The 57,671-nt window shown below is 71.8% G+C and carries 52 protein-coding genes and 1 riboswitch (1 of these 53 cut by a window edge); of the genes, 20 read left to right on the top strand and 32 right to left on the bottom strand.

Annotated features, from left to right (window positions below; genetic code table 11):
- Positions 1-493 carry the 5' end (the start) of a DNA polymerase III subunit alpha gene (gene dnaE, locus ACZ573_RS12365; RefSeq protein WP_471302610.1) on the bottom strand. Its footprint begins 3,050 nt before the window's first position, so 493 of the gene's 3,543 nt are visible here — the first part of the coding sequence; its start codon is at positions 491-493; the stop codon falls past the left edge of the window.
- 172 nt (positions 494-665) lie between these two features.
- Between dnaE and ACZ573_RS12360 the strand changes: the two genes are divergently transcribed.
- From ACZ573_RS12360 to ACZ573_RS12340, 5 genes are all read left to right on the top strand, one after another.
- Complete coding sequence (locus tag ACZ573_RS12360) at positions 666-1,991, top strand: DUF2252 domain-containing protein (protein ID WP_471302607.1); 1,326 nt, start codon at positions 666-668, stop codon at positions 1,989-1,991.
- Positions 1,992-2,029: 38 nt separating this feature from the next.
- Entirely contained in the window at positions 2,030-2,716 is a 687-nt protein-coding gene (locus ACZ573_RS12355) for a hypothetical protein (protein WP_471302605.1), read from the top strand.
- A 48-nt stretch (positions 2,717-2,764) separates the two neighbouring features.
- A complete protein-coding gene (locus ACZ573_RS12350) occupies positions 2,765-3,559 on the top strand; it encodes a DsbA family protein (RefSeq protein WP_471302603.1) in 795 nt (264 codons plus the stop codon).
- Positions 3,560-3,689: 130 nt separating this feature from the next.
- Positions 3,690-5,351: an alkaline phosphatase D family protein gene (locus ACZ573_RS12345; protein ID WP_471302600.1), complete on the top strand. Its 1,662-nt coding sequence runs from the start codon at positions 3,690-3,692 to the stop codon at positions 5,349-5,351.
- A 232-nt stretch (positions 5,352-5,583) separates the two neighbouring features.
- Complete coding sequence (locus ACZ573_RS12340; protein WP_471302686.1) at positions 5,584-6,537, top strand: zinc metalloprotease; 954 nt, start codon at positions 5,584-5,586, stop codon at positions 6,535-6,537.
- Positions 6,538-6,609: 72 nt separating this feature from the next.
- On the opposite strand, the gene ACZ573_RS12335 is transcribed toward ACZ573_RS12340, so the two are convergent.
- A complete protein-coding gene (locus ACZ573_RS12335; RefSeq protein WP_382548399.1) occupies positions 6,610-7,179 on the bottom strand; it encodes a dienelactone hydrolase family protein in 570 nt (189 codons plus the stop codon).
- A 71-nt stretch (positions 7,180-7,250) separates the two neighbouring features.
- Between ACZ573_RS12335 and ACZ573_RS12330 the strand changes: the two genes are divergently transcribed.
- Positions 7,251-8,288 (top strand): mechanosensitive ion channel family protein, encoded by a 1,038-nt coding sequence (locus tag ACZ573_RS12330; protein ID WP_471302684.1) that lies wholly within the window; start codon positions 7,251-7,253, stop codon positions 8,286-8,288.
- Here the strand turns inward: ACZ573_RS12330 and ACZ573_RS12325 are convergent.
- Positions 8,285-8,875 (bottom strand): TetR/AcrR family transcriptional regulator, encoded by a 591-nt coding sequence (locus ACZ573_RS12325; RefSeq protein ID WP_471302597.1) that lies wholly within the window; start codon positions 8,873-8,875, stop codon positions 8,285-8,287. The two genes, ACZ573_RS12330 and ACZ573_RS12325, sit on opposite strands and share 4 nt — an antisense overlap.
- A gap of 66 nt (positions 8,876-8,941) precedes the next feature.
- Between ACZ573_RS12325 and ACZ573_RS12320 the strand changes: the two genes are divergently transcribed.
- On the top strand, positions 8,942-9,460 hold the full coding sequence (locus ACZ573_RS12320; protein WP_471302595.1) for an SRPBCC family protein: 519 nt from the start codon (positions 8,942-8,944) through the stop codon (positions 9,458-9,460).
- 4 nt (positions 9,461-9,464) lie between these two features.
- Here the strand turns inward: ACZ573_RS12320 and ACZ573_RS12315 are convergent, their stop codons facing one another.
- The 5 genes from ACZ573_RS12315 to ACZ573_RS12295 form a co-directional block, all read right to left on the bottom strand.
- Positions 9,465-11,057 (bottom strand): Na+/H+ antiporter, encoded by a 1,593-nt coding sequence (locus ACZ573_RS12315; protein WP_471302592.1) that lies wholly within the window; start codon positions 11,055-11,057, stop codon positions 9,465-9,467.
- A gap of 186 nt (positions 11,058-11,243) precedes the next feature.
- Positions 11,244-11,714, bottom strand: a complete 471-nt coding sequence (locus tag ACZ573_RS12310) for a GNAT family N-acetyltransferase (RefSeq protein ID WP_471302590.1) — start codon at positions 11,712-11,714, stop codon at positions 11,244-11,246.
- Positions 11,711-12,652, bottom strand: a complete 942-nt coding sequence (locus ACZ573_RS12305) for an RluA family pseudouridine synthase (RefSeq protein ID WP_301371694.1) — start codon at positions 12,650-12,652, stop codon at positions 11,711-11,713. The genes ACZ573_RS12310 and ACZ573_RS12305 overlap by 4 nt, the downstream gene beginning before the upstream one ends.
- A gap of 41 nt (positions 12,653-12,693) precedes the next feature.
- The gene (gene lspA, locus ACZ573_RS12300; protein WP_150257061.1) at positions 12,694-13,254 is read right to left on the bottom strand and encodes a signal peptidase II; all 561 of its coding nucleotides are present in this window, start codon (positions 13,252-13,254) and stop codon (positions 12,694-12,696) included.
- Between the two features lie 107 nt (positions 13,255-13,361).
- Positions 13,362-14,111: a TraR/DksA family transcriptional regulator gene (locus tag ACZ573_RS12295; protein WP_471302587.1), complete on the bottom strand. Its 750-nt coding sequence runs from the start codon at positions 14,109-14,111 to the stop codon at positions 13,362-13,364.
- Between the two features lie 611 nt (positions 14,112-14,722).
- On the opposite strand from ACZ573_RS12295, the gene ileS reads away from it, so the two are divergent.
- Positions 14,723-17,869: an isoleucine--tRNA ligase gene (ileS, locus tag ACZ573_RS12290; protein WP_471302584.1), complete on the top strand. Its 3,147-nt coding sequence runs from the start codon at positions 14,723-14,725 to the stop codon at positions 17,867-17,869.
- Between the two features lie 308 nt (positions 17,870-18,177).
- Here the strand turns inward: ileS and ACZ573_RS12285 are convergent, their stop codons facing one another.
- From ACZ573_RS12285 to rsmH, 16 genes are all read right to left on the bottom strand, one after another.
- On the bottom strand, positions 18,178-19,395 hold the full coding sequence (locus ACZ573_RS12285; protein ID WP_471302582.1) for a DivIVA domain-containing protein: 1,218 nt from the start codon (positions 19,393-19,395) through the stop codon (positions 18,178-18,180).
- Between the two features lie 82 nt (positions 19,396-19,477).
- Complete coding sequence (locus ACZ573_RS12280; RefSeq protein ID WP_030012625.1) at positions 19,478-19,774, bottom strand: YggT family protein; 297 nt, start codon at positions 19,772-19,774, stop codon at positions 19,478-19,480.
- A 60-nt stretch (positions 19,775-19,834) separates the two neighbouring features.
- The gene (locus tag ACZ573_RS12275; RefSeq protein ID WP_327735036.1) at positions 19,835-20,452 is read right to left on the bottom strand and encodes a cell division protein SepF; all 618 of its coding nucleotides are present in this window, start codon (positions 20,450-20,452) and stop codon (positions 19,835-19,837) included.
- A gap of 149 nt (positions 20,453-20,601) precedes the next feature.
- Positions 20,602-21,321 carry a YggS family pyridoxal phosphate-dependent enzyme gene (locus tag ACZ573_RS12270; RefSeq protein ID WP_471302577.1) on the bottom strand — a complete coding sequence of 240 codons (720 nt, stop codon included), beginning with the start codon at positions 21,319-21,321 and terminating at the stop codon, positions 20,602-20,604.
- Positions 21,308-22,075, bottom strand: coding sequence for a peptidoglycan editing factor PgeF (pgeF, locus tag ACZ573_RS12265; RefSeq protein WP_471302574.1), 768 nt, complete (start codon positions 22,073-22,075; stop codon positions 21,308-21,310). Before pgeF ends, ACZ573_RS12270 begins: the two co-directional genes overlap by 14 nt.
- Before the next feature lie 17 nt (positions 22,076-22,092).
- Positions 22,093-23,298: a cell division protein FtsZ gene (gene ftsZ, locus ACZ573_RS12260; RefSeq protein WP_471302571.1), complete on the bottom strand. Its 1,206-nt coding sequence runs from the start codon at positions 23,296-23,298 to the stop codon at positions 22,093-22,095.
- Positions 23,299-23,577: 279 nt separating this feature from the next.
- Positions 23,578-24,459, bottom strand: coding sequence for a cell division protein FtsQ/DivIB (locus tag ACZ573_RS12255; protein WP_471302568.1), 882 nt, complete (start codon positions 24,457-24,459; stop codon positions 23,578-23,580).
- Positions 24,460-24,490: 31 nt separating this feature from the next.
- Complete coding sequence (gene murG / locus ACZ573_RS12250) at positions 24,491-25,585, bottom strand: undecaprenyldiphospho-muramoylpentapeptide beta-N-acetylglucosaminyltransferase (RefSeq protein ID WP_471302565.1); 1,095 nt, start codon at positions 25,583-25,585, stop codon at positions 24,491-24,493.
- A gap of 6 nt (positions 25,586-25,591) precedes the next feature.
- A complete protein-coding gene (gene ftsW, locus ACZ573_RS12245; protein WP_471302563.1) occupies positions 25,592-26,953 on the bottom strand; it encodes a putative lipid II flippase FtsW in 1,362 nt (453 codons plus the stop codon).
- A 70-nt stretch (positions 26,954-27,023) separates the two neighbouring features.
- A complete protein-coding gene (gene murD / locus ACZ573_RS12240) occupies positions 27,024-28,541 on the bottom strand; it encodes a UDP-N-acetylmuramoyl-L-alanine--D-glutamate ligase (protein ID WP_471302560.1) in 1,518 nt (505 codons plus the stop codon).
- Positions 28,523-29,593, bottom strand: a complete 1,071-nt coding sequence (mraY, locus tag ACZ573_RS12235; RefSeq protein WP_030724430.1) for a phospho-N-acetylmuramoyl-pentapeptide-transferase — start codon at positions 29,591-29,593, stop codon at positions 28,523-28,525. The genes murD and mraY overlap by 19 nt, the downstream gene beginning before the upstream one ends.
- Positions 29,590-31,020: a UDP-N-acetylmuramoyl-tripeptide--D-alanyl-D-alanine ligase gene (locus tag ACZ573_RS12230; RefSeq protein ID WP_471302557.1), complete on the bottom strand. Its 1,431-nt coding sequence runs from the start codon at positions 31,018-31,020 to the stop codon at positions 29,590-29,592. The genes mraY and ACZ573_RS12230 overlap by 4 nt, the downstream gene beginning before the upstream one ends.
- On the bottom strand, positions 31,017-32,741 hold the full coding sequence (locus ACZ573_RS12225) for a UDP-N-acetylmuramoyl-L-alanyl-D-glutamate--2,6-diaminopimelate ligase (protein ID WP_471302554.1): 1,725 nt from the start codon (positions 32,739-32,741) through the stop codon (positions 31,017-31,019). The genes ACZ573_RS12230 and ACZ573_RS12225 overlap by 4 nt, the downstream gene beginning before the upstream one ends.
- A gap of 44 nt (positions 32,742-32,785) precedes the next feature.
- Positions 32,786-34,807, bottom strand: a complete 2,022-nt coding sequence (locus ACZ573_RS12220; protein WP_471302551.1) for a peptidoglycan D,D-transpeptidase FtsI family protein — start codon at positions 34,805-34,807, stop codon at positions 32,786-32,788.
- A gap of 90 nt (positions 34,808-34,897) precedes the next feature.
- A complete protein-coding gene (gene ftsL / locus ACZ573_RS12215; RefSeq protein ID WP_471302549.1) occupies positions 34,898-35,425 on the bottom strand; it encodes a cell division protein FtsL in 528 nt (175 codons plus the stop codon).
- Complete coding sequence (gene rsmH / locus ACZ573_RS12210) at positions 35,422-36,381, bottom strand: 16S rRNA (cytosine(1402)-N(4))-methyltransferase RsmH (protein WP_078971912.1); 960 nt, start codon at positions 36,379-36,381, stop codon at positions 35,422-35,424. Before rsmH ends, ftsL begins: the two co-directional genes overlap by 4 nt.
- A gap of 334 nt (positions 36,382-36,715) precedes the next feature.
- Between rsmH and ACZ573_RS12205 the strand changes: the two genes are divergently transcribed.
- The 4 genes from ACZ573_RS12205 to ACZ573_RS12190 all read left to right on the top strand — a co-directional run bounded on the left by ACZ573_RS12205 (position 36,716) and on the right by ACZ573_RS12190 (position 42,265).
- Positions 36,716-37,330 carry a beta-class carbonic anhydrase gene (locus ACZ573_RS12205; RefSeq protein WP_471302547.1) on the top strand — a complete coding sequence of 205 codons (615 nt, stop codon included), beginning with the start codon at positions 36,716-36,718 and terminating at the stop codon, positions 37,328-37,330.
- A gap of 137 nt (positions 37,331-37,467) precedes the next feature.
- Entirely contained in the window at positions 37,468-38,478 is a 1,011-nt protein-coding gene (locus ACZ573_RS12200; RefSeq protein WP_301371679.1) for an AAA family ATPase, read from the top strand.
- Positions 38,478-39,854, top strand: a complete 1,377-nt coding sequence (locus tag ACZ573_RS12195) for a DUF58 domain-containing protein (RefSeq protein WP_471302544.1) — start codon at positions 38,478-38,480, stop codon at positions 39,852-39,854. Before ACZ573_RS12200 ends, ACZ573_RS12195 begins: the two co-directional genes overlap by 1 nt.
- Positions 39,851-42,265 (top strand): transglutaminase TgpA family protein, encoded by a 2,415-nt coding sequence (locus ACZ573_RS12190; RefSeq protein ID WP_471302541.1) that lies wholly within the window; start codon positions 39,851-39,853, stop codon positions 42,263-42,265. Before ACZ573_RS12195 ends, ACZ573_RS12190 begins: the two co-directional genes overlap by 4 nt.
- A gap of 436 nt (positions 42,266-42,701) precedes the next feature.
- Here the strand turns inward: ACZ573_RS12190 and ACZ573_RS12185 are convergent, their stop codons facing one another.
- The 3 genes from ACZ573_RS12185 to ACZ573_RS12175 are packed head-to-tail and all read right to left on the bottom strand — an operon-like array spanning position 42,702 to position 46,319.
- Positions 42,702-43,334, bottom strand: a complete 633-nt coding sequence (locus ACZ573_RS12185) for a TetR/AcrR family transcriptional regulator (RefSeq protein WP_030016832.1) — start codon at positions 43,332-43,334, stop codon at positions 42,702-42,704.
- Between the two features lie 29 nt (positions 43,335-43,363).
- Positions 43,364-45,460 (bottom strand): YhgE/Pip family protein, encoded by a 2,097-nt coding sequence (locus tag ACZ573_RS12180; RefSeq protein ID WP_471302539.1) that lies wholly within the window; start codon positions 45,458-45,460, stop codon positions 43,364-43,366.
- Positions 45,432-46,319: an ATP-binding cassette domain-containing protein gene (locus ACZ573_RS12175; RefSeq protein ID WP_471302537.1), complete on the bottom strand. Its 888-nt coding sequence runs from the start codon at positions 46,317-46,319 to the stop codon at positions 45,432-45,434. Before ACZ573_RS12175 ends, ACZ573_RS12180 begins: the two co-directional genes overlap by 29 nt.
- Positions 46,320-46,491: 172 nt before the next feature.
- On the opposite strand from ACZ573_RS12175, the gene ACZ573_RS12170 reads away from it, so the two are divergent.
- From ACZ573_RS12170 to ACZ573_RS12150, 5 genes are all read left to right on the top strand, one after another.
- Positions 46,492-46,986: an SAV_6107 family HEPN domain-containing protein gene (locus ACZ573_RS12170; protein WP_471302534.1), complete on the top strand. Its 495-nt coding sequence runs from the start codon at positions 46,492-46,494 to the stop codon at positions 46,984-46,986.
- Positions 46,987-47,059: 73 nt separating this feature from the next.
- A complete protein-coding gene (locus ACZ573_RS12165) occupies positions 47,060-47,818 on the top strand; it encodes a methyltransferase (protein ID WP_189736241.1) in 759 nt (252 codons plus the stop codon).
- Between the two features lie 294 nt (positions 47,819-48,112).
- Entirely contained in the window at positions 48,113-48,514 is a 402-nt protein-coding gene (locus tag ACZ573_RS12160; protein ID WP_301371672.1) for a DUF3040 domain-containing protein, read from the top strand.
- An 82-nt stretch (positions 48,515-48,596) separates the two neighbouring features.
- Positions 48,597-49,223 carry a DUF4126 domain-containing protein gene (locus ACZ573_RS12155; RefSeq protein WP_471302531.1) on the top strand — a complete coding sequence of 209 codons (627 nt, stop codon included), beginning with the start codon at positions 48,597-48,599 and terminating at the stop codon, positions 49,221-49,223.
- Between the two features lie 49 nt (positions 49,224-49,272).
- Entirely contained in the window at positions 49,273-50,691 is a 1,419-nt protein-coding gene (locus ACZ573_RS12150; RefSeq protein WP_471302528.1) for a phytoene desaturase family protein, read from the top strand.
- A gap of 4 nt (positions 50,692-50,695) precedes the next feature.
- Here ACZ573_RS12150 and ACZ573_RS12145 read toward each other — a convergent pair whose 3' ends face one another.
- The 5 genes from ACZ573_RS12145 to ACZ573_RS12125 form a co-directional block, all read right to left on the bottom strand.
- Positions 50,696-51,574, bottom strand: a complete 879-nt coding sequence (locus tag ACZ573_RS12145) for a hypothetical protein (RefSeq protein ID WP_471302525.1) — start codon at positions 51,572-51,574, stop codon at positions 50,696-50,698.
- A gap of 50 nt (positions 51,575-51,624) precedes the next feature.
- Positions 51,625-52,539, bottom strand: a complete 915-nt coding sequence (gene metF / locus ACZ573_RS12140) for a methylenetetrahydrofolate reductase [NAD(P)H] (RefSeq protein ID WP_471302524.1) — start codon at positions 52,537-52,539, stop codon at positions 51,625-51,627.
- Positions 52,540-52,685: 146 nt separating this feature from the next.
- Entirely contained in the window at positions 52,686-53,321 is a 636-nt protein-coding gene (thiE, locus tag ACZ573_RS12135; protein WP_471302521.1) for a thiamine phosphate synthase, read from the bottom strand.
- Between the two features lie 73 nt (positions 53,322-53,394).
- Complete coding sequence (locus tag ACZ573_RS12130; protein WP_030724382.1) at positions 53,395-53,760, bottom strand: Rv2175c family DNA-binding protein; 366 nt, start codon at positions 53,758-53,760, stop codon at positions 53,395-53,397.
- 159 nt (positions 53,761-53,919) lie between these two features.
- Entirely contained in the window at positions 53,920-55,140 is a 1,221-nt protein-coding gene (locus ACZ573_RS12125; RefSeq protein WP_471302518.1) for an NAD(P)/FAD-dependent oxidoreductase, read from the bottom strand.
- Between the two features lie 81 nt (positions 55,141-55,221).
- Positions 55,222-55,333, top strand: a riboswitch (TPP riboswitch).
- Between ACZ573_RS12125 and thiO the strand changes: the two genes are divergently transcribed.
- The 3 genes from thiO (at position 55,331) to ACZ573_RS12110 (ending at position 57,506) form a co-directional block, all read left to right on the top strand.
- Complete coding sequence (gene thiO, locus ACZ573_RS12120; protein WP_471302516.1) at positions 55,331-56,509, top strand: glycine oxidase ThiO; 1,179 nt, start codon at positions 55,331-55,333, stop codon at positions 56,507-56,509. (Overlaps the previous riboswitch by 3 nt.)
- Positions 56,506-56,706 (top strand): sulfur carrier protein ThiS, encoded by a 201-nt coding sequence (gene thiS, locus ACZ573_RS12115; protein ID WP_189963556.1) that lies wholly within the window; start codon positions 56,506-56,508, stop codon positions 56,704-56,706. Before thiO ends, thiS begins: the two co-directional genes overlap by 4 nt.
- A 5-nt stretch (positions 56,707-56,711) precedes the next feature.
- On the top strand, positions 56,712-57,506 hold the full coding sequence (locus ACZ573_RS12110; protein WP_314248778.1) for a thiazole synthase: 795 nt from the start codon (positions 56,712-56,714) through the stop codon (positions 57,504-57,506).
- Positions 57,507-57,671: the final 165 nt, after the last annotated feature.

Below are 57,671 nucleotides of genomic sequence, written 5' to 3'. Positions count from 1 at the left end.
GCCGCAGCCTGGTCTGCACCTCGCCGGACGGGCAGCCGGTGGAGGCGATCAGGCCCTCGGACCACTTGGAGATGGTCTCCTTGTCCATCCGCGGCCACTTCGTGAGCCAGCCCTCGGCGTACGCGTCGGAGGACAGCCGGAAGAGGTTGTGCAGGCCGGTGGCGTTCGCCGCCCAGATCGTCTTGTGGGTGTAACCGCCGGAGCCGGAGACGTCGTCGCGCTTCTGGTGCGGCTGGCCCCACTGGATGCGCCGCTTGTTGCGCCGGGACTCGGGGGCGACGTACGCCTCGATGCCGATGATCGGCGTGATGCCGGCCTTCTGCGCGGTGTGGAAGAAGTCGTACGCCCCGTGCAGATTGCCGTGGTCGGACATGGCGATGTGCGTCATGCCCATCTCGTTGCACGCGTTGAACATGTCCTTCAGCCGCGCGGCACCGTCCAGCAGCGAGTACTGGGTGTGGACGTGCAGGTGCGTGAACGGCGGCTTTGTCACGGCGCGGGTCCTCCGGGGGCGGGGGTGAGGGGGCAGCTTCGAATCCTACGTCGGCCGGGTGACAGATCACGGGCACTGACCGGTACGGTCGGGCGTTGCAGAACCAGGAGGGCCGATCCGGCGTCCAGTCGGTCGGAACCTGAAACAGCCCGTGCACCAGGAGGAACCCGCCATGGCGGTCCCCGAGACGACCGATGAGCAGCGCGCCGAGCAGATCCTCGACGTGTTCGACACCGCGTTCGGCGAGCTGCTCGCCGCCGACCCCGCTGCCTTCCAGGTCAAATTCCGCAAGATGGCGGCTTCGGCCTTCGCCTTCTACCGGGGTACCGCCTGCCTCTTCTACTCCGACCTGGAGCGGGACCGGCACGGCGGCCCTTACCTGGACGAGCGGACGGGCCGGGTGTGGATCCACGGAGACCTGCACGCCGAGAACTTCGGCACGTACATGGACTCCAACGGCCGGCTGATCTTCAACGTCAACGACTTCGACGAGGCCTACGTCGGCCCCTTCACCTGGGACCTGAAGCGGTTCGCCGCCTCCGTCGCCCTGATCGGCTACACCAAGGCGCTCAGCGACGACCAGATAAGCGAGCTCGTGCGGATCTACGCGGGCGCCTACCGGGAGCGGATCCACCGGCTGGCGGCGGGGGCGAAGAACGACGAGCTGCCCTCCTTCACCCTGGACACCGCCGAGGGCCCGCTGCTGGGCGCGCTGCGCTCGGCCCGCTCCCGGACCCGCTTCTCCCTCCTGGACTCCATGACGGAGATACGGGACTACGAGCGCCGCTTCACCTCCGGCGGGGGCTCCATCGAGCTGGACGCCGCCACCCGCTACAAGGTGCTGGCCGCCTTCGACGGGTACCTGGAGACCCTCCCCGACGAGTCCCTCGTGCGGCCGGACTCCTACCGGGTCAAGGACGTGGTGGGGCGCCGCGGCGTCGGGATCGGCTCGGCGGGCCTGCCCTCCTACAACATCCTGCTAGAGGGGCACAGCGACGCCCTGGAGAACGACGTCGTGATCTACCTCAAGCAGGCACAGACCCCGGCGGCCTCCCGGCACATCACGGACCGGGCGGTGCGCGAGTACTTCCAGCACGAGGGGCACCGCACGGTGATCTCCCAGCGCGCCCTGCAGGCGCACGCCGACCCGTGGCTGGGCTGGACGGAGCTGGACGGGGCCGGGCAGCTGGTCGCGGAGGTCTCCCCGTACGCGGTGGACCTGGACTGGTCGGACCTGGACGACCCGGAGGAGATCGCGGCCGTCGTCGCCGATCTCGGCCGGGCGACCGCGACCATGCACGCGTCGGCCGACGAGGCCGAGAGCGGGCAGTCCCTGGTGCCCTTCTCCACCGAGCGGGCCATCGACGCGGCGATCGCGGCCGACGAGAAGGGCTTCTCGGAGCTGCTCGTGGACTTCGCCCACGCGTACGGGGCCCGGGCGCGCGCCGACCACCAGATCTTCGTGGACCTTTTCCGTAACGGGCGTCTCACTCCCTGAACGCCGGTTCCACAGGAACGCATGGCACACTCGCGAGGATGGACATTTCCGGGACGGGACCCAGGGGGCTGCGGGCCGCGCTGTTCAGCGCGCTCGTCGTACTGCTCTCCTCGGGCTCGCACGTCCTGATGTCCCGGGTCCCGCTGCCGCCCACGCTGGTGGCCGGGGCCTTCGCGGGTGTGTTCGCGATCGCCTATGCGCTCGCGGGCCGCGAACGGGGCTTCGGCCCCATCGCCGGGCTGCTCGTACCGCTGGAGCTGGCCGCCGACACCGTCTTCACCACCGGCCAGCACCTGTGCTACGGCCCGGCCGGCGGGCCCGTCGCGGGCCCGCTGCGCGCCATGGGCCTGGACGCCCTGTGCGGCGGCACCCCGGTGGGCGGGCCGCTGACCGAGGTGACCGGACCGGCCGACGCGGCCGCGCTGCTGTCCTCGCCGGGGCCGTACACGCCCTGGCTGCTGCTCGGCGCCCATGTCTCGGTCGGACTGCTGGCCGCCGCCTGGCTGCGCCACGGCGAGCGGGCCCTGGGCCGGCTGCTGCGGGCGGTGGCCGCCTTCGCGTTCCGGCCGCTGCTGCTGGCCGTGTCCTCGGCCGCGGCAGCCTGCCGGCCGGTGCGGGCGCTGCCGCGGTCGGTCCGCTCGGCCGCCGGGGCCACCACCCGCTTCCCGGCACACTCCGTGGGACGGCGGGGACCCCCCGTGCTCGGCGCGCTCGCCCGCGCCTGACGCACGTACGGCAGTCCCTTCCACACGTCACACCCCACGGAGATCATGATGAGTTCACGCAACAGCCAGGCGAACAAGGCAGCGGCCCGCGAGCGTCTGCGCGCCGAGCGCGAGGCCCAGGCCAAGAAGGACAAGATCCGCCGCCAGGTGATCGTGGCGGGCGGGGTCGTGCTCGCGCTCGCCGTGATCGGCGGCATCGGCTACGGGGTCATGCAGGCCAACCAGCCCGGCCAGTGGGAGAAGGCCGCCACGGCCGAGCTGGTCAAGCCGAAGAACACCGAAGGCGCGGACGGCACCACGGTCGTCATCGGCAAGCCCGACGCGAAGAAGACCCTGGAGCTGTACGAGGACTCGCGCTGCCCGGCCTGTGCCGCCTTCGAGCAGGCGGCCGGCGAGCAGGTCAAGAAGGACGTGGACGCGGGCAAGTACAAGCTCCAGTACATCGGCGCCACCTTCATCGACAACGCCGCCAAGGGCGAGGGCTCGAAGAACGCGCTGAGCGCCCTGGGCGCGGCGCTGAACGTCAGCCCGCAGGCCTTCCTCGACTACAAGGGCGCGCTCTACTCCAAGGCCCTGCACCCCGAGGAGACCGACGACAGCTTCGCCAAGGACGACTACCTGCTGAAGGTCGCGGACACGGTTCCGGCGCTCAAGGGCAACGCCGAGTTCAAGAAGGCCGTCGAGGACGGTACGTACGACCGGTGGGCGCTGGAGATGTCGAAGGCTTTCGACAAGTCCGGGGTGAAGGGCACGCCGACCCTGAAGATGGACGGCAAGAAGATCGACACTCCGCAGACGGCGGAGCAGTTCACTGCGGCGATCGACAAGGCGCTGCAGGGCTGATCCCGGGGCGATCCGGAAATCACCGTCCGGACCTACCGCTTCGAAGGGCGGGCGAACTCCCAGAGTTCGCCCGTCCTTTGCATTCCCGCACCTGGCCCGGCGGGTGTACCCGTCGGTAATGTGATCATCCGTGACCAGTCAACTCACCTTCTCCCAGTCAGCGGCAACTCCCCGCCGCCGTACGGTCGTTCTGGCCGCTGCGGCCACGGCCGCACTGGCCCCCCTCACCTCCCTGGGCGCCTCGGCCGCCCACGCGGCGGGCACCGCGCCCGCCTTCCTCCACGGCGTCGCCTCGGGCGATCCACTGCCCGACGGGGTCCTGCTGTGGACCCGCGTCACCCCGACCCCCGAGGCCGTGCCCGGCTCCGGGCTCGGCCCGGCCACCCAGGTGGGCTGGGAAGTGGCGTCCGACAAGGGCTTCTCCCGCGTCGTCGGCTCCGGCAGCGTCACCGCGAGCGCCGCCGCCGACCACACGGTCAAGGTGGACGTACGCGGGCTGCAGCCGCAGACGCCCTACTGGTACCGGTTCACCGCCGACGGCGTCGTCTCCCCCGTCGGGCGCACCCTGACCACCCCGGCCCACGAGGCGACGACCGAGGGGGTCCGCTTCGGCGTGGTCTCCTGCGCCAACTGGGAGTCCGGCTACTTCTCCGCCTACCGCCACCTGGCGGCCCGCACGGATCTGCACGCGATCCTGCACCTGGGTGACTACATCTACGAGTACCAGTCCGGGGGCTACCCGGAGGCGAAGTACGTCGTACGCCCGCACGAGCCGAAGCACGAGATCGTCTCGCTCGCCGACTACCGCACGCGCCACGGCACGTACAAGACGGACGCCGACCTCCAGGCCCTGCACCATGCCCACCCGGTCATCGCCATCTGGGACGACCACGAGTTCGCCAACGACAGCTGGGCCGGCGGCGCCGAGAACCACACGCCGGGCGCCGAGGGCGAGTGGGCGGCCCGCGCGGCCGCCGCCAAGCAGGCGTACTTCGAGTGGATGCCCGTACGCGCCTCCATAGCGGGCACCGTCTACCGCCGGCTGCGTTTCGGCACCCTCGCCGACCTGCACCTGCTGGACCTGCGCTCCTTCCGCTCGCAGCAGACCAAGGTCGGCAGCGGCTCGGTGGACGACCCGGAGCGCACGATCACCGGGCGCGCCCAGCTGGACTGGCTCAAGTCGGGCCTGGCGGGCTCGGAGGCGACCTGGAAGCTGGTGGGCACCTCGGTGATGATCTCGCCGGTGGCCTTCGCCTCCCTGCCCGCGCACCTGCTGAAGCCGCTGACCAAGCTGCTGGGCCTGCCCGAGGGCGGCCTCGCGATCAACGTGGACCAGTGGGACGGGTACACGGACGACCGCAAGGAACTGCTGGGCCATCTGAAGGACCGGGGCGTCAGGAACACCGTGTTCCTGACCGGTGACATCCACATGGCCTGGGCGAACGAGGTCCCGATGAACATGGCCACGTACCCGGGCTCGGGCACGGCGGCGACCGAGTTCGTGGTCACGTCGGTGACCTCCGACAACCTCGACGACATGCTGCACGTCCTGCCGGACACCCTCTCGCTGGTCGCCGAGTCGGCCATCAAGGCCGCCAACTGGCACGTGAAGTGGCTCGACATGGACGCGCACGGCTACGGCGTGCTGGACGTGACGGCGGAGCGCTCGCAGATGGACTACTACGTGGTGTCCGACAAGCGACAGCCGGGCGCGACCTCCGCGTGGAGCCGGTCGTACCGGACGCTGAACGGGACCCAGAAGGTGGATCGGGTGTACCAGCCCGTCCGCTGATCGTCCGTCGATTTTCCTGCCACATGGGGCGCCTGGGACATACCAGGCGCCCCATGTGCATCAGAAGCAACAAATCTTTTACGTAAGCCACTTGACCTGAATATGTCATGCACACATAAGCTTCGCGCCAGCTGAAGAAGATCCTTCAGGCCACCACCCCCCACCACCCCCCACGCGAGGAGCACACGTGCGCGCAGTTGCCCGCATATCCCCCCTTCTCCGCCGCCGCCTGATGGGCACGGCGGTTCTGGCCGGAACCCTGGCCTTCACCCCGCTCGCGGCCCCCACCACGCTTGCGGCCTCCAAGTCCCCCGCCGAGGTCTGCGCCGACCAGCCCGCCGCCTCCGGTGCCGCGAACGCCCGCGTCGCCCGCGCCCACGACGAGCACGCGGACGAGCCCAACGCGATCAGCGACGCGCAGGCGAAGGCCATGGACGCCGACCTCAAGTCGAAGCTGGACAAGGCCCTCAAGAACCAGCCGCAGCGCAGCCTGGCGGCCGCCGAGGCCGTCGTGAACATCCCCGTGTACTTCCACGTCGTGCACTCCGGCACCACCGGGAAGCTCACGGCCACGGACGTCAGCAAGCAGCTCACGGTCCTCAACGCGGCCTACGGCGGCCAGGGCACCGGCAACGTCAACACGAACTTCCAGTTCACCCTGGCGGCCACCGACTACACGGACAACGCCACCTGGTACAACCTGGCTTCCGGCTCCCAGGCCGAGAAGGACATGAAGAACACCCTGCGCAAGGGCGGCCCGGGCGCGCTCAACTTCTACACCGCCAACCTCTCCGGCGGCCTGCTCGGCTGGGCGACCTTCCCGACGTCCTACGCCTCCAGCCCCAAGATGGACGGCGTGGTCGTGCTCGACAGCTCGCTGCCGGGCGGCTCCGCGGCCAACTACAACGAGGGTGACACCGCCACCCACGAGGTCGGCCACTGGCTGGGGCTCTACCACACCTTCCAGGGCGGCTGCAGCGGCAACGGCGACTACGTCTCCGACACCCCGGCCGAGAAGAGCGCCGCGTACGAGTGCCCGACCGGGCGCGACAGCTGCGCGAGCAAGCCGGGCGTGGACCCGATCCGCAACTTCATGGACTACACGTACGACTCCTGCATGTACCAGTTCACCGCCGGCCAGGTCGCTCGCATGTCGAGCAGCTGGACCGCGTACCGCGCGGGCTGACCTCCCCGCGACGAGGGGCCCGGTCCGGCATCCGCCGGGCCGGGCCCCTCCGCTTTCGTGCCTGCAGGCTGCCTACAGGCTGTCGAGGAAGCCGATGGCGACCTTCCACAGCTGCTCGGCGGCCTCGGCGTCGTAGTCGTCCAGCTCCGGGTCGGTGAACAGGTGCCCGGCGCCCGGGTAGCTGTGGACCTCCACGTCGGCCCCCGCGCGCTGCATCCGCAGGTACCAGGCCGTCAGCCAGTCGTGCGGCTCGAACGGATCCGGGTCCGCGATGTGCAGCTGCACGGGCAGCTCGTCCACCGAGGCGCCGTCCTCCAGGTCCGCCGTCCCGTGCAGGAGCAGCAGCCCGCGCGCCTTCTCGTCGGCCATCGCCAGGTGCTGGGCGACCGAACCGCCGAAGGAGAAGCCCGCGTAGACCAGTCCCTGGTCCGAGTAGGGGGCGGAGGCCAGCACCGCGCGCTTCAGCAGTTCGTCACGGCCGATCTCGTCCCGGTGGGCCATGCCCTCCTCGACGGTCCCGAAGGTGCGTCCCTCGAAGAGATCCGGCACCTGGACCTGGTGCCCGGCCGCGCGCAGCCGGTCGGCCGCCGCGTGCACCGCGGGCCGCAGCCCGTACGTCGAATGGAAAAGCATGATGTTCATGCCTCCATCGTGCCAGCCGCCGCGGAGGAGGGGCCCGTGGACCGCTTCCCACTACGTTCGCACCTATGGAAATGGAGAACGTCCTGCGTCCCGTCACGGTCATCGGCGGCGCACTGGTCGCCACCCTGATCGCGGGCCGGCTGCTGGACCTGCTGCTGCGCCGGGCCGACGCCCGGCACACCGAGACCCCCCTGTGGGGCCTGCTGCGCCACTGCCGGCTGCCCTTCCAGGTCGTCCTCTGCACCTCGCTGCTCAGAGCCTCCTACCGGCGGGCCGGAATCCTGCCCGACCACGACTTCGGCGTCGGCCGGTTCCTCACCCTGGTCCTGATCGCCTCCGCGGCCTGGCTCGCGGTACGCATCGCGACGGCCGTGGTCGACTCGACGTACGCGCGCTACGCGGCGGCGACCGAGGACGAGGCCCGGGTACGCCGGGTACGCACCCAGGTCACCCTGATCCAGCGGGTGGTCACGGCGGTGGTGGTCGTGGTCGCCGCGGCGGCGATACTGCTGACCTTCCCCCCGATGCGGACGCTCGGCGCCTCGCTGCTGGCCTCCGCGGGCGTCCTCGGCATCGTGGCGGGCATCGCCGCCCAGGCCTCGCTGAGCAACCTCTTCGCCGGCCTCCAGATCGCCCTCGGCGACACCGTCCGCATCGGCGACACGGTGGTGGTCGACAAGGAGTGGGGCCGGGTCGAGGAGATCACCCTGACCTTCCTGACGGTCCGCACCTGGGACGAGCGGCGCATCACGATGCCTGTGTCCTATTTCACGAGCAAGCCGTACGAGAACTGGTCGCGCGGCGGCGCGCAGATGACCGGCACCGTCTTCTGGCACCTGGACCACGGCGCGCCGATCGGCCTGATGCGGGAGCGGCTCCAGCTGATCCTGGCGGAGATCCCCGAGTGGGACGGCCGCGGCGGCGGGCTGGCCGTGACGGACACCACACCGCACACGGTCCAGGTCCGCGCGGTGGTCACGGCGAAGGACGCGGACGACCTCTGGACGCTGCGCTGCGCGGTCCGCGAGCGCCTGATCACCTGGCTGGTGGCCGAGCACCCGTACGCCCTCCCCCGCATCGCCACGGCCCCGGCCGCTGAGGCCCCTTAGGGAGCGGCAGGCAGGAGCGCGGCCGCGCATTCCTCGGCGAGGTCCTCGGCGTGCGGCGGCAGCGGGCCGCCGGCGCGCAGGTGGCGGCGGACCACCGACAGCGGAAGGTCGATCAGGGCCAGGGTGACGCGGTCCCGGTCCTGCGGCCCGGTCGCGCCGAGCGCGGCGGCGAGGGTCCCGATGGCGGCGTACACCCGCTGATTGCCGGAATCGGCCCGGCCGGTGTGCTCCTCGGACCAGTCTGCGCGGCCGAACTCCCACGGGCCGTAGAGCAGGAGGGTGGCCTCCTCGGGGTGGGCGCGGCTCCACCCCACGACGTGCCGGGCGGCCGCGCGCGCCGCCCTGCGCGGGTCGGTGTCGCTGTGCAGGCTGGCGAAGTAGCCCTCCTGGAAACGCTCGACGCTGCGCAGCCACACCTCGGCGAGCAGAGCGCTGCGCCCGGCGAAGCGGTGGTACATGGAGCCGCTGGGCGCGCCGATCGCCTGGGCGACGGCGGACATGGTCACGCCGCCCGGCCCGGCGGAGGCGGCCAGCCGGACGGCGGCGTCGAGCATCTGGTCGGTGTCGAAGCGGGGTGGTCTCGCCATGAATCAGAGAGTACCCTCCAGATTATTAGAGACCTCTCTCTAATAATCTGGAGGGGAGGACCGTCCATGGGCGTCCACAACGTGCACGAGCGCGTGATCGCGGCGAAGGAGAGCGAGGTCGGCGCACTGATCGACACGCTGTCCGGCGGGGAGGACGACCGGCTGTGGCCCCGCCGCCTGTGGGAGGAGATGGAGTTCGACCGGCCCCTCGGGGTCGGAGCGGCCGGCGGACACGGACCGGTGCGCTACACGGTGGCCGCCTACGTGCCGGGGACCTGGGTGCGGTTCACCTTCACCGGACCCCGGGGCTTCCACGGATTCCACGAGTTCGCCGCGCTGCCCCTCGACGGCGGACGCACCGTGCTGCGGCACACCCTCGCCATGAACCTCGGCGGCATCAGCCGCATCACCTGGCCGCTGGCCATCCGCGCGATGCACGACGCACTCCTGGAGGACAGCCTGGACCTCGCCGAACTGGCCTGCACGGGCACGATCGCCCGCCCGGCCCGCTGGTCCCCGTACGTCCGCTTCCTGCGCGGCCTGGAACGCCTCGTGACCCGGCCGGCCGAGGCGCGGACCGCGTAGGGGCCTATGGGGTCCGCAGGCTCCGTACGTCCAAGTGCCGCAGCACCCGGTCCACGATCTCCGGGTCGGAGCCGGGTTCGCTGCGGGCGGCCAGGACCTCGTGGCGGGCGGCCGACATCATCTCCCGCTGGATCCGCTGGACGTGATGGAGCCGCTCCACGCGCTTCGCGTACGCCTCGCGCCGTTCCTCGTCCACCATGTCGGGGCTGATCCTGGCTCCCACGTCGTACGCGCGCCGGTACAGCTGCTCGACCAGGTCCTCCGGGAGATCCTCCACCTCCTCGATCTCCCTCAGCCGCCGCTTCGCGGCCTTGGCCGCGCGGATCGCCAGCTGCCGCTCCGCGTCCCGCTCGGCGTCCGTGTCGGCCTCCACCCCCAGCCGCCGTACGAGCCACGGCAGGGTCAGCCCCTGGCACACCAGGGTCGTCATGATCACCGCGAACGCGATGAAGATGATCTGGTCCCGCCCGGGAAAGGGCTCGCCGGCGTCCGTCCGCAGCGGAATGGCCAGCGCCAGGGCCACCGACGCCACCCCGCGCATCCCGGCCCACCACATCACCACGCTCTCCCGCCAGCTCAGCGGGATCTCCTCGTCGTAGTCGCGCCGCTGGTGCAGCTTCTTCGCGAGCCAGCCGGCCGGCAGCAGCCACACCAGCCGTACGCCGACCACGACCGCGACCACGATCGCCGCCCACCCGGCCATCTCCCACACCCGGTCCTCGGCCGTGCCGAACACGTGGTGCAGCTCCAGCCCGATCAGCCCGAAGGCCACGCCGGTGACCAGCATGTCGACGACCTCCCAGAAGGTGTGCCCGGCGAGGCGCCCCAGCACGTCGTCGGCGTCGCTCGCGTACTCGGCGAGGAACAGGGCCGTCGTCAGCACGGCCAGCACCCCCGACCCCTGGAGTTCCTCGGCCACCACGTACGCGACGAACGGCACCAGCAGCGTCAGCCCGATCTGCAGGGTGGCGTCGCCGAGCCGCCCCATGAGCCGGTTGGCGATCCAGCCGAGCGCGAGCCCGACGGCCACGGCCACCACCGCGGAGAGCACGAATTCCCCGAGCGCGTCGGGCCAGGAGAAACTGCCGCTCACGACGGCGGCGACGGCCACGTGGTACAGCACGATCGCCGTCACGTCGTTGAAGAGCCCCTCGCCCTCCAGGATCGACACCATGCGGCGTGGCAGCCCGAGCGATCCGGCGACGGCGGTGGCGGCCACCGGGTCGGGCGGGGCGACGAGCGCGCCAAGGGCGAGGGCGGCGGCGATCGGCAGCCCGGGCACGACGGCGTTGGCGACGGCGGCGACGGCACCGGTGGTGACGAACACCAGGGCCACGGCCAGCAGCAGGATGGGCCGGACGTTGGCGGCGAACTGCCGCCAGGACGTGCGCTGCACGGAGGCGTACAGCAGCGGCGGCAGCACCAGCGGCAGGATGAACTCGGGCGGGATCTCGACGTTCGGCACGGCCGGGACCAGTGCCAGGATCACCCCGCCGATGGTCATCAGGACGGGCGCGGGCAGTTTGAGCCGGTCCCCCAGCGGCACCGTGACCACGGCCCCGAGCAGAAGCACGAACAGCAGAGCTAGCTGATCCACTCCCCCACCCTGCCAGTCCGCTGCGCTTGGCGGTGCGGGTCGGGGGCCGTGTCGGGGCTCCGCCCCGAACCCCCTACGGCGCTCCGCGCCCGCGCCTCAAACGCCGGCGGGGCTGAATCCTCGCCGGCGATTGAGGCGCGGGGGGCCGGGGGCAGCGCCCCCGGCAGCCGCGCCGCAGCGTTCCGGCTACGGCAGGGGACGCCGCATCGCGCGGTGGGGGATGCCCGCGTCCTGGAATTCCGGGCCGTAGGCCACGTACCCGAGCCGCTCGTAGAAGCCCAGCGCATGCGTCTGCGCGCCCAGGTCCACCGCCGACAGGCCCCGACGGACCGCCTCCGCCTCGATCGCGCGGACCAGCGCCACACCCACGCCCAGCCCGCGCGCGGACTTGGCGACGGCCAGCCGGCCCAGCGAGCCGACGCCCTCCGCGCCGCCGGTCTTCGCCAGCGCCGCGTCCCCGTGGAGCAGCCGGCCCGTGCCCAGCGGCACCCCGTCCGCGCCCACGGCCAGGACGTGCACCGCGTCCGCGTCGTACGCGTCGTACTCGATCGACTCCGGCACCGACTGCTCGACCACGAAGACCTCGGACCGCACCGCGAAGCAGGACTTCAGGTCCTCCTCCGAGGCGGCGACCCGCACCTCGACCGGCGAGGTCACTCGGACTCCGCCCGGATCACGTCCAGCGCGTGCTGCAGGTCCGCCGGGTAGGTGCTCTCGAACTCGACCCACTGCCCGTCCGACGGGTGCTCGAAGCCGAGGCGCACCGCGTGCAGCCACTGCCGGGTCAGGCCGAGCCGCTTGGCGACGGTCGGGTCGGCGCCGTAGGTCAGGTCGCCGACGCAGGGGTGCCGGTGCGCGGACATGTGCACGCGGATCTGGTGCGTACGCCCGGTCTCCAGCTTGATGTCGAGCAGCGAGGCGGCACGGAAGGCCTCGATCAGGTCGTAGTGGGTGACGGACGCCTTGCCGTCCTGGATCACAGCCCACTTGTAGTCCGCGCTGGGGTGGCGGCCGATCGGCGCGTCGATCGTGCCGCTCATCGGGTCCGGGTGGCCCTGCACCAGCGCGTGGTAGCGCTTGTCCACGATCCGCTCGCGGAACTGGTTCTTGAGCGAGGTGTAGGCGCGCTCCGACTTCGCGACGGCCATCAGGCCGGACGTGCCGACGTCGAGGCGGTGCACGATGCCCTGGCGCTCGGACGCACCGGAGGTGGAGATGCGGTAGCCGGCCGCGGCGAGGCCACCGATGACGGTGGTGCCGGTCCAGCCGGGGCTCGGGTGGGCGGCGACGCCGACCGGCTTCATGATGACGACGATGTCGTCGTCATCGTGGATGATCTCCATGCCGGGGACGGGCTCGGCGACGACCTCGACCGGCCGGGCCGGCTCGGGCATCTCGACTTCGAGCCAGGCGCCACCGTGCACACGCTCGGACTTCCCGACGACACTGCCGTCGACCGACACCTTTCCCGCGGCCGCGAGATCGGCCGCCTTCGTCCGGGAGAAACCGAACATACGGGCGATGGCGGCGTCGACGCGCTCGCCCTCGAGGCCATCGGGAACGGGCAGGGTGCGGATCTCGGGAATCGTACTCACCCGTCGAGTATGCAGGACGGGGCGGACGGGCCGTCCCGCGATCAGTCCTTGTGGACGGTCCCGTCCGGGTCCAGACCCTTGAAGGACAGCAGGACGATCAGGATGCCGCCGCACACGATCGCCGAGTCCGCGAGGTTGAAGACGGCGAAATGGGCGGGCGCGATGAAGTCGACGACGGCGCCCCGGAACACGCCCGGCGAGCGGAAGATCCGGTCGGTCAGGTTGCCGAGCGCGCCGCCCAGCAGCAGGCCGAGCGCGATCGCCCACGGCAGGCTGTAGAGCTTGCGGGCCAGCCGCACGATCACCACGATCACCGAGGCCGCGATGCAGGTGAAGATGATGGTGAAGGCCTCGCCGAAGCCGAAGGCGGCGCCCGGGTTGCGGACCGCCTCGAACTTCAGCAGGTCACCGATGATCTCGATCGGCGGCTGGTGCTCCAGCTTCGCCACGACCAGCATCTTGCTGCCGAGGTCGAGCAGGTAGGCGAGCACCGCCACGACGAGCAGAGCCGCGATCCGACGGCGCCCCTTGGGCCCGGCGGACTCCGGCTGGGTGTCGTCTCCGACCTCGGGCGTACCGATGATGCGCTCCGCCTCTGCCACGTGAGTCCCTCGAACTAGCTCGAACCAGGCTCCTCCTGGACCCTGACGGAACACGAGGGTACGTCAGGGCCCCCGCGCGCCGCCCGCCCCACCTCTCCCCGGCCCGTCTAGTGCCGCCGTTCCTGCTTCTGCTTGCAGTCCACGCACAGCGTGGCCCGTGGGAAGGCCTGCATCCTGGCCTTGCCGATGGGCTGCCCGCAGTTCTCGCAGAGGCCGTACGTGCCCGCCTCCAGCCGTTCCAGGGCCCGCTCGGTCTGCTCCAGCATCGAGGTGGCGTTCGCCGCGAGGGCCAGCTCGGACTCGCGGGTGATGTTCTTGGTGCCCGTGTCGGCCTGGTCGTCGCCCGCGCCGTCCCCGGAGTCCCGCATCAGGCCGGAGATCGCCGCCTCCGAGGCATCGAGCTCGGCCCGCAGCCGCAGCACCTCCGACAGGAGCTCCGTACGGGCGTCCTCGACCTCCTTGGGGGTCCAGGGGTCCTCCCCGGGCCGTACGGCGAGCTCGCCGGGAGCCAGGGCCGCCGTGGCCCGTGCCTTGGGGAGCCCGCTGGTGGCGGCCGCGGCCGTCTTCCTCGCCGTACCCGCGCTCTTCTTGGCAACCACTTTCCGGACTCCCGTCTTCTTCGCGGCATGTGCCGCCCCCTCGGCCGCGGCCTTCTTGGCCGTGGCCGTCCGCTTCACGACGGCGGTCGTCTTCTTGACGGCGGTCGCCTTCCCGTCCGGAGCGAGCGCGCCGACGGCGGTCTTCCGGGCAGCGGTCGCCTTCTTGGCGGGGGCCGCGTCCTCTGAGACCGCCGCCTTCCCGGCGGCCTTCCCGACAGCCTTCTTGGCAGTACTCCCGGCGGTCTTCTTCGCCACCATGGCCGCGGCCCCTTCACATACTGTGATCTTTGCTCGCGAATCGTGCCGGAACGATAAATCGACACCGGCCCCGCGGCAACGGGGCACGCATCCATCGAGGTCAACCTGCATCCGTTGTGCCCATCAGGAGCCCCGGTAATCCGCCACTCCCGCCCCACCCGAGCCGGAAGCGGCAGCGCGGGCCCATTCGGGTCACGCCAGGGTCGCGCCGGGGGCGCGCCGGGGTCACGCGCGGGCCCTCCCCGCGGCCTCGCCACGCCGGGCCGGCAGCCCCCGCACGGGCCCCCGTAAACCGGTCTGCCGCGCACCCCCCGGGCCCGTACACTGGGCCCAGCGAAAGGCATGGACGGGGACGAGTAGCGTCGTACGCAGCCAGGAGCGACCCGGGGACGGTGAGAGCCCGGGGGCGAGCGCGATGTGAAGGATCACCCCTGAGCCGCCGGAAGAAAGCCCGCACGGGATCCCCGTACGGCGAGTAGAACCGGCTTCGCACCCCAATGAGGGGGCCACCGGATCCGTCCGGCGGCCAAGGAGGGTGGTACCGCGGGAGCAGCAGTGCTCTCGTCCCTCCGGACGGAAGTGACACCCCGCCGGAGGAAGAGTTCAGCCTCATGACCACACCGCCGCAGTACCGCCCGGTACCCGCCCAGGTCGACCTGCCTGCTCTCGAGCACGCCGTCCTCGACTTCTGGCGCGAGAGCAAGACCTTCGCCAAGACCCTGGAGCAGTCCGAGGGCCGCCCCGAGTGGGTCTTCTACGAGGGGCCGCCCACCGCGAACGGCATGCCCGGCGCGCACCACATCGAGGCCCGCGTCTTCAAGGACGTCTTCCCCCGGTTCCGCACCATGCGCGGCTACCACGTGGCCCGCAAGGCCGGCTGGGACTGCCACGGCCTGCCCGTCGAGCTCGCCGTCGAGAAGGAACTGGGCTTCAACGGCAAGCAGGACATCGAGGCGTACGGCATCGCCGAGTTCAACGCCAAGTGCCGCGAGTCCGTGACCCGCCATACCGACGCCTTCACCGAGCTCACGACCCGGATGGGCTACTGGGTCGACCTGGACGACGCGTACCGGACCATGGACCCCGAATACGTGGAGTCCGTGTGGTGGTCGCTGAAGGAGATCTTCAACAAGGGCCTGCTCACCCAGGACCACCGCGTGGCCCCCTGGTGCCCGCGCTGCGGCACCGGCCTCTCGGACCACGAGCTGGCCCAGGGCTACGAGACGGTCATCGACCCCTCCGTCTACGTCCGCTTCCCGCTCACCTCCGGCCCGCTGGCCGGCGAGGCCGCGCTGCTGGTGTGGACGACGACCCCGTGGACCCTGGTGTCCAACACGGCCGTGGCCGCGCACCCCGAGGTCACCTACGTCGTCGCCACGAACGGCGAGGAGAAGCTGGTCGTCGCCCAGCCTCTGCTGGAGAAGTCCCTGGGCGAGGGCTGGGAGGCCACCGGTCAGACCTTCACGGGCAAGGAGATGGAGCGCTGGACGTACCAGCGCCCCTTCGACCTGGTCGAATTCCCGGCCCCGGCCCACTACGTCGTGAACGCCGAGTACGTCACGACCGAGGACGGCACCGGTCTGGTCCACCAGTCCCCCGCCTTCGGCGCCGACGACCTCGCGGTCTGCCGCGCGTACGGCCTGCCCGTCGTGAACCCGGTCCGCCCCGACGGCACCTTCGAGGAGGAGGTCCCGCTGGTCGGCGGCGTCTTCTTCAAGAAGGCCGACGAGAAGCTGACCGCCGACCTCGACGCGCGCGGCCTGCTCTTCAAGCACATCGCCTACGAGCACAGCTATCCGCACTGCTGGCGCTGCCACACGGCCCTGCTCTACTACGCGCAGCCGTCCTGGTACATCCGCACCACCGCCGTCAAGGACGCGATGCTGCGGGAGAACGAGAAGACGAACTGGTTCCCGGACTCGGTCAAGCAGGGCCGCTTCGGCGACTGGCTGAACAACAACATCGACTGGGCGCTCTCCCGCAACCGGTACTGGGGCACCCCGCTGCCGATCTGGCGCTGTGAGGAGAACCACCTCACCTGCATCGGCTCCCGCGCCGAGCTGTCGGAGCTGTCCGGCCGGGACCACTCGGACCTGGACCCGCACCGCCCGTACATCGACGACGTCACCTTCACCTGCACGGCCGAGGGCTGCTCGCTCGAGGCGGTCCGCGTGCCGGAGGTCATCGACGCCTGGTACGACTCGGGCTCGATGCCGTTCGCACAGTGGGGCTACCCGTACAAGAACAAGGAGATCTTCGAGAAGCGCTACCCGGCGCAGTTCATCTCGGAGGCCATCGACCAGACCCGCGGCTGGTTCTACACGCTGATGGCGGTCGGCACCCTCGTCTTCGACAAGTCCTCGTACGAGAACGTGGTCTGCCTCGGCCACATCCTCGCCGAGGACGGCCGCAAGATGTCCAAGCACCTGGGCAACATCCTCCAGCCGATCCCGCTCATGGACCAGCACGGCGCGGACGCGGTGCGCTGGTTCATGGCGGCCGGCGGCTCCCCCTGGGCGGCCCGGCGCGTGGGCCACGGCACGATCCAGGAGGTCGTGCGCAAGACCCTCCTCACGTACTGGAACACGGTCGCCTTCCAGGCCCTGTACGCCCGTACGTCGAACTGGGCCCCCTCCGCCTCCGACCCGGCCCCGGCCGACCGCACGGTCCTCGACCGGTGGCTGCTCTCGGAGCTCCACACGCTCGTCGCCGAGGTCACCGAGGCGATGGAGTCGTACGACACCCAGCGCGCCGGCAAGCTGCTGTCGGCCTTCGTGGACGACCTGTCCAACTGGTACGTCCGCCGCTCGCGCCGCCGCTTCTGGCAGGGCGACGCGGCCGCGCTGCGGACCCTCCACGACGTGGTCGAGACGGTGACGCGCCTGCTCGCCCCGCTGACCCCGTTCATCACGGAGCGGGTCTGGCAGGACATGGTCGTCCCGGTCACCCCGGACGCCCCGGAGTCGGTGCACCTGTCGTCGTGGCCGGTGGCGGACCGGGCGGCGATCGATCCGGCCCTGTCCCAGCAGATGCAGCTGGTCCGCCGCCTGGTGGAGCTGGGCCGGGCGACGCGCGCCGAGTCGGGCGTCAAGACCCGCCAGCCGCTGTCCCGGGCCCTGGTCGGCGCGGTCGGCTTCGACGCGCTCTCCCCCGAGCTCCAGTCGCAGATCACGGAGGAGCTGAACGTCTCCTCCCTGGCCTCCCTGTCGGAGGTCGGCGGCTCCCTGGTGGACACGACGGCGAAGGCCAACTTCCGGGCGCTGGGCAAGCGCTTCGGCAAGGGCGTCCAGGACGTCGCGAAGGCGGTGGCCGCGGCCGACGCGGCGGCGCTGTCCCTGGCCCTGCGGACCGGCTCTGCGGTGATCTCGCTGAACGGCGAGGAGATCTCCCTCTCGCCGGAGGAGGTCATCATCACCGAGACCCCGCGCGAGGGCTGGTCGGTGGCGTCCGACTCGGGCGCGACGGTCGCCCTGGACCTGGAGATCACCCCGGAGCTGCGGCTGGCGGGCCTGGCCCGTGACGCGATCCGCCTGATCCAGGAGGCCCGGAAGAACTCCGGCCTCGATGTGGCGGACCGCATCGCGCTCCGCTGGTCCTCGGCGGACCCGGAGGTCGTGACGGCCCTGACGGACCACGCGGCCCTGATCGCGGACGAGGTCCTCGCCACGGACTTCGCGTCCGGCGACGCCGATGCCGCCTACGGTGACCCGTTCACGGACGAGGCCCTCGGCCTGACGTTCCGCCTCCGCAAGGCGTAACCCGCGGCCCGAGCGGCCCGTGCCCCCGTCTCCGGGGGTGCGGGCCGCTTTCTTTTCCCCCACCCCGCCCCTTCCCGAAACCGGGCTCCGCCCGGACCCGGTCCTCAAACGCCGGACTGGCTGGAAAATCCAGCCCCGCCGGGCTTTCGCGTTTCAGCCCCGCCGGCGTTTGAGGCGCGGGGGCTCGGGGGCAGCGCCCCCGCACCGGCGTCGCAGGGGGTACGCGAACGGGCCGGGCCCGGTGCCCCCGAAGGGGAACCGGGCCCGGCCCGTAGAGCGCGGCTGCCGACCGCAGACGGCGGCGGCGCCTAGTTGTCGTCCTCGTCGATCAGGAAGCCCCGCATCGGCGACGGCGCCTGCATCGGCTGCGGCGCAGCCGGCCGGACCGGAGCCATCGGCTGGGTCATCGCCGGGGACATCTGCTGCTGGTTGCCACCGTAGGACGGGGCACCCATCGGGGAGGGACCGCCCATGGGTGACGGGCCACCCATCGAGGGACCGCCCATGGAGTGGCCCATCGCACCGGCCGGAGCCATCGAGGGCGACGGCGACGGCGGCAGCGCGGGACCGGCCGGGTTCCGCGGCGGGGCCAGGCTGTCGTCCGCCTGGGTCTCCAGCTGGCGCAGCTGCGACTCCAGGTAGGACTTCAGACGCGTACGGTACTCACGCTCGAAGCCCCGAAGGTCCTCGACCTTGCGCTCCAGCGTGGCGCGGGCGGACTCCAGGGAGCCCATGGCGACGCGGTGCTTCTCCTGCGCGTCCCGCTCCAGCGCGTCGGCCTTGGCGCGGGCGTCCCGCTCCAGGCCCTCGGCGCGCGACCGGGCCTCGCCGACGATCTTGTTGGCCTCGGAGCGGGCCTCCGCGATCGCCTGGTCGGCGGTCTGCTGCGCCAGCGACAGGACACGGGCGGCGCTGTCGCCACCGGGGCCCTGCTGCGGCTGCTGCATCTGCTGCATGGGCTGACCCATGGGCTGCATCTGCTGCCCCATCGGCTGCATCTGCTGGCCCATGGGCTGCATCTGCTGGCCGAGCGGGTTCTGGCCGCCCATCGACTGCTGCTGCATGCCCTGGGGGCCGCCCATGGACTGCTGCTGCATGCCCTGGGGTCCACCCATGGGGTGCTGCTGCATGGGACCGCCCATGGGGCCGCCCATCGGGCCGGGGCCCTGCTGGCCCTGGCCGCCGGGGCCCGGCGGAAGCTGCGGCTGGCCGCCCGGGAGCTGCGGCGGGCCCATCTGCGGCTGCTGCTGCTGCGGCGGGCCGGATATGGCCGCGGGCACGGGGGCGCCGGGGCCGCGCTGGTCCTGGGGTTCGGGCTTGCGCATGCCCTGCTGCTGCTGGCTCTGCGCGGCGGCACGCGTGGCGGCGGCCAGCTTGGCGCGCAGGTCCTCGTTCTCGCGCAGCAGGCGCGTCAGTTCGGACTCGACCTCGTCGAGGAAGGCGTCGACCTCGTCCTCGTCATAGCCTTCTCGGAGGCGGACGGTCGTGAACTGCTTGTTCCGCACGTCCTCGGGAGTCAGCGGCATGTCTTCTTCACCTCTACGTAGTCGTCGGCAGTCGGCAAGACCGTATCGGGACTGTCCCCGCGCCCGCGGGGAAGCACATCGTTCACAAGCCGCTCGCAGCGGTGCGCACGAAACTGATGAGGATGTAAACGATGATCATCAGAACGAAGAAGGACAGGTCGAGTGCCACGCCCCCGAGACGCAACGGCGGAATGACCCGCCGAAGAAGCTTGAGCGGTGGATCGGTGACGCTGTAGGTGGCCTCCAGTACGACCACCATCGCCTTGCCGGGTGTCCAGGAACGTGCGAACTGGAACACGTAGTCCATGACCAGGCGGAAGATCAGCACGACGAGGAAGCACCCCAAGGCGAAGTAGATCACTTGCAGTGCGACACCCATTCCGTGCTTCCCTCTCCCCTGCTCCCGCTGTGTTCCCGGCCCCGTGTCTGACGGATCGGTCTAGCTTTGGTTGAAGAACCCGCCCTCCGCGATGCGGGCCTTGTCCTCCGCCGTGACATCGACGTTAGCAGGCGACAGCAGGAACACCTTCTGTGTCACGCGTTCAATGCTGCCGTGCAGACCGAAGACGAGTCCGGCGGCGAAGTCCACGAGACGCTTCGCGTCCGTGTCGTCCATCTCCGTGAGATTCATGATCACCGGAGTGCCCTCACGGAAGTGTTCCCCGATGGTACGGGCCTCGTTGTAGGTCCGGGGGTGCAGCGTCGTGATGCGGTACGGCTCCCGCTCGGAGACGACCTTGGGCATGATCACGGGGGCGTTCTTCTCCAGGTTCGTACGATCAGGTGTGATGGATGCCACGGGGGCGATTCGCGCAGGACGTCCGCTTTCCACCGGAATTGGGATAGGTTCGCGCTGCGCCGGAGGCTGTGGGGCTCGTACCGGTTCATCCGATACGGGCGATTGGTGCACGGGCTGCTGTCGGCGATCCCGCTCCCGAGCCCGCTCCATCTCCGGCTCGGGCTCGAACTCGTCGTCGGGGTCGTACCCCGGGTTGTCGTACCGGTCGTCCTCCACGAGGCCGAGGTAGACCGCCATCTTGCGCATCGCGCCGGCCATTCTCCGAGTCCTCCGCTCTGTGGTGGATCGCCCTGTCGCAGGTGCCGCCGTGTCACGAATGTCACCAACTGCCCGCGATCCACTAGGTCTGCCCGCCCATCAGCGGGAATGACCATATTTTCTGCTGTGGTCCGACTTTCTTCGCGACGTTACCCGAGCCGGGGTCTCGCGCCGAGTACCGCAGTGCCGACGCGTACATGTGTCGCACCGGCCGCCACGGCCTGTTCCAGGTCTGCGCTCATCCCGGCCGACACCATCGTGGCAGCCGGATGGTCCACGCGCATGCGGGATGACAATTCCACCAGCCGCTCGAAGGCGGCCTGTTCGCGTCCCGCGTAGGGGCCGGTCAGCGGAGCGACCGTCATCAGGCCGTCGATGCGCAGTCCCGGAGCCCCGGCGACGAGGTCCGCCAGCTCCGCGAGCTGCTCCGGCGCCGCGCCGCCGCGGGTCCCGCGCTCCCCCGACTCCGCGTCGAGGGCGATCTGAACGAGGCACCCGAGCTCCCGGCCGGCGTTCACCGCGGCCGCCGAGAGGGCGGTCACGAGTTTCGGCCGGTCGACCGACTGCACGACTTGCGCGTATCCCGCCACGGAACGGACTTTGTTCGTCTGCAACTGACCGACGAAGTGCCAGCTGAGCGGCAGATCCGCGCAGGCCGCAGCCTTGGGGGCGGCATCCTGGTCACGATTTTCCGCAACATGACGGACGCCCAGGTCCGCCAGCAGTCGTACGTCGCTCGCGGGATAGGTCTTGGTGACCACGATGAGCGTCACCTCTTCCCGTCCCCGTCCCGCCGCCGCGCAGGCGGACGAGATACGTTCCTCCACCCGCGCCAGGTTCTCGGCGAGCTCCGACTTACGATCCGTCATTCTTCTTTTCCCCCGGCGGTCCGGGGGTCGTCCCCCGGGAAAGCTCCGTCAACCAGACATATCCGGCCAGGCGTCCGGTCACCCGGTCGCGGCGGTACGAGAAGTGGTCCCGCGACTCCAGTGTGCAGACCGGCGAACGGCCGCTGTTCACCACCCCCGCCTCGGCGAGCTGGGCGTGCACCCCGGCGACCACGTCGACGGCCGGTGTCCCCCAGCTCGTCTCGGCCCGTGCGGCGGGCACCACCTGGGCCACCGCCTCCCGCATCTCGGCGGGCACCTCGTAACAGTGCCCGCAGACCGCGGGTCCCGTACGGGCGACGATCCGCCCGGGATCGGCCCCGAGGCCGACCATCGCCTCGACGGCGGCGGGCACCACCCCGGCGACCAGTCCCGGCCGCCCGGCGTGGGCGGCCCCCACGACCCCGGCGACGGGGTCCGCCAGCAGGACCGGCGTGCAGTCGGCGGTGAGCACCGCGAGCGCGAGTCCCCGACGGGCGGTCACCACCGCGTCCACCGCCGGGACCTCGGCATCCGCGCCCCAGGGCCCGTCCACCACGGCCACGTCCCGGCCGTGCACCTGGTTCATCCAGACCACCCGGTCCGGCGCCAGGCCCAGGGACTCCGCCGCCCGTGCCCGGTTCGCGAGAACGGCGGCAGGGTCGTCTCCGACCGCGCCGCCGAGATTGAGCTCCTCGTACGGAACGGCGCTCACTCCGCCCCACCGGTCGGTGAAGGCGAAGTGGGCGCCGCCCACGTGATGCTGCTCCGGTGTCACTTCAAGAAGTCCGGAACATCCAGCTCTTCGGCCGGGCTGTCCTGGTACGGCCGGGCCGTGGGGACCTGCGGCGCGGGGGCCTGGACCTCGACCGGGGCCGGCTCGACCGGAGCCGGGGGCTCGTCGCGCGGGGTGACCGAGCCGAGTCCGCCGAAGGCCGGGCGGGCCGGCTCGGCGGCACGGACCGGAGCCGGGGCCGGCTCCTCGCGCTTGGTGGACGCGGCGCCGATGACGTTGTCCCGGCGGGCCGGGGGCTGTCCGCCGTCGAACCCGGCCGCGATGACGGTGACCCGTACCTCGTCGCCGAGCGCGTCGTCGATGACGGCGCCGAAGATGATGTTCGCCTCGGGGTGCGCGGCTTCGCTGACCAGCTGCGCGGCCTCGTTGATCTCGAAGAGACCGAGGTCCGAGCCACCGGAGATGGAGAGCAGCACGCCACGGGCGCCGTCGATGGACGCCTCCAGGAGCGGCGAGGAGATCGCCATCTCCGCGGCGGCCACGGCGCGGTCGTCGCCGCGGGCCGAGCCGATGCCCATCAGGGCCGAGCCGGCCTCGGACATCACGGACTTGACGTCGGCGAAGTCGAGGTTGATCAGACCCGGGGTCGTGATGAGGTCGGTGATGCCCTGGACGCCCGAGAGCAGGACCTGGTCGGCCGACTTGAAGGCGTCGAGCACGCTGACCTGGCGGTCCGAGATGGACAGCAGTCGGTCGTTGGGGATGACGATGAGGGTGTCGACCTCTTCGCGGAGCTCGGCGATGCCGTCCTCCGCCTGGTTCGCGCGGCGCCGGCCCTCGAAGGTGAACGGCCGGGTGACCACACCGATCGTCAGGGCGCCCAGCGAGCGCGCGATGTTGGCGACGACAGGTGCGCCGCCCGTGCCGGTGCCGCCGCCCTCACCGGCGGTGACGAAGACCATGTCGGCCCCCTTGAGGACCTCCTCGATCTCCTCGCGGTGGTCCTCTGCCGCCTTGCGACCGACGGCCGGGTTGGCGCCGGCGCCGAGGCCACGGGTGAGTTCACGGCCGACGTCGAGCTTGACGTCGGCGTCGCTCATCAACAGCGCCTGGGCGTCCGTGTTGATGGCGATGAACTCGACGCCCTTGAGACCGACCTCGATCATTCGGTTGATGGCATTGACACCACCGCCGCCGACACCGATGACCTTGATGACTGCGAGGTAGTTCTGCGGTGCTGCCACGTCGAAGGCCTCTCGCCTCGAGTTACGTGTCGCCGCCTCGCGGGCCTGCGTTGCGACGACTGATGCCGAAATAGGGACGGTCCGAACGCGCCGACCCGAACCCTCACCCTGAAGTTTAGGGTTAGGGGTGTGCCTGTTCCTCGGACTCTTCCGAACAGGACACTAAGTCGACAAGTAGCGCGTGTTCAACGAACACGCCGAACCTCCCGTTTTTCTTTTCACCCTATGTGATCACCCGTATCGCTGGCCAACCAGGGTGCGCCGCTGTTGGACCGGACGTCAACTCCCGGACGCAGCAGGGGCGGTGGGGACGCTCACGTCGAAGTGAACGGCCTTGGGGGCGGCTTTCAACAAAGCGTTCAATGCGCGTCCCTTCGCGTCGCTCTGTTCACCGCTCCCCCACGTCACGGACCGGCCGCCGGTGAGCTCCAGTACGACCGAATCGTAGGAACCCACCTTGACCTGCACCGTTTCCTTGGCGATCGGCTCCGGGAGGGCGCCCGCGACGAGTACGGCCTCGTGCAGCAGCCGCTCCTCGTCGAAGCGCCGGGCGCTCGGCGATCGACCGGCGTTCAATTCGAGGACCGGAACGCCCGCGGGTGCTTTCGGAACCGTGTCGAATCGCACACCCGATGCGTCCACTTCCACGAAGTTGGCGTCCTTTTTGATGAGCAGGACGGGTTTGCGTTCCGTCACTTTCAGACCGATGCCGCGAGGCCAGGCCCGCACCACGTCGACCGAATCGATGCGGGGCAGCCGGCCGCGGACCCGGGCCTCGATCTCGTCGGTGTCGACGCTCACCAGGGGCGCGCCGGCCGGGACCGCCGCGGCGCCGAGGACCTGCTCGGAGGTGAGCACGTCCATGCCGGTGGCGGCGACCTTCTCCACGCGGAGCCAGGAGGAGCCGTAGAGCACCCAGGTGCCGCCCGCGGCGAGGAGCACCGCGGCGGCCAGCGAGGCCAGCACGGGGCCCCGGCGCAGGCGTGCGCCGGGACCCCTGGGGCCGGGCCTCTGCGCCGATTTCGGGGCCTTGGGGGGCTTGGGAGCCTTGGAGCCCTTGGGAGCCTTCGGCGGCTTGGGAGCGCCGGCGCCCTTGCGGGCGTCCGGGTCGGACCGATCAGAAAACGGTGTTCCGCGCCGCGCGGTCGTCCCTCCGGCCACTCCTGTGCCTCCTGCGTCTGCGGTACCCGCCTCAGCGGGACCTGTGGGCCGCGATCGCCTCGTAGACCATGCCGACCAGGAGCTCGTCGGCGTCCCGGCGGCCGAACTCACCGGCGGCGCGGGACATCTCGTACAGGCGGTGCGGGTCGGACAGCACCGGGAGGATCTGGCTCAGCACCCAGTCGGGCGTCAGTTCCGCGTCGTCCACGAGCAGGCCGCCGCCGGCCTTGACCACCGGCTGGGCGTTGAGCCGCTGTTCACCGTTGCCGATCGGCAACGGGACGTAGGCGGCCGGAAGCCCGACGGCGGAGAGTTCGGCGACGGTCATCGCACCCGCGCGGCACAGCATCATGTCGGCGGCGGCGTACGCGAGATCCATCCGGTCCACGTACGGTACCGGCACATACGGCGGCATCCCGGGCATGTTGTCGACACGCGGCAGTTCGTTCTTCGGCCCGACGGCGTGCAGGATCTGGATCCCGGAGCGCTGGAGGGTCGGCGCGACCTGCTGGATCGTCTCGTTGAGGCGGCGGGCTCCCTGCGAGCCGCCGGAGACCAGCAGCGTGGGCAGGTTGGGGTCCAGGCCGAAGGCGGCACGCGCCTCCGGGCGGACCGCGGCCCGGTCGAGGGTGGAGATGGAGCGGCGCAGCGGGATGCCCACGTAGCGGGCCCCGCGCAGCTTGCTGTCGGGGGTGGAGACCGCGACGGCGTGCGCGTACCGGGAGCCGATCTTATTGGCCAGTCCGGGCCGGGCGTTGGCCTCGTGGACGATGATCGGCACCCCGAGGCGCTTGGCCGCGAGGTAGCCGGGCAGGGCCACGTAGCCGCCGAAGCCGACGACGCAGTCGGCCTTGGTGCGGATGAGGATGTCCTCCGCGGCCTTGATGGTGCCGCGCAGCCGTCCGGGGACGGTGATCAGTTCCGGGGTCGGCTTGCGGGGCAGCGGAACGGCGGGGATCAGGCCCAGCTCGTAGCCGCGTTCCGGCACCAGGCGGGTTTCCAGTCCGCGTTCCGTACCGAGGGCGGTGATGCCCACTGAAGGGTCCTGCCTGCGCAGGGCGTCCGCGAGGGCGAGCGCCGGCTCGATGTGGCCGGCGGTCCCCCCACCGGCGAGTACGACATGCACCGAAATTCACCGCTCTCCGGACGGACGCTTCTTGACGCGCCGTCTCATCGACTTCCATCTCACCCCGGTCCGCCACCAGCCGGTCTTCGGCTGTCGCATCGCGAGGGCCGCGCGCGCCGCCGGCTCCTCACGCGCGAAGGCGATGAGCAGTCCGACCGCGAACATGGTCGGCAGCAGGGCTGACCCTCCGTAGGAGAACAGCGGGAGCGGGACTCCGGCGATCGGCAGCAGGCCGAGCACCGCACCGATGTTGATCACGGCCTGGGCCGTGATCCAGGTGGTCACGCCTCCCGCGGCAAACCGTACGAAGGAATCCTCCGTGCGTCCGGCCACGCGGATACCCGCATAGCCTAGAGCCGCGAACAGGGCGAGAACCGACAGCGTCCCCGCCAGACCCAGTTCCTCCCCGGTGATGGCGAAGATGAAGTCGGTGTGGGCTTCGGGCAGTTGCCCCCATTTTTCCACACTTGCACCCAGGCCGGAACCGAACCATCCGCCCGAGGCGAGGGCGTAGATCCCGTGAACGGCCTGCCAGCAAAGGTCGTTCTTGCCCGGTTCTGTCGCACCGATACATTCCAGCCGGTCCATCCGGTGCGGGCTGGTCTTGATGAGCAGTGCGACGATCGCACCCGCGAAGGCGAGCACCCCGACGAACATCCGGGTCGGGGCTCCGGCCAACCAGAGCAGACCGAACAGGATGGCGCCGAGGATCATCGCGGTGCCCATGTCCCCGCCCAGCATGATCAGCCCGAGCAGCAGGAAGGCCACCGGGACCAGCGGCACCAGCAGGTGCTTCCACTGGCTCAGCAGCCCCTTGTCGCCCTTGCGTGCCAGCAGGTCGGCGCCCCACAGGATCAGTGCCAGCTTGCCGAACTCACTGGGCTGCAGCATGAACGGACCGCCAAGGGAGATCCAATTCTGGTTGCCGTTGATCGAGACGCCTATCCCCGGGATCTGCACCAGGACCATCAGGAAGAGCGTGCCGGCGAGCACCGGATACGAGAGCGCCCGGTGCAGTTTGACCGGCATCCGGGAAGCGACCAGCAGGAGTGCGCCACCGATGAGGGCGGCCAGGAACTGCTTCTTGAAGAAGTACGCGTCGCCGAGGCCGAGCTGGAGGGCCTTGATCATCGAGGCGGAGTACACCATCACCAGACCGAGCACGGTGATGAGCAGGGAGCTGCCGAAAATCAGGTAATAGGCGGTGAGCGGGCGGTCCCAGGCCTTCTGCAACTGCCGCTGCGTACGCCGCAGACCGGTCAGCGGCCCGCGCCCGGCGGGCCGCTTCGAACGCACCGCAGGGCGTTTGCGGCCCTGCGCCTTCACGGCGGACGGCCGCCGCCCCGGCAGCATCTGCTTGGCCGGCATCTGTGATCTTCCCCTCCACTCGTACGAGGCGAGCTGCCGGCCGGAGGGAACCTGTCCCGGAGCCCCCGGCCTAGGCCGTGTCCGCAGCGTTCTCGGCGGCCAGTTCGCGCACCGCGTCGGCGAATGCGTCCCCACGCTTGTTGTAGTTCGCGAACATGTCCATCGAGGCACAGGCAGGTGCCAGCAGGACCGTGTCGCCGGGCTCGGCGAGCGCGGCGGCTTCCCGGACCGCTGCGAGCATCGCCCCAGTGTCGGTCCGGTCGAGGTCGACGACCGGGACCTCGGGGGCGTGTCGCGCCAGCGCCTCGGCGATGAGCGCCCGGTCGGCGCCGATCAGCACGGCGCCGCGCAGCCGCTTCGCGGCGTTCTTCACGAGCTCGTCGAAGGTCGCGCCCTTGGCGAGGCCGCCGGCGATCCAGACGACCGGCTCGAAGGCCGCGAGCGAGGCCTCGGCCGCGTGCGTGTTGGTGGCCTTGGAGTCGTCGATGTAGGTGACCGAGGCGACCTCGTCCACGTACGCGACGCGGTGGGCGTCCGGGCGGAAGTCGCGCAGCCCGTCCCGGACCGCGCGCGGCTCCACGCCGAAGGCACGGGCCAGGGCCGCCGCGGCGAGCGCGTTGGCGATGTTGTGCGGGGCCGGCGGGTTGACGTCCGTGACCTCGGCGAGCTCCTGGGCGTTCTTCTGCCGGTTCTCCACGAAGGCCCGGTCGACGAGGATTCCGTCGACGACGCCGAGCATGGAGGGGCCGGGGGCGCCGAGGGTGAAGCCGATCGCGCGGCAGCCCTCTTCGACGTCGGCCTCCATGACCAGGTTCTCGGTGGCCGGGTCGGCGACGTTGTAGACGCAGGCGACCGTGTTGCCCTCGTAGATACGGCCCTTGTCGGCGGCGTACGCCTGCATCGAGCCGTGCCAGTCGAGGTGGTCCGGGGCCAGGTTCAGGACGGCCGCCGAGTGGACGCGCAGCGAGGGCGCCCAGTGCAGCTGGTAGCTGGAGAGTTCGACGGCGAGCACGTCGTACTCCTGCTCGCCGAGCACCACGTCGATGATCGGGGTGCCGATGTTGCCGACGGCGGCGGTGCGCAGCCCCGCGGCCTTCAGGATCGACGCCAGCATCTGGGTGGTGGTGGTCTTGCCGTTGGTGCCGGTGATCGCGAGCCAGGGGGCCGGGGCCTTGCGGGGGGCCGTGGTCCCGTCCTGGCCGGAGCGCGCGGCGCGCAGCTCCTGGCCGACCTCGCGCAGCAGCCAGGCGATCTCCACGTCCCCGACCACGTCCACGCCGGCCTTGGCGGCGGCCTCGAACAGCGGGCTGTCGGGCTTCCAGCCGGGCGAGGTGACGACCAGTTCGGTGCCCTCGGGCAGTACCTCGCCCGCGTGCCCGCCGTCCGCCAGGCGGCCGAGGCGGACGGTGATGCCCTCCGCCGCGAGCTCGGCGGCCCGGGCGCGGTGCGCGTCACCGTCCCCGTTGTCGACGACGGTCACCACTGCGCCGAGGCCGGCCAGGGCGCGGGCGGCACTGATGCCGCTCACGCCGAGACCGGCGACGGTGATGTTCTTGTCCTGCCAGGACGTCACTTGTCGGCTGCCCATCCCGCGTAGAAGAGACCGAGACCAACGATCACGCACATGCCCTGGATGATCCAGAAGCGGACCACGACCAGCACCTCGGACCAGCCCTTGAGCTCGAAGTGGTGCTGCAGTGGCGCCATCCGGAAGACCCGCTTGCCGGTCATCTTGAAGGAACCGACCTGGATGACGACCGACATCGTGATGAGCACGAAGAGGCCGCCGAGGAGCGCCATCAGGAACTCCGTGCGGGAGCAGATGGCGAGGCCCGCGAGCGCGCCGCCGAGGGCGAGCGAGCCGGTGTCACCCATGAAGATCTTGGCGGGCGAGGTGTTCCACCACAGGAAGCCGAAGCAGGCGCCCATGAGGGCGGAGGCGACGACCGCGAGGTCGAGCGGGTCGCGCACCTCGAAGCACGCGTTCGGGTTGGTGAGGTCACCGGCCCTGGCGCAGGACTCCTGGAACTGCCAGACACCGATGAAGGTGTAGGCGCCGAAGACCATCACGGCGGCGCCGGTCGCGAGACCGTCCAGACCGTCCGTGAGGTTCACGCCGTTGGACATCGCCAGGATCATGAACAGCGCCCAGACCACGAACAGCACCGGACCTATCGACCAGCCGAAGTCCGTGACGAACGACAGCTTGGTGGAGGCCGGGGTCAGCCCGCGGGAGTCCTTGAACTGGAGGGCCAGTACCGCGAAGGCGATGCCGACGATCAGCTGGCCGGACATCTTCGCCTTGGCCCGCAGACCCAGCGAACGGCGCTTGACGATCTTGATGTAGTCGTCCAGGTACCCGACGAGGCCCATGCCCGCCATCAGGAACAGGACGAGCAGGCCCGAGAAGCTCGGCTCCTCACCGGTGAGGACCTTCGTCAGGGCGTACGCGATGAGCGTCGCCAGGATGAAGGAGATACCGCCCATGGTGGGCGTGCCCTTCTTCCCGGCGTGGCCGCGGGGGCCGTCGTCGCGGATGAACTGGCCGTAGCCCTTGCGGGCGAGCAGCTTGATCAGCAGCGGGGTGCCGATGACGGTGAGGAACATGCCGATGACACCGGCGAACAGGATCTGCCTCATCGGTCGGCGACCTCGCCCTCGACAGTGCTGTCGAGAAGGCCCTGGGCCACCCGCTCCAGACCGGCCGACCTGGAAGCCTTCACCAGCACGACGTCACCCGGGCGCAGTTCACTGCGCAACAGGTCGACCGCCGCCTGTGCGTCGGACACGAGCACCGACTCCTCACCCCACGAACCCTCGTTATATGCGCCCAGTTGCAGCCAGGATGCTTCCCTGCCCCCGACTGCGACGAGCTTGCTCACGTTGAGCCGGACGACAAGTCGTCCGACCGCGTCGTGCTCGGCGAGAGCGTCGTCTCCGAGCTCGGCCATCGGGCCGAGCACCGCCCACGTGCGTCCCCCGTTCGCCCTGCCGGCACCGCCCATCGCGGCGAGCGCGCGGAGTGCGGCCCGCATGGACTCGGGGTTCGCGTTGTAGGCGTCGTTGACGATCGTCACACCGTCCGCCCGCTCGGTGACCTCCATCCGCCACCGGGACAGCGTGCCCGCCCCGGAGAGCGCCGTGGCGATCTCCTGTGCGGACATGCCCAGGACATGGGCGACGGCGGCCGCGGCGAGCGCGTTCGACACGTGGTGCTCACCGTACAGCCGCAAGGTCACGTCGCTGCACCCGGTCGGTGTGTGCAGTGTGAAGGAAGCCTGCCCCCTGTCCGTCATGCGGACTTCGGTGGCCCGGATTTCGGCGTCCTCGGCCTCGCCGAACAGGACCGTACGGGCCTTCGTGCGCCCGGCCATCTCACGGACCAGCAGGTCATCGGCGTTCAGGACGGCGACTCCGCCCTCCGCCTCGGCCGGCAGGGCCTCGACCAGCTCCCCCTTGGCCTGCGCGATCTGCTCCCGGCCGCCGAACTCGCCGATGTGGGCGGTGCCGACGTTGAGGACCAGACCGATCCGCGGGGGCGTCAGTCCGGTGAGGTAGCGGATGTGGCCGATGCCGCGGGCGCCCATCTCCAGGACCAGGTGCTGGGTTTCCTCGGTGACGCGCAGCGTCGTGATCGGCAGGCCGATCTCGTTGTTGAGGTTCCCGGGGGTCCACACGGTGGGCGCGTGGTGCTGCAGCACCTGCGCGATCAGGTCCTTGGTGGAGGTCTTGCCGGCGGATCCGGTGAGGGCCACGACGTCGGTGCCCAGGCGGGTGACCACGGCCCGGGCGAGTGCGCCGAGGGCGGCCACCACGTCGGGGACCACGATGGCCGGTACGCCGACGGGCCGGGTCGCGAGGACGCCCACGGCCCCGGCGGACACCGCGCGCCGCGCGTAGTCGTGGCCGTCGACCCGCTCGCCGACGAAGGCGGCGAACAGGCTGCCCGGCCCGACCTCACGGGAGTCGTAGACCACCGGTCCGGTGACCTGGAGTGACGGATCCGGTATGTCGTGGGGCCGCCCGCCGGTGATGTCGGCGATCTCGGCGAGGGAAAGGGCGATCACTGGTTCACCTCGGCCTGTCGGACCTGAGTCGTTTCGTGGGGCGCGGCCGTCCGGTCGAGCACGGCCTGGTGCTCGATCGCGGCGCGGAGCACCTCGCGGTCGTCGAAGGGGCGTACGACACCGGCGGTGTCCTGGCCCTGCTCGTGCCCCTTGCCGGCCACCAGCACGGTGTCACCGGGGCGGGCGCGGGCGACGGCGGCCGCGATGGCCGCGGCCCGATCGGCGTCGACCAGGACAGTGCCCCGCTCCGCGGGCGGCACGGACACGGCGCCCTCGAACATCGCGGCGAGGATCGCGAGCGGGTCCTCGGAGCGCGGGTTGTCGGAGGTCAGGACGGCGACGTCGGCGAACCGGGCGGCCGCGGCCCCCATCGGGCCGCGCTTGGTGGTGTCACGGTCGCCGCCGCAGCCGAGCACGATGTGCAGCTTGCCCTCGGTGACCTCGCGCAGCGCGCGCAGCACCGATTCCACGGCGTCCGTCTTGTGCGCGTAGTCGACGACGGCGAGGTACGGCTGTCCCGCGTCCACCCGCTCCAGCCGGCCGGGGACCCCGGGGACCGCGGCGACGCCGTCGGCGGCGGTCTGCGGGTCGAGGCCGGCGGCGGCGAGCGTGACGATCGCGGCGACGGTGTTGGCGACGTTGAACGGGCCGGGCAGCGGCGCGGTGGCGCGCACGCGCTGTCCCTCGGGGCCCAGCAGGGTCAGGGTGGAGCTCGCCGGGCCGAAGACCACGTCCTCGGCGCGCCAGTCGGCGGCCGGGTCGCCCGCGGCGGAGAAGGTGACGACCGGGACGGTGGCCTCCTTGGCCAGGCGGCGGCCGTACTCGTCGTCGAGGTTGACCACGCCCAGGCGGGCCCGGCGGGCGGTGAAGAGCCCTGCCTTGGCCTGGAAGTAGTCCTCCATGCCGGAGTGGAACTCCATGTGCTCCGGGCTCAGGTTGTTGAAGACGGCGACGTCGAAGACGCAGCCGTCGACCCGGCCGAGCACCAGGGCGTGGCTGGAGACCTCCATGGCCACGGCCTCGACCCCGCGTTCGCGCATGACCGCGAAGAGAGCCTGGAGGTCGGTGGCTTCGGGGGTGGTCCGCTCGGACTTGATGCGCTCGTCGCCGATGCGCATCTCGACCGTGCCGACCAGTCCGGTGCTGCGGCCCGACGCGCGCAGGCCGCCCTCGACGAGGTACGCCGTGGTGGTCTTGCCGGAGGTGCCGGTGATGCCGATCTGGAGCAGGCCCTCACCGGGGCGCCCGTAGATCGCGGCGGCGAGTTCTCCCATCCGGCCGCGCGGGTCGTCGACGGTCAGGACCGGCAGGCCGGTCGCCGCGGCGCGCTCCGCCCCCGCGGGGTCGGTCAGCACGGCGGCGGCGCCGAGACCGGCCGCCTGGGCGGCGAAGTCGGCGCCGTGCGTCCTGGCTCCCGGCAGGGCCGCGTACAGGTCACCGGGGCGTACCGCACGGGAGTCGTGCGTGATGCCGGTGATCTGCGCCGCGCCGGGCGCCGGGATGCCCAGCAGGGTGGCCAGCTCGCCCAGCGGGCTCGGGCTGGCGGACGCGGGCCGGGGTGCTCCCGGCGGCGTCGCCGGGGCTTTCTGGGTCTTTCTGGGCTGATCAGCGTGGGGCACGGCGGTGAGCGTACCGGGCGCGGCGGGCCGCCCGCGAAATGAGGCCCCGGCCTCGGCCTCGGCGGTCGTCGGGTTCCCGGGTTTCGGGGTGATGGTTGTCACTGATGGTGCCTCACGCTTTTCTTGCGGGCCGGCCTGGCTGTGGGTCACTGACCGGGCTGCGGACTGGGCTGCGGGGCGGGCTGCGCGGCGGGCTGAGGAGCGGCGTCGTAGGTGACGGGAAGCCCGGCAGGTGCGGTTCCCGAGGGGGCCACCTGGAGGGTCTTGAGCGCGAACTCCATGACCTTCTTGTAGATGGGGCCGCAGATCTGGCCGCCGAAGTAGCTGCCCTTCGTGGGGTTCTGGATGGCGCAGTAGACGGTGATGCGCGGGTTGTCCGCGGGTGCGAATCCGGCGAAGGAGGCGGTGTAGCCCTTGTAGCGGCCGGTGGCCGGATCCACCCGGTTGGAGGTGCCGGTCTTGCCGCCGACCCGGTAGCCGGGGATCCGCGCCTTCGTGCCGGTGCCCTCCTGGTCGTCGACCACGGATTCGAGCATCTCGGCGAGGGTCTTGGCGGTCTCGGCACTGACCACGCGGCTGCGCTCGGGGGCCGGCGCCGGGGTGAAGCGGCCGTCGGGGCCCTTGGTGCCGCGTACCAGCGTCGGCTCGATGCGGACCCCGCCGTTGGCGATGGTCGAGTACACGGAGGCCGCCTGCATGGCGTTGAGGGAGAGTCCCTGGCCGAAGGGGATCGTGTACTGCTGGGAGGTGGACCAGTCCTTGGGGTCGGCGAGGATGCCGCGGGACTCGCCGGGGTAGTTCAGGCCGGTGGGCCGGCCGATGCCGAACTTGGTCAGGTAGGAGTGCAGGACCTTGTTGGCCTCGGGCTGGGTGGGGCCGAGCTGGCCGGTGGCCAGGATGGTGCCGATGTTGGAGGACTTGGCGAGGACCCCGTTGAGGGTCAGGTACCAGGTCGGGTGGTCGATGTCGTCCTTGAACAGCCGGTCGCCGCGGTGCAGCCGGTTGGGGACCTCGACACGGGTCTCCGGGGTGGCCTTCTTCTCCTCCAGCACGGCGGCCATCGACATGACCTTGGCGGTGGAGCCGGGCTCGTACACGTCCTGGAGCGCGGCGTTGCCCATGGCGGCGGAGCGGGCCCGGGGCAGGTCGTTGGGGTCGAAGCCCGGGGCGTTGGCCATGGCCAGTACCTCGCCGGTGCGGGTGTCCTGGACGATGACGTAGCCGCGGTCGGCCTCCGACTTCTGGACCTGCTCGGCGATCGCGCTCTGCGCCGCCCACTGGATGTCCCGGTCGATGGTCAGCTGGATGTCCTCGCCGGGGACGGCGGGCTTCTCGTTGGAGTCGGCGGTGGGGACCTGGCGGCCCCCGGACTGGGCGTAGGTGATCTCGCCGTCCTTGCCGGACAGCTTCTTGTCCAGGGAGGACTCCAGGCCGCCGGCACCCTTGCCCTCGGCGTTGACGTAACCCAGTATCCCGGCGGCGAGGTCGCCGTTCGGGTACACGCGCTTGCTGCTGGTCTCCTTGAACACGCCGGCGAGGACGTTGGCGCCGGGGCCGTTGCTGCGCTTGTCGGCCGCCGCCTTGTCCGCGAAGACCCGCTTGAGGTCCTTGATCTGGTTCCAGACCTGGGGGGTCTGGCGCTGCGCGAGGACGACGTACCGGGAGTTCTTGGAGGTCAGCCGCTGGGTGAGCTCCTTGACGTCCTTGCCGAGGATGGGCGCGAGGAGGGCGGCGGCCTGCTGCGGGGCGTCCGGGGCCTTGCTGTCCTGCGGGGTGAACATCTTCGGGTCGGCGGTGATGTCGTACGCGTCGACGCTGGTGGCGAGGGCCACGCCCCGGCGGTCGGTGATCTCACCGCGCTCGGCGGCCAGCTTGACGCTCGTGTAGCGGTTCTTGGAGGCCTCGGCGGAGAACGCCGCGGCGTCGACGGCCTGGACCTGGAGCAGGCGGACCACGAAGGCCAGCATGACGAGGGTCAGGCCGACGCTGACCAGGCGCAGCCGGGGCCGCGGGCTGCCGAGCCGGATCGTGTGGGGGGTACGGGGGCCCGCCGGCCGCCGGGTCGCCGGGCGCGAGGCCGGGCGGGCGGTGGCCCTGGCCCGGTCGCCGGCCCGCGGCGGCCTGGCCGGTCCGGGCACCCGCCGCCGGGGCGGCTCCTGCGGGCTCACGCGGCCACCGCCGGGGCAGTGCCGGGGCTCCGCCCCGAACCCCGCTCCTCAAACGCCGGAGGGGCTGGATGGGAACGGTGGATCACGGCGTCACCTTCCGGGGGTCTGGTTGGGCTGCGGGGAACCACTGGCGGCGGAGGGCACCGGCTGGCCCGGGGCGGGGGCCTGCGCCGGGGCCGACGCGGCGGGTGCGGCCGGGGGGCTCGGGGTCGGCGACGCCGGGGCTTCGGCCGGTGCCGCGCTGCCGGCGACCTTGCCGTCCGGGCCGATGAAGACCGGGCTGCCGCCGGGGACCAGGCCCAGCTCGTGCGCCCGGCGCTGGAGCGCGTCGGGCGCCGAGTAGGCGTCGACGTCGCGCTGCAGCGCCTGCTCCTCGTCGGTGAGGGCGGTGGTCTCCTTCGTGAGCTTGCTGAGCTGGAAGGAGCCTTCGTTCAGTGCCGAGTTCAGCAGCAGCAGGCTGATCAGGCCGCCGGCGAGCAGGGCCACGACCAGCAGGACGAACGGCATCCGGGCCGCCTGCCCGCCGGGCCGCGGGCGGGCCGGGCGGCCGCCGAGCACCCGGCCGAGGCGGGCCGCCTGCCCGCGGGTCAGCGTGGCGACCTTCCCGGCCTTGGTCACAGCCGCGCCTCCCGGATGCGTTCGACGCCGCGGAATCTGGCCGGGGCGGCCCGCCGGTTCTCGGCGATCTCCTCCTCGGTGGGCAGCTCGGCGCCGCGCGTGAGCAGTTTCAGCTTCGGCTGGTACTTCTCGGGCACCACCGGCAGGCCGGGCGGGGCCGTCGAGGTCGCGCCGGCCGCGAAGACCTGCTTGACCAGCCGGTCCTCCAGCGAGTGGTAGGAGAGCACCGCGATCCGGCCGCCGACCGCGATCCGGTCCACCGCCGCCGGAATGGCTCGCTCCAGCCCGGAGAGCTCCCCGTTGACCTCGATCCGCAGCGCCTGGAAGGTCCGCTTCGCCGGGTTGCCGCCGGTCCGCTTGGCGGCCTGCGGAAGGGAGTCGCGGATCAGTTCGACCAGCCGGGCGCTGTTGGTGAAGGGTTCCTTCTCCCGCTCCCGGACGATCGCCGAGACGATCCGCTTGGCCTGCTTCTCCTCGCCGTACTGGCGCAGGATCCGCACCAGCTCGCCCGGCGCGTAGCTGTTGAGCACCTCGGCGGCGCTGATGCCCGTCGTCTGGTCCATGCGCATGTCCAGCGGCGCGTCCTGGGCGTACGCGAACCCGCGGTCGGCCTCGTCCAGCTGCATGGAGGAGACGCCCAGGTCGAAGAGGATGCCTTGGACCGCCGGGATGCCCAGCCCGTCCAGGACCTCGGCGAGGTCGGCGTAGATCGCGTGGACGAGGGTGGCCCGGTCACCGAAGGGGGCGAGCCGCTCGCCGGAGAGCCGCAGGGCCTCCTTGTCGCGGTCGAGGCCGATCAGGTGGGCCTCGGGGAACCGGGTCAGCAGGGCCTCGCTGTGGCCGCCGAGGCCGAGGGTGCAGTCGACGACGACGGCCCCGGGCCTCTCCAGCGCCGGGGCCAACAGGTCCAGGCACCGCTGGAGCATCACCGGGACATGTCGGGACTCGCTAGTCAAAGCGCCCTCTCAGATAACGGCGCGGCAGGCGTACGCACCACCGGGTCCCCGCATCCGCGGCCGGGCGCCGGGGAAGGTGGCGCCGGCCGGCCGGTGAGCGGGAGAGGGCCGGGCCGTACGTACGCGCCGCGCACGCGGAGTGTTCATCGGGGGCCGGGCGGCCGGTCAGGGCCGGGCTCCGGCCGGTTCGCGTCACTTTAGTGCAACGGTCGCCGCGGTCAACGAACCGCCCCGCGCGCCGTGCACGGCTGTAGGCGCGAACCGGCAAATGCCGTGAATCACCCGAACAGCCGCGTCACGCCCACCCCTGTGGGTTAGCTCACAACAAGCCTCGTTGGCGTTCTTTGTCCGCTCTCACGCGAGGCCACAACCCGCCGTGACCACTAACGTCGTACCCATGACGACTTCCGCATCCCTGCCTGCCAAGTCCGCGTCCGAGGCATCCGTCGGCGGATCTGTCACCGACCGGCTGGTCGAGGCGAACAAGCGCTACGCCGCGGAGTTCTCCGACCCCGGCATGGACGCCCGCCCCGTCCTCAAGGTCGCCGTCGTGGCCTGCATGGACGCCCGCCTCGACCTGCACAAGGCCCTCGGCCTGGAACTCGGCGACTGTCACACCATCCGCAACGCGGGCGGCGTGGTCACCGACGACACCATCCGCTCCCTCACGATCAGCCAGCGCGCCCTGGGCACCCGCGCGGTGATACTCATCCACCACACCGGCTGTGGTCTCGAGAACCTCACCGAGGACTTCCGGCACGAGCTGGAGGACGAGGTCGGCCAGCGTCCCGCCTGGGCCGTCGAGGCCTTCCGGGACGTCGACCAGGACGTTCGCCAGTCGATGCAGCGGGTCCGTACCAACCCGTTCCTGCCCCACAAGGACGATGTGCGAGGCTTCGTCTTCGATGTGCACACCGGGCTCCTGCGGGAGATCGATCCCAGCTCTTGAGTGACACAAGGCCGTAACGCCGTCAAGAATGCGGGATGGCACCCCCCGGGATCCCCGGGGCCGGTGTCCGTGTTTCGGGGTGGGCCGGTTCATGCGCCAAGGGCGTCGGCCCTGGGAAAGGGCCGAGGAGAACCAAGGTGACGACGTACGACGACCGAGCGAGCCTCGCGGATCTGACCAGCACGGTGGAGCGGGTGCGCCGGTCGGTCGAGAGCGTGATCGAGGGCAAGCCCGAGGTCGTCCGCCTCGCGCTGACCGTGCTCCTCGCCGAGGGGCACCTGCTCATCGAGGACGTACCCGGCGTCGGCAAGACGATGCTCGCCAAGACGCTCGCCAAGTCCATCGACTGCTCGGTCCAGCGCATCCAGTTCACGCCGGACCTGCTGCCCTCCGACATCACCGGTGTCAGCATCTACGACCAGCAGCGCCGCGAGTTCGAGTTCAAGCCGGGCGCGATCTTCGCGCAGATCGTCATCGGTGACGAGATCAACCGCGCATCGCCGAAGACCCAGTCCGCGCTGCTGGAGTCGATGGAGGAGCGCCAGGTCACCATCGACGGCACGACCTACACGCTGCCCAGCCCCTTCATGGTCGTCGCCACCCAGAACCCGGTGGAGATGGAGGGCACGTACCCGCTGCCCGAAGCCCAGCGCGACCGCTTCATGGCCCGCGTCTCCGTCGGCTACCCCAGCCCCGAGGCCGAGCTCCAGATGCTCGACGTGCACGGCGGGGTCTCCCCGCTCGACGACCTGACGTCCGTCGCGCACTCCCACGAGATCGTCAAGCTGATCGAGGCGGTCCGCGAGGTGTACGTGGCCGAGCCCGTCAAGCGCTACGTCGTCGACCTGGTCTCCGCCACCCGTACCCACCCCGACCTGCGGCTCGGCGCCTCGCCCCGGGCCACCCTGCACCTGCTGCGCGCCGTGAAGGCCTCGGCCGCGCTCGCCGGCCGGGACTACGTCCTGCCCGACGACGTCCAGGCCCTGGCCGCGCCGGTCCTCGCGCACCGGCTGCTGCCCACCGCGCAGGCCCAGCTGAACCGCCGCACCGCCGAGCAGGTCGTCGGCGAGATCCTGCAGCGCACCCCCGTACCGGCCGCGCACGCCCGCGGCGAGATGCCGCCCGGCGCTGGCATCCGGGGCTTCTGATGAGCGCCGGTGGCCCGCACGGCGCCGGTGGCCCCGGGGACGGCGGCGGACTGCGCGCATCGCTGTCCGGACTGACCACCCGCGGCCGCTCGTTCCTGGCCGCCGGGATAGCCGCCGCCGCCTGCGCGTACGTCCTGGGCCAGGGCGAACTGCTGCGGGTCGGCATGCTGCTCGCCCTCCTGCCGCTGATCTGCGTCTATGCCCTCCACCGCACCCGCTTCCGGGTCTCCGGCAGCCGCCGGCTCAGCCCGGGGCGGGTCCCCGCGGGCAGCGAGGCCCGCGTGCAGCTGCGCATGGACAACGTCTCCCGGCTGCCCACCGGCCTGCTGATGCTCCAGGACCGCGTGCCCTACGTACTGGGCCCGCGCCCGCGGTTCGTACTGGACCGGGTCGAGCCCGGCGGCCGCCGCGAGGTGTCCTACCGGGTCCGCTCCGACCTGCGCGGCCGCTATCCGCTCGGCCCGCTCCAGCTGCGCCTGTCCGACCCCTTCGGGCTGGTCGAGCTGACCCGTTCCTTCAGCACCTACGACACCCTCACCGTCATCCCGCGCACCGAGCCCCTGCCGCCGGTCCGCCTGGCCGGCGAGTCCAACGGCTACGGCGACGGCAGCCGCCGCTCCCTGGCCCTGGCCGGCGACGACGACGTGATCCCCCGCGGCTACCGGCGCGGCGACGACCTGCGCCGGGTGCACTGGCGCTCCACCGCCCGCTACGGCGAGCTGATGGTCCGCCGCGAGGAGCAGCCGCAGCGCAGCCGGGCAACCGTCCTGCTGGACACCCGGCGCCTGGCCTTCGACGGTGCCGGCCCCGACTCCGCCTTCGAGTGGGCCGTCTCGGCGGCCGCCTCCAGCCTGCTGCACGTCCTGGAGCAGGGCTTCTCCGCGCGGCTGCTCACCGACACCGGCGACGCGGTGCCCGGTGAGGGCGGCGGCGGTTTCTCCTCCGGCGGGCAGGAGTCCGCGGAGGCCGCCGGGCTGATGCTGGACACCCTCGCGGTCGTCGGGCACTCCGACGGCGCCGGGCTCTCCCGCGCCTACGACGCGGTGCGCTCCGGCGGCAGCGGCGGCTTCGGCGCAGCCGGCGGCGACGGGCTCCTCATCGCCTTCTTCGGCGACCTGGACGACGTACAGACAGAACTGGCCGCCCGGATGCGCCAGGGCACCTCGGGTGCGGTGGCCTTCGTACTGGACTCCGCGAGCTGGGGCGGACAGCCCGCTCCGGGGCACGGCGTGCCCCCGCTGGAGGAGCGGCTGCGCAGGCTGCGCGACGCGGGCTGGACCGCACTGGCCGTCCCGCCCGGGGTGGCCTTCGGCGAACTGTGGCGCCAGGCCGGAACCGCGCGCGTCGGTACGGGAACCTCCGGAGGTCGGGAATGAGCGGGCGGGCGAAACTGACGCTGTTCGCGGCACTGGCGACGCTGCTCACCTCGTGGTCGCTGAACCCGCTGGTGGACTCGCAGGCCTGGCTGCTGCAGGCGGCACTGCTGCTCGCCGTGCAGAGCGGGGTGGGCGCCGGGATCCGGCGGGTGCCGCTGGCCCGGACGCTGACCGTGGCCGCGCAGGCGCTGGTGTCGCTGCTGCTGCTCGCGTTCCTCTACGCCGGCAAGGGCGAGTCCCACGGGGACGGGCCGCTGGCCTACCTGGTGACCGACTTCGGCGGGCTGTTCGGTCAGGGCGTCCGGGACGTGGGCGAGTTCGCCATCCCGGCCCCGCTGACGGACGGCATCAAGCTGCTGCTGGTGTCCGGCGTGCTGCTGATCGGGCTGCTGGTGGACACCCTGGCGGTGACCATGCGCACGGCCGCCGCGGCCGGGCTGCCGCTGCTGGCGCTGTACTCGGTGGCCTCGGGCCTGGCGGGCGGCGGGGACGCCTCCTGGTTCTCCTTCCTGCTCGCGGGCTGCGGTTACCTGATGCTGCTGCTGTCCGAGGGCCGCGACCGGCTCGCCCAGTGGGGCCGCGTCTTCGGCGCGGCCCCGCGCCGGGGCGCCGCCGACTCCGGCCTCGGCAACGGGGCGGGCGGGCAGGCGACGGCGCCCGTGAAGTTCGGGCGGCGGATCGGCGCGGTGACCCTGGGCCTGGCGCTGGCGGTGCCGGCCGTCCTGCCCTCGCTCGGCGGCGGGCTGCTGGGAGGCACGCAGGAAGCCGACGACGGCGGCAGCGGCACGGGCGGGACGATCTCGGCGGTCAACCCGCTGGTCTCCCTGCAGAGCAACCTGAACGCGCAGGACAACCGCGTGATCCTGCGGTACCGGACGAACAGCCCGCAGCAGGGCGAGCAGTACCTGCGGATCGTGGCCCTGGACGAGTTCAACGGCGTCAAGTGGGAGGCCTCCGGGCGGGCCCTGATCGACGTGCCCGAGGAGCTGCCGGCACCGCCGGGGCTCCGCGCCCCGGTCAGCGGCAGCGCGGTCGAGGTCACCACCAGCATCTCGGCGGCGGACTACTTCACCCAGCGCTACCTCCCCATGCCGTATCCGGCGACGTCGGTGAACATCGGCGGCAAGTGGCGGTTCGAGCCGGTCGGCCGGACCCTGGTCGGCGACCAGCTGGGCCGCGACAGGTTCCAGAACGTCCAGGGCGCCGAATACATCGTGCGCAGCCTGCTGCTGAAGCCGACGGCCCAGCAGCTCCAGAAGGCCCCGGAGCCCGACCCGGCGATCCGGGAGGAGTACACGAAGATCCCGGACAACCTGCCGCCGGTGGTCGCCGAACGGGCCCGTCAGGTGACGCAGGGGGCGAAGGACGACTACACGCGGGCCGTGAAGCTGCAGGACTACTTCGCCGTGAACGGCGGATTCCGCTACAACACGAAGACGGCCTCCGGCACGGGCCCGCAGGCGGTCGCCCGGTTCCTCGACGACAAGGAAGGTTTCTGCGTCCACTTCGCCTTCTCGATGGCGGCGATGTCCCGCTCGCTGGGCATCCCGGCCCGCGTAGCGGTGGGCTTCACGCCCGGCGAGAAGCAGTCGGACGGCAGCGTGAACGTGTCGATGCGCGACGCGCACGCCTGGCCCGAGCTGTACTTCGAGGGCGTGGGCTGGACCCGCTTCGAGCCGACGCCCCGCTCCGGCATCAACATTCCGGACTACTCCCGGGCCCAGACGCCGGCCGCCCAGCCGTCCGCGCCGGCGCCGCTGCCCTCGCAGAGCGCGGCGCTGCCGTCGACGCAGCCCTCGGCGACCCCCGAGTGCCCGCCGGCCCTGAAGAAGCTCGGCGAGTGCGGCGCCGCGGCGCCCGTGCAGAACGCGAGCGGCGGTGGCGGTCCGTCGGTGACGACGGTCCTCGGCTGGGCGGCTGTCGTGGTGGCGGTGCTGGGCCTGCCCCTGCTCCCGCTGCTGTGGCGGACCCGGCTGCGGGCCCGGCGCCTGGCGACCGGGGAGGTCCTGACGGCCTGGCGGGAACTGGGCGACACCGCCTGGGACGCGGGTGTGGTCCCGGACGAGGCGCTGTCCCCGCGCCGGGCGGCGAGCCGGATCGCGGACCTGGGCCGCCTGGAGCCGGAACCTGCGGCGGCCGTGCACCGGGTCGCCGGTGCGGTGGAACGGGCCCTGTACGCGCCCCCGGGCGCGGAGGTCTCGTACCCGGAGCTGGCGGACGACGTACTGCTGGCCCGTACGGGCCTGCTGGCGTCCGCGGACCGGCTTCCCCGGCTGCGCGCCCTGCTGCTGCCCCGCTCGGCGGCCCGCATCTCCTGGGCCCTCTCGGCCCGCCGGTCCGCGATCACCACGGCGGTATCGACCCGCCTGACCGCAGCCCGCCTCCGTCTCCCCCTGAGGGGCCGCGGCTGAGCCGCCTTTCGCCTCGAACGCCGGCGGGGCTGGAATATCCAGCCCCGCCGGCGTTTGCGGCGCGGGGTCCGGGGCGGAGCCCCGGCAACCGTCGCGCGCCGACCCACGCGCCGCCGAACCCGCGGACGCGAAACGGCGAGGCTCGATCCCCCCGAGCCCCGCCGCTTCACGTATCGCTCCACCGGGTGCCGTGTCCCCCGTCCCGGTCACGGAAGGAGGCACCCGGTCCGCTCCGCAGCCCCGTGTCGGCGGTGCGGACCGGGTCTCCTGTCCGTTGCTCCCAGTCTGGCGTCCGCGCAGGTGGGAGCCCATCCGCGCACGTACTCATTTCCGCGCCTAGGTACGGATACTCAGCCGTCGCGGCCGGCCCCACCAGTTCTACGGGTCGGCGCGCCCGCGCGGCACCGCCGACTGGGGGGTGCCGGCGCGCCGGGACTCAGCGGTTGCCGCTGACCCGGCCCCGCAGCAGCAGCGACAGCGCCGAGTGCACGTCGTCCAGGGACCGCTCGCTCTGGAAGGACTGCCAGTCCAGGGCGGCCACCAGCACCATCCCGACCATCGCGGCCGCCGTGAGCGGCACATCGATCTCGGCGCTCAGCTCACCGCGTTCGACGCCCTCGCGCAGCACCTTCTCCACGACGGCCACCGCCTCCTGCCGGACCACCATCAGCGTGGACTGCCACGCGCGGTTGGTGCGCCACAGCTCGGCGACGTACAGCTGGGTGAAGGCCGGGTACCGGTCGATGAAGACGAGCCCCGCGCGGATCATGGCGTCGAGCGCCTCGACACGGCTGCCGCCGCGGGCCTCCGTCTCCTCGGCCGCCGTCCGCAGGGAGACCGTCAGCAGGCCGACGCCGTGCCGCAGCAGCTCCTCGAAGAGCTCGTTCTTGCTCGCGAAGTTGTAGTAGACCGTGCCTTTCGCGACGCCCGCCCGCTCGGCGATCTCATCGACCGTGGTCGCGGAGAAGCCCTGCTCGGCGATCAGGGTGACGGCCGCTTCGTAGAGCTTCTGCCGGGTGATCGCACGACGGCCCCCGCCGGTACCCGTACCGGTGCTGCTGCTTTCCATGGCGCTGATTGTCACAGGTCAACACGTCCCTACAGGCTCAGTTCCGGGTGCAGTCGGTCCATGGTCCACACCTGCTTGCCGCGGGCGGCGAGCGCGGTGAGGGCGAGGGCGCCGGCGGTGAAGGCCAGCAGGACCGCGCTCCCCTGCCAGACAGGGGTGAGGTCGCCACCGGTGATGAGGCGGCGCAGGCTCTCGACGATGTACGACATCGGCAGGTACGGGTGGATCCAGTTGAAGAAGTCCGGGCTGGTCTGCACGGGGTAGGTGCCGCCCGCCGAGGTCAGCTGAAGCATCAGGACGGCCAGCACCAGGATGCGGCCGGCGGCGCCGAACTTGGCGTTGAGCCACTGGACGATCGCCGCGAAGCAGCCGGTGACCAGCATCAGGAAGCCGATGGTCAGGGCCGGGTGGGCCATCTTCAGGCCGAGGCCGGGCGCCCAGTGCAGTACGGACATCAGCAGGGCCACCTGCGCCGTGCCGAGGCCCGCCACGGGCAGCCAGCCGGCGAGGGCGACCCGCCAGGGCGAGGCACCGGCGGCCAGGGCCCGCCGGTTCAGCGGGGCGATCAGCATGTAGGCGACCATCGAGCCGACCCAGAGGGAGAGCGGGATGAAGTAGGGCGCGAAGCCGGTGCCGTAGTTGGGCGCCTTGTGCAGGGACTGGTTGGCGAGCTGGATCGGGTCGGCCATGACCTGGGTGCGCTGGTCGCGCTGCTGCTGGTCGTAGTCGGGGATCTTGCCGGCGCCCTCGTGCAGGCCGCCGGCGAGCTCGCCGGTGCCGTCGACGAGCTTGTACATGCCGCCGTCGAGCTGGTGGGCGCCGTCGCCGAGCTTGCCGACGCCGTCGGTGAGGGCGCCGGAGCCGGTGGTGGCGGAGCCGAGGCCGGTGTGCAGCTTGGCCATGCCCGCGGACACCTTGTGGGCACCGTCGTTGAGGGCGTTGACCTTGGCGACGGCCGCGTCGAGGTCGCCCGCGAGCTGCGGGGCCTTGTCGACGAGCACGCGGGCCTTGTTCTCCAGGTCGGTGAGCTGGGTGCGGAGTTTGGTGAGGTCGCCGCTGGCGTTCTTGGCCAGGACACTGACGTCCCCGCTGAGCTCGGCGGCCTGGGCCGTGCTGTCCCGGACCGTCTTCAGGTCGGGGCAGGAGGCCAGGTGCGGTTCGCCGCCGGGGGTCACGCAGTGCTTGGTGTAGTAGGTGTCGGCAACGGTGGCCGCCTTCTTGGCGGCAGCGGCGGCGGCCGGGGCCTTCTCGGTGAATTTGTCCAGGTGATCGCGGACGACCTTCGCGGTGTCGGCGACCAGCTCGGCGGTGTCGGCCAGGTTCTTGGGGTCCTTGACGAAGGGGCGGGCCTTGTCCGCGGCCCCGTTGACCTTGTCGGCCACCGCCTGCGTACCGTCCGCGACGTCCTTGGAGCCGGTCTCCAGCTTGCCGGCCGCCGTGTTCAGCTTCTGCAGGCCGCTGTTGAGCTCGCCGGACTTCTCCTGCGCCGTGTCGAGGCCGTCGGCGAGCTCCTTGGCGCCTTCCTGGGCCTTGCCCGCACCGTCCTTGATCTTGTCGGCGCCGTCGGCCGCCTCCGCGGTCTTGTCGTGCAGGTCGGAGAAGTTGACGAAGATCTTGTCGAGGAAGCCGCGGGAGGCGTTGGCGGACGCCGCGGAGCGGACCTCGGCGAAGACGGAGCGCGAGATCGAGCCGACGATGTAGTTGTTGGCGTCGTTCGTGCGGACCTGGAGCGCCCCGGTGGTGGGGTCCTCGCCGGAGCTGGAGGCGATCTTCGCGCTGAAGTCCTCGGGCAGGGTCAGGGTCAGGTAGTACGTACCGTCCTCCAGACCCTTGGCCGCCTCCTCGGCGCTCGCATAGCGCCAGTCGAAGGACTTCTTGCTGGCGTGCAGCTTCTCGGCGATCTCGGTGCCGGCGTCGAGGCGCTTGCCGTCGACGGTCGTGCCCTTGTCGGAGTTGACGATGGCGACGGGCACCTGGTCGAGCCGCTTGTACGGGTCCCAGAAGGACCACAGGTACAGGGCTCCGTAGAGCAGTGGCAGCAGGAGCAGCGCGACGAGAGCGGCCCGGGGCAGCTTCCCCCGCCCGAACCGCTTCAGCTCAAGCGCGGCCAGCTTCGGCGAGCGCATCGTCCGCCCCCTTCGTGTCGTCGTTCTCGGAATCGCTCGTGGTGTCGTGCTCGGTGCCGTGCTTCGTGTCGGTCTCGGAGCCGCTGTCGGCGTCCGCGTCCACGTCGGCGTCCACGTCGGCGTCGCTCTGCGCGACGGCGGGCGCGTCCGGCGCGTCCGGCTCCTTGGGGGAGGTCCGCAGGACGACTGCGTCGGCGGGCGCCTCGCTGCACACCGCGAGGACGGTGATCCCGCGGGCGGCGACCGAGCGGAGCAGGTCCCAGGCCTCGGCGCGTTCGGTGTCCGACAGCTTGAGGTCGAGGTCGTCGAGGGCCAGCAGTCCCGGGGAGCCCAGCAGCGCGATGGCGACGGACAGCCGTACGGACTCCAGGCGTTCCAGGTCCCGTACAGAGGTCCGTTCGCCCTTGGGCAGCGTGGCGAGGTCGAGTCCGGCGGCCTCCAGGGCGGCGGCGATCCGCGCCTCTGCGGCGGCGCGGCGCTCGGCCCGGGGCCGCAGCATCGCGCGGACGGGAGCGCCGTAGTGGCGCTGGAGCAGGGCGCCCTCGCGCAGCTGTTCCGCGACGGTGAGGGCCTGGTCGAGCTCGTTGACCCCGGTGACCGGGCCGAGTGCGGCGATCCGGCGGACCGCTGTCATCCGCTTCGGCAGCCGGTGACCGCCGACCTCGGCGTGGCCCCGGGTGGGCTTCATCCGCCCGGTGAGGGCGAGGAGCAGGCAGGTACGACCACTGCCGGAGGGGCCTTCGACCGCGATGAGCGAGCCGGGCGCCGCGTCGATACCGACTCCCCGGAAGGCCCAGCCTCGCGGGCCCTCGAGTCCGAAGTCCTCGGCCTTGACGGCCGCGCCGTGCGGGCTGTCCACGCCGTCCTCCTTCTTTTTGAACTGACCGGTCAGTTCAAAAACTAGCATCGTTCTTCGCATCAGGTGCGCAGGAGGGGGGAGTTGCCCGGTTCGTGACCGTAAAAGCCCAGGTCAGCGCAATTGTCAGTGGGGCACGTCACGATGGGGGCAACGCATCGACAGGAGGTTCGTCATGGCCACACCGTCCCCGTCCCCTGTCCACCCCGTCCTGCGCAGGTCGACAGCCCCACCGGCCGCCCTCGACCTGCTCGCCAAGGCCCACAGCGGCCTGGCCGAGGCAGCCCGGCTGACCCGCCCCAACGAGCGCTACGCCACCGCCCACCTCGCCGCGCTGCGCACCGCCGCGGCCGTGCTCGCCGCGCGCGCCCGGCCCGAACCGGTGAACCCGCGGCGGCGGCCCCGGATCCGCAGCGCGTGGGAGGTGCTGCCCGAGATAGCGCCGGAGCTGGCCGAGTGGAGCGCCCTCTTCGCCTCCGGCGCCGCGCGCCGGGCCAGGGCCGAGGCGGGGATAGCGGACGCGGCGAGCCGCCGGGACGCGGACGATCTGGTGCGGGCGGCCTCGATGTTCCTTCGCCTGGTGGAGCGGATGCTCACCGTCCGGACGGCGCCCCAACCCCTGGAGAAGACCCTGCCGCAACCACGTCCGGAGCATCCGGACGCGGGATGAGCTGCCCGGCGGCGGAAGGCAATAGGGTGGGCCAGGACCGCTCACCCTTTACCGCGCCGAGGAGCCATCAGCCGTGTCGGACACTTCCCGCCCCCGTGCCTCCCTCCGCACCGCCGTGGTGTGGGAGGTCCTCAAGGAGGCGCTCGACCGCCGGGTGAAGGCGACCGGGCGGGATGTGCTGGACGTGCTCGACACCGGTGGCGGCACCGGCAAGTTCGCCGTGCCGGTGGCCCGTCTGGGCCACCGGGTCACCGTGGTCGACCCCAGCCCGAACGCGCTGTTCGGGCTGGAGCGCCGGGTGGCCGAGGCCGGTGTCGCCGATCTGGTGCGCGGCGTCCAGGGCGACGCCCAGGGCCTGTTGGACGTCGTCGAGCAGGACGCCTACGACGTGGTGCTCTGCCACGGCGTGCTGGAGTACGTGGACGACCCCGCGGAGGGCGTGGCCAACACGGTGGCCGCGCTGCGGGCCGGCGGCACGCTCAGCCTGCTGGCCGCCGGCCTCGGCGGGGCCGTGCTGGCCCGCGCCCTGGCCGGGCACTTCACGGAGGCCCGTACCGCCCTCACCGACCCGGCCGGCCGCTGGGGCTCCGGCGACCCGGTACCGCGCCGCTTCACCGCCGAGCAGCTCTCCGAGCTGGTCGGCGGCGCCGGCCTCGCGGTCGGGGCGGTGCACGGCGTGCGGATCTTCGCCGACCTCGTGCCCGGGGTCCTGGTGGACACCGAGCCCGGCGCCGTGGAGGCGCTGCTGCGCCTGGAGGAGGCCGCCGCCGAGCTGCCCGCCTTCCACGCGGTCGCCACCCAGCTGCACGTCCTGGGTGAGAAGCAAGCCTGAACTGCGACCTTCCTCGCGCGGAGTCGGCCACACACCCTCCGATCCGCCGGTCGGCCCCGTATGATCAGGTGCAAGACCGGCATGGTGGACGGACCATTGGGGAATAAGCGCCTCAGTGACCGCCCCCGCGGCGGTACGGTTTTCACGCAGCGCTTTCACCGGCTGCGTCATTTCTGGGCCGCGCCCATTTGGAACGCGGCGTAGAGGGCGGGTGTCACGGGGGCGATTCCCCGCCTATCCTGAAGGGGACCCCTGGTCGCTACCCCCCGCGACCGACGGATGAGGAGGACTCCCGTGCCGCTCTCGGAGCACGAGCAGCGAATGCTCGAGCAGATGGAGCGAGCGCTGTACGCCGAAGATCCCAAGTTCGCGACAGCGCTTGAGGGAAGCGGACTGCGTACGTACACCCGGCGACGGGTCTACCAGGCAGTCGCAGGCATTGTGGTGGGTATCGCGCTCCTCATGACCGGTGTGATCATTCCGAACGTGCTCTGGATCAGCGTGGTGGGTTTCCTCGTCATGCTGGGATGTACGGTCCTGGTGGTCACCGGTTGGCGCAAGGCACCCAAGCCTGGCGAGCAGCCCGTCTCCGGAAGTACTGGCGGTCCGGCCCGTGGCCGGAACCGGCAGCGTCGGTCGATGATGACCCGTATCGAGGAACGGTGGCAGCGCCGCCGTGACGAGCAGGGGCACTAGCTCCGCACAACGTGGGTGAGGGGATGGCCGCCGTGCGGCCGTCCCCTCACTTTTCTGTGTTCCCGTACGGCATGATGATCCGATGAGTGTGCTCCCCCTGGTCTTCACCAGCGGCTGGGCCAGTGGGATCAACGCTTACGCCGTGGTCCTCCTGCTCGGCATCTTCGGCCGCACCGGCCTCACCGACGACGTCCCCGCCTCCCTGCAGCGCACGGACGTGCTGATCGTCGCGGCGGTGCTGTTCCTGTGCGAGGCGATCGCCGACAAGGTCCCGTACATGGACTCGATATGGGACACCGCCCACACGGTGATCCGGCCGGCGTCCGGTGCGGTGATCGGTGCGCTGCTGGCCGGGCAGACCGGCTCGCTCCCCGAGATCACCGCGGCCGCGGTCGGCGGCTCCACAGCGCTGGCCAGTCATTTCGTCAAGGCGGGCACCCGGATGGCGATCAACACCTCGCCCGAGCCCTTCACCAATGTGGGGATGAGCATCGCCGAGGACCTCGGCGTGGCCGGGCTCGTCACCTTCGCGATGTTCAATCCCGAGGCCGCCGCGATCATCGCGGCCGTGCTGCTGGCCATCGGGCTGGCCATACTGTTCTTCCTCTGGAGCCGGATCCGCCGCTTCCTGCGCCGCCGCGCCCAGCGCCGCGAGGAGAAGCGGATGGCCGCCGGGGCCCGCGCGACCACCGGGGCCCCACCCCGCTGACCACAGGGTCACCACGGGGGCCGGCACGGGGGTCGATAGGCTCGGCCGCATGGCACGAATTGCGGTGATCGGCGCCGGCATGGGCGCGATGGCTACGGCGGCCCGGCTGGCCGTGGCGGGGCACCAGGTGACGGTGTACGAACGCGGGACGACCTACGGCGGAGCCGTGGGCCGCTACGAGCGCGAGGGCTTCGCCTTCGACACCGGGCCCGGCCTGCTGCACCTGCCGGCCGTCTACCGCGATCTCTTCGTGAAGACCGGCAAGCGGCCGCTGGAGACCTGCGTCGACATGGTCCAGGTGGACCCGGCCGTCCGGCACGTCCTCCCCCACCACGGCATCGACATCGCCCTCCCCGGCGCCTCCCACGGCGGTGTCGCCGCCGCCCTGGAATCCGCCTTCGGCCCGGGCGCGGGCGAGCGCTGGAACGCCGCCCTGGGCCGCGCCCGCGACGCCTGGGACGCCACCCGGCGCCCGCTGCTGGAGGAGCCGCTGCGGCCCGCCGCCCGGCAGAGCCTGGGCGGCGACCCCTACCCGGCCGTGCGCCGGAGCGGCCTCCTGCGCCGCCGTACGCCGACCCTCGCCGAGGTGGCCGACCGGGAGCTGGGCGGCGCCCTCGCGGAGCTGCTGACCGGCCTGGTGCGGGGGTACGGGATCGACCCCGCCACCGCACCGGCCTCGGCGGCCGTGCTCCCGTACATGGAACAGACCTTCGGCAGCTGGTACGTGCGCGGCGGGATGCGGGCCCTGGCGACCGCCGTGTACGAGCGCTGCCTGGAGCGCAAGGTCGCCTTCGTCTTCGGGGCGGAGGTCCGGGAGGTCCTGGTCACGGGCGGCCGGGCGGCCGGTCTGCGGCTGGCCGACGGCACCGAGGCGGCCGCCGACACCGTCGTGTGCGGGATCGACCCCCGGCAGCTGCCGGCCGGTTCCCTGCCGTGGCCGCCGGACGCGGTCCCTGCCCGCGGGGAGGGCGTACCGGGGCGGATCACGCTCCTGCTCGCGCTGCGCGGCCCCCGCCCTGTCACCGCCGTACACCGCACCCTGGTGCACGCCTCCGGGGCGCAGGTCACCGTCATGCGCCCGGACGATCCGGCCACCCGGCCCGACGAGGAGCACGAGGCGGTCACCGTGAGCGCCGTGCCCGGGCCCGGGACCTCGGACCCCGCCGAGCTGCTGAACCTCGCCGAGAAGGCCGTACAGGGGCTGCGGGAGAGGCTGTTGTGGCACGAGGTGCGCACCCCGGCCGACATCGAGGCGGCGACCGGTGCGCTGGGCGGCGCGGTGCCCCCGCCCGCCCTCGCGGGGGCCGGGGGCCGGCTGCTCCAGCCGGCCAACACCACGGCCGTGCCCGGGCTCTACCTGGCGGGCGGCTGGGCCCACCCCGGCGGCGGGCTGGCGCACGCCGGGATGACCGGGGCCCTGGTGGCCGGACTGATCGTGGAGGGCGCGGAGTTCCGCGGCTCGCAGTGAGCCGTCAGTAGCGGTACTGCTCGTACCCGCCCTGCTGGGGGTACGGGTACTGCTGCTGCTCGCCCTGGTCCTCCATCGGGTAGGCCTGGCCGGCCCCGTCGGTGGACCGCTGCTGCGGGACCCAGACGCCGCCGGGCGGGGTGTCCGTGGAGTACTGCTGCTGTCCGTAGTCGGCGTACGGGGTGTAGTCGTACGGCTGGGGCGGGACGACGCCGCCGCCGGTGCCGATGTACGGGTCCGAGTAGGCGGCGTAGACCTGCTGCTGATCGCCCGTCGGGTAGCCGCCCGAGTAGTCGTAGCCGCCCTGGTTCTGCTGGTCGTAGTACGCCGCGTACTGGTGGGCGTCCTGCTCGGCCGTGGTGAACGGCGAGGCGAAGGCCGCCGTCCGTTCGGCCTCGGGCGCGAGACTCTGTATCCCGTAGGACCCGGTGTCCTCGGGCACCGGCTCCGGGCTGTAGACCACCGGGGGCGCCTCGCGGAACGAGCGCTCCTGCGCGGCCCCGTCCCCGGCGCCGTCGGTGCCGGCGTCTGCGTCTGCGTCCTCGTACTGCAGCGCGGTGACCTGGAGGGCCGGCTCCTGCTTGGTGCCCGCGGCCCGGCGGCGGCGCGTCTGCCGTACGGGCTTCCCGCCGCGGCGCAGCGCCCAGCCGGCGACGAAGCCCTTGCGGAAGGACAGCGTCACCAGGGTCTGGCCCACGGCGAACGCGAGCGCGCCGGCGCCGATGACCGGCACCGACGGCAGTATCACCCCGGCGACCACGCCGAGGAAGCCGGCGAAGGCGAGCAGGCGCCAGCGGAGCCGGGCCTTGTACTGCATCAGGACCTCGGCAAGCAGCCACAGCGCGACGAAACCGAACGCGATGTAGAGGACCGTCATTCCCATGCATGGCCCCTCTCGGTACGGCCGCCGGCGCGGGAACGGGGGGCGGCCGCTCAGGCCCGCTGGTGCAGGCCCAGGTTCTCGTAGATTTCGAGAGTCGCCGTGGAATTGTTGAGCGTGATGAAGTGCAGCCCCGGGACACCCTCGGACAGCAGTCGCGCGCAGAACTCCGTGGCGAACTCGATGCCAATGGAGCGTACAGCGGCCGGGTCGTCCTTGACGGCGAGCATGCGCTCTTTCACGTCCGCGGGGAAGACCGCGTTGCTGAGCTGGGGCAGTCGGTCGAGCTGCTTGATACCCACAACAGGCATGACCTCGGGGATGATCGGGGTCTCGCAGCCCGCCTTCTCGACGCTGTCGCGCAGCCGCAGATAATTCTCCGGATCGAAGAACATCTGGGTGATCGCATAGTCGGCACCGGCATGGCACTTGTCCACGAAGTGCCGGATGTCCGTGTCCCAGTCCGTCGAGCGCGGGTGCATCTCGGGGAAGGCGGCGACGCCGACGCAGAAGTCGCCGGACTCCTTGACCAGCCGGACCAGGTCGGCGGCGTAGTGCACGCCCTCGGGGTGCGCCAGCCACTCGCCCATCGGGTCGCCCGGCGGGTCTCCGCGCACGACGAGCATGTTCCGGATCCCGGCGTCCGCGAACTGCCCGATGACATTGCGCAGCTCGGCGACCGAGTGGTCCACGGCGGTGAGGTGCGCGACGGGGGTGAGGGTGGTGTCCGCGGCGATTTCCTGGGTGGCCTTGACGGTGCCGCCGCGGGTGGAGCCGCCGGCTCCGTAGGTCACGGAGACAAAGCTGGGGGATACCGCCTCGACCCGGCGCAGGGCGTTCCAGAGGTTGCGTTCGCCCTTCTCCGTCTTCGGAGCCCAGAACTCGAAGGAGTACGAGCGCCCGGACGCAAGGAGGTCGCGGACCGTGTGTGCACGATCCGACCAGGTGGAAGCGGTACCAGAGGCCATGTGGGCAGGTTAGACGCGGCCCGGCGGACACCGAAGCCTTGTCCGCCTTTTGGACACGTTTTTGGACACTTGGAGGGCCCGCTCTGGCCGGAAGGCGTCCGTACGGGGTAACGCGACCGCCCGTCGGCCGGCCGGTCGGACGCGACTCAGCCGAGGCGGGCCCGGACCCGCTTGGCGAGTTCCGCGGCGGCCGCGCCCGGGTCGGTGGCTTCGGTCAGGGCGCGGACGACCACGATGCGGGTGGCGCCGGCGTCCAGCACCTGGTCCAGGTTCGAGCCGTCGATGCCGCCGATGGCGAACCAGGGACGGTCCTGCTCCAGGGAGGCCGCGTACCGGACCAGGTCCAGGCCCGGGGCGTGGCGGCCGGGCTTGGTGGGGGTGGGCCAGCAGGGGCCGGTGCAGAAGTAGTCCACGCCGGCTTCGGCGACGGCCGCGTCGACCTCGCCCTCGGCGTGGCAGGACCGGCCGATCAGCACCTGCTCGCCGAGGACGGCGCGGGCCGCGGGGACGGGGATGTCGCCCTGGCCGAGGTGCAGGACGTCGGAGCCGATGGCGTGGGCGACGTCGGCGCGGTCGTTCACGGCCAGGAGCTTGCCGTGGCGGCGGGCGGCCTCGGCGAAGACCTGGAGGTGTTCGAGCTCCTCGCCCGCCTCCATGCCCTTGTCGCGGAGCTGGACGATGTCCACGCCCGAGGACAGGACGGCGTCGAGGAATGCCGGGAGGTCACCCTGGCGCTTGCGGGCGTCCGTGCAGAGGTAGAGCCGGGCGTCGGACAGCTGCATGGGTGTACCCCCCGTGATGGATGCGGTGTACGGGCCGCGGCCCGTACACCGCTGTGGAGCGAAGGCGATCAGGTCACAGGGCGAGCGCCTGAGCGCGGCGCTTCACCTCCGTGCCGCGATTCTCGCTCAGCGCCTGCACGGGGGTGCCGGGCAGGGTCGGATCCTCGGTGAAGAGCCATTCGAGGATCTCCTCCTCGGTGAAACGGTCGTCGCGCAGCACGGTCAGCAGGCCGACGAGGCCCTTGACGACCTTGTCGCCGTCGATGAAGGGGGCCGGAACCTGCAGGGAGCGGTTCTCGCCCCGGCGGACGGCGATGAGCTGCCCTTCCTTGACCATCTGGCGGACCCGGGTCACCTCGATGTTCAGCATCTCCGCGATGTCGGGGAGGTACAGCCACGAGGGGACAAGGGCATCGATCTTTGCGTCAATCTCGGTCACAGGCACAAGCCTGCCATCTCGGCTCCGCCGCCGGTACCTGAGCAGCCCCGTCCGGGTCGCGGTCCGTGCCGGGGATCCGCCCCGGACCGCGCCTCAGGGGCCGAAAGCCGGCCTCGCCGGCGTTCGAGGCGCGGGGTCCGGGCGGAGCCCCGGCGGCCGTCAGGCCGTGGCCGACTTGAGGGGGACCGCGGGGTCGGAGACCTTGGCGGGGTCGACGGGCACCCCCGTCTCGATCAGGCGGCGGCCCTGCGCCAGGTCACGGGGGCGGCCCACGGCCAGAACGGCGACGAGCGCGCCGTCCTTCAGCCAGCACACCGACCAGGCGGGACCGGCCGGGTCACCGCGCAGGAGCAGGGTGTCGGCCCCGCCGTGGTGTCCGGCGTACTGGACGAAGCGCCCGAACTGCTCCGACCAGAAGTACGGCACCGGGTCGTAGACCTGGGCCGGCTCCCCGGCCAGGATGTTCGCCGCGACCGTCCGCGGCCCCTGGAGCGCGTTGTCCCAGTGGTGCACGAGCAGCCGCGTCCCGTACCGCCCGGACGGGAAGGAGGCGCAGTCGCCGACCGCGTACACCCCGGGCAGCGAGGTCCGCAGGTACGCGTCCGCGGTGACCGAGCCGTCGGGGCCGCGCTCCACGCCGGTCCCGTCCAGCCATGCGGTGGCGGGGCGCGCGCCGATGCCCACCACCACCGCGCCGGCGGGCAGGGTCCGCCCGTCCGCCAGCAGGACCCGCCCCTCCTCGACCCCGGCGACCTTCGCCCCGGTGATCAGCTCCGCGCCCGCCTCCTGGTACCAGCGCGCCATCGGCTCGGTGACCTCGGCGGGCAGCGCCCCCGCCAGCACCCGGTCCGCGGCCTCGACCACGGTGACCTCGCAGCCCGCCTCCCGGGCGGCGGTGGCGAACTCGGCGCCGATCCAGCCCGCGCCGACGACCACGGCCCGGGGCGACGCGGCCAGCACCGGGCGCAGCCGGGCCGCGTCGTCCAGGGTGCGCAGCAGGTGGACGCCGGGGACGCCCTCGGTCCCGGGGAGGGTCAGCGGCTGCGCGCCGGTCGCCAGTACGAGGATCCCGTACGGGACCGGTCCGGCCTCGGTGTCCAGCTCGTGGACTGCGGCGCGCAGTCCGGTGACCTCGATGCCGAGCCTGAGGTCGATGTCGAGGCCTTCAAAGTCCACGTCGAAGGCGGAGTCCTCGGCCTTGCCGAGGAGTACCGCCTTGGACAGCGGGGGCCGGTCGTAGGGCTGGTGGGGTTCGGCTCCCAGCAGGGTCACGGGGCCGGTGTAGCCCTGTTCGCGCAGGGCGACCGCGGTCTGCACCCCGGCCATTCCGGCGCCGACGATCACGACGCCGTGCTGATTCTGTTCCGTCTGCTCGCTCACGCCGCCACCCTAATCACCTGACGCTCCGTCAGGAATAGGTGTCGCCTTACCCGCCGTCCACCGCCGGGTTAGTCTGGCCACCGTACCTATCGCGGGAGTCCGGCGCACCGGGCTGAGAGGGAGGCTGGCCGGCCTCCGACCGTACGAACCTGATCCGGGTCATGCCGGCGAAGGGAGGGGCTGGACGCCCATGCACTCATCCCGAACATCTCGGAAGGGATCCGACGTCCTCGTCATCGGGGGCGGAATCATCGGCCTGGTCACCGCCTGGCGGGCCGCCGCGCGCGGCCTGGGCACCGTACTCGCCGACCCGGCACCCGGCGGCGGCGCCGCACAGGTCGCGGCCGGCATGCTCGCCCCCGTCACCGAACTGCACTACGGCGAGGAAGCCCTGCTGGGCCTCGGCCTCGCCTCCGCCGCACGCTATCCGCAGTTCGCCGCCGAGCTCGCCGAAGCCAGCGGCGGCCTGGACATCGGCTACCGCGCCTGCGGCACCCTCGCCGTCGCCCTCGACTCCGACGACCGCCTCCACCTGCGCGAACTGCACGCCCTGCAGCGCCGCTGCGGCCTGGAGTCCGAGTGGCTCACCGGCCGCGAGTGCCGCCGCCTGGAACCCATGCTCGCCCCGGGCGTACGCGGCGGCCTGCGCGTCGACGGCGACCACCAGGTCGATCCCCGCCGGCTCGCGGCCGCCCTGCTGGCCGCCTGCGAACGCGCCGGCGTGACCATCCACCGGACCGGCGCGGAGCGGCTGCTCACCACCGCCGACCGGGCGACCGGCGCCCTCCTCGACGACGGCACGGAACTGCTCGCCGACCAGGTGGTCCTCGCCGCGGGCTCGTTCACCGGCCGGCTGGCGGGCGTACCGCCGGAGGTCGTGGCCCCCGTGCGGCCGGTCAAGGGACAGGTCCTGCGGCTCACGGTCCCGGCGGCGTACGCGCCGTTCCTGTCGCGGACCGTACGGGCCGTCGTACGCGGCAGCCACGTCTACCTGGTGCCGCGGAAGAACGGCGAACTCGTCGTCGGCGCCACCAGCGAGGAACTCGGCTGGGACACCACCGTCACCGCGGGCGGAGTCTACGAACTCCTGCGCGACGCCCACGAACTGGCCCCCGGCATCACCGAACTCCCGCTCACCGAGACCCGGGCGGGACTGCGCCCCGGATCCCCCGACAACGCCCCGCTGCTCGGCCCGACCGACCTGCCGGGCCTGCACCTGGCCACCGGGCACTACCGCAACGGGGTGCTGCTGACCCCGCTCACCGGCGAAGTCCTCGCCGAGCTGCTGGCCACCGGCGAACTGCCGGAGATCGCGCGCCCCTTCACCCCCCGCCGGTTCTCCGCCGCACGTCAGGAGTCGTACGCATGACCATCTCCGTCAACGGCGAGCCGCGCGAGGTCGCGGCCGGCGCCACCCTCGACACGGTGGTCGCCACCCTGACCACCGCCCCCTCCGGCGTCGCCGCCGCACTCAACGAGACCGTGGTCCCGCGCGGGCAGTGGCCGGCCACCGTCGTGGGCGACGGCGACCGGGTAGAGATCCTCACCGCGGTACAGGGGGGCTGAGCGGCATGGCGGACGACCTCTTCACCCTCGGCGGGCGGACCTTCACCTCCCGCCTGATCATGGGCACGGGCGGGGCCCCGAGCCTGGACGTCCTGGAACGCGCCCTTGTCGCGTCCGGTACCGAACTCACCACGGTCGCGATGCGGCGGCTGGACCCCACGGTCCAGGGCTCCGTCCTGTCCGTGCTGACCAAGCTCGGCATCTCGGTCCTCCCCAACACGGCGGGCTGCTTCACGGCGGGCGAGGCCGTCCTCACGGCCCGGCTGGCCCGGGAGGCGCTCGGCACGGACTGGATCAAGCTGGAGGTGGTCGCGGACGAACGGACCCTCCTGCCGGACGGCGTCGAGCTGCTGGACGCCGCCGAGATCCTGGTGGACGAGGGCTTCACGGTCCTCCCGTACACCAACGACGACCCGGTGCTCGCACGCAAGCTGGAGGACGTGGGCTGCGCGGCGATCATGCCGCTCGGGTCCCCCATCGGATCCGGCATGGGCATCCGCAACCCGCACAACTTCGAGCTGATCACGGAGCGCGCGTCCGTCCCGGTCATCCTGGACGCGGGCGCGGGCACGGCGTCGGACGCGGCCCTGGCGATGGAACTGGGCTGCGCGGCGGTGATGCTGGCCTCGGCGGTGACCCGCGCACAGGAGCCGGTCCTCATGGCGTCGGCCATGCGCGACGCCGTCTCGGCGGGCCGCCTCGCCTTCCGCGCGGGCCGCATCCCCCAACGCCGCTTCGCCGAGGCCTCCTCCCCCACGGAAGGCCGCGCCACCCTGGACCCGGAGCGGCCGGCGTTCTGAGGCGGGGCGGGGCGGGGCTTCGGGGGGCGGGAGCCGACCGGGCGGAGCCGGATGACGAAGGGGCGGCTCCGGCAGGCGGGAGCCACATGGTCGGAATCAGACATACATATGGGGGTAATTTGCCCCAATTGCCCCTATCTGCACCTCGCCTTGTGGTGTCGGTCC

This window comes from Streptomyces sp. NPDC040545, from assembly GCF_055595065.1.
Note: the sequence above shows the minus strand (reverse complement) of the source record. Positions and strands in the feature narration are given on the sequence as shown.

Coding starts and splice junctions, on each gene's coding strand:
- ACZ573_RS12275 (WP_327735036.1), bottom strand. CDS start 20,452: ATGGCCGGCGCGATGCGCAAGATGGCGGTCTACCTCGGCCTCGTGGAG.
- ftsW (WP_471302563.1), bottom strand. CDS start 26,953: ATGCCGGCCAAGCAGATGCTGCCGGGGCGGCGGCCGTCCGCCGTGAAG.
- ACZ573_RS12335 (WP_382548399.1), bottom strand. CDS start 7,179: ATGAACATCATGCTTTTCCATTCGACGTACGGGCTGCGGCCCGCGGTG.
- ACZ573_RS12340 (WP_471302686.1), top strand. CDS start 5,584: ATGGGCACGGCGGTTCTGGCCGGAACCCTGGCCTTCACCCCGCTCGCG.
- metF (WP_471302524.1), bottom strand. CDS start 52,539: ATGGCCTCTGGTACCGCTTCCACCTGGTCGGATCGTGCACACACGGTC.
- murD (WP_471302560.1), bottom strand. CDS start 28,541: ATGGGCAGCCGACAAGTGACGTCCTGGCAGGACAAGAACATCACCGTC.
- ACZ573_RS12320 (WP_471302595.1), top strand. CDS start 8,942: ATGGGCGTCCACAACGTGCACGAGCGCGTGATCGCGGCGAAGGAGAGC.
- ACZ573_RS12145 (WP_471302525.1), bottom strand. CDS start 51,574: ATGGGAATGACGGTCCTCTACATCGCGTTCGGTTTCGTCGCGCTGTGG.
- thiS (WP_189963556.1), top strand. CDS start 56,506: ATGACCATCTCCGTCAACGGCGAGCCGCGCGAGGTCGCGGCCGGCGCC.
- ACZ573_RS12295 (WP_471302587.1), bottom strand. CDS start 14,111: ATGGTGGCGAAGAAGACCGCCGGGAGTACTGCCAAGAAGGCTGTCGGG.
- thiO (WP_471302516.1), top strand. CDS start 55,331: ATGCACTCATCCCGAACATCTCGGAAGGGATCCGACGTCCTCGTCATC.
- mraY (WP_030724430.1), bottom strand. CDS start 29,593: ATGAGGCAGATCCTGTTCGCCGGTGTCATCGGCATGTTCCTCACCGTC.
- ACZ573_RS12325 (WP_471302597.1), bottom strand. CDS start 8,875: ATGGCGAGACCACCCCGCTTCGACACCGACCAGATGCTCGACGCCGCC.
- ACZ573_RS12350 (WP_471302603.1), top strand. CDS start 2,765: ATGAGTTCACGCAACAGCCAGGCGAACAAGGCAGCGGCCCGCGAGCGT.
- ACZ573_RS12195 (WP_471302544.1), top strand. CDS start 38,478: ATGAGCGCCGGTGGCCCGCACGGCGCCGGTGGCCCCGGGGACGGCGGC.
- ACZ573_RS12330 (WP_471302684.1), top strand. CDS start 7,251: ATGGAGAACGTCCTGCGTCCCGTCACGGTCATCGGCGGCGCACTGGTC.
- ACZ573_RS12280 (WP_030012625.1), bottom strand. CDS start 19,774: ATGGGTGTCGCACTGCAAGTGATCTACTTCGCCTTGGGGTGCTTCCTC.
- ACZ573_RS12185 (WP_030016832.1), bottom strand. CDS start 43,334: ATGGAAAGCAGCAGCACCGGTACGGGTACCGGCGGGGGCCGTCGTGCG.
- ACZ573_RS12360 (WP_471302607.1), top strand. CDS start 666: ATGGCGGTCCCCGAGACGACCGATGAGCAGCGCGCCGAGCAGATCCTC.
- ACZ573_RS12355 (WP_471302605.1), top strand. CDS start 2,030: ATGGACATTTCCGGGACGGGACCCAGGGGGCTGCGGGCCGCGCTGTTC.
- thiE (WP_471302521.1), bottom strand. CDS start 53,321: ATGCAGCTGTCCGACGCCCGGCTCTACCTCTGCACGGACGCCCGCAAG.
- ACZ573_RS12155 (WP_471302531.1), top strand. CDS start 48,597: ATGAGTGTGCTCCCCCTGGTCTTCACCAGCGGCTGGGCCAGTGGGATC.
- ACZ573_RS12285 (WP_471302582.1), bottom strand. CDS start 19,395: ATGCCGCTGACTCCCGAGGACGTGCGGAACAAGCAGTTCACGACCGTC.
- ACZ573_RS12180 (WP_471302539.1), bottom strand. CDS start 45,460: ATGCGCTCGCCGAAGCTGGCCGCGCTTGAGCTGAAGCGGTTCGGGCGG.
- ileS (WP_471302584.1), top strand. CDS start 14,723: ATGACCACACCGCCGCAGTACCGCCCGGTACCCGCCCAGGTCGACCTG.
- ACZ573_RS12110 (WP_314248778.1), top strand. CDS start 56,712: ATGGCGGACGACCTCTTCACCCTCGGCGGGCGGACCTTCACCTCCCGC.
- ACZ573_RS12190 (WP_471302541.1), top strand. CDS start 39,851: ATGAGCGGGCGGGCGAAACTGACGCTGTTCGCGGCACTGGCGACGCTG.
- ACZ573_RS12270 (WP_471302577.1), bottom strand. CDS start 21,321: ATGACGGATCGTAAGTCGGAGCTCGCCGAGAACCTGGCGCGGGTGGAG.
- ACZ573_RS12150 (WP_471302528.1), top strand. CDS start 49,273: ATGGCACGAATTGCGGTGATCGGCGCCGGCATGGGCGCGATGGCTACG.
- ACZ573_RS12170 (WP_471302534.1), top strand. CDS start 46,492: ATGGCCACACCGTCCCCGTCCCCTGTCCACCCCGTCCTGCGCAGGTCG.